Genomic DNA, 56,753 nt, shown 5'->3' with positions numbered 1-56,753 from the left:
CTGCGCAGCGCCTACCGCTGGCAGCGGCGCGTGGCGACGCTCACCGCGCTCGGCTACTTCACGCTGTTTCTCGTGCTGTCGGCGTTCGCGCCGTCCTTCATGACGAGCACCGTCACCGACGGCGTGCCCACCGGACTGCTGCTCGCCCTGGCCCAACTGCCGGTCACGTGGCTGGCGATAGCGCTGTACGAGCACACCGCGCGCCGGTACGTCGACCCGCTCGCGGACCGCATCCGCAAGGAGGCCGAGCTGGACGCGAGGCGGGAGGCGACGCGGTGACGACGCAGTTCAGCGGGTCGGCGCAGACGATGTCCCTGGTGGCGTTCACCACCGTCGCCACGATCACGCTGCTGCTGTGCGTGATGACGGGCCCGGACCGGGACGATCTCGACGAGTTCTACACCGGCTACAGTTCCCTGTCCCCCATGCGCAACGGCCTGGCCATCGCGGGCGACTACATCTCGGCGGCGACCGTGCTGGGCACGGGCGGTGTGATCGCCCTGTGCGGGTACGACGGGATCGTGCTGGCGCTCAGTACGGCGCTGTCGCTGTTGCTGCTGATGTTCCTGCTGGCCGAACCCCTGCGGAACGCCGGCCGGTTCACCATGGGTGACGTGCTGGCGCGGCGGATGCCGGGGCGCAGCGCGCGCATCACGGCGTGCGCGGTGACCATCGCCGCGCTGCTGCCGCTGATGCTGGTGCAGTTGGCGGGCACGGGTCAGTTGCTGGCCTTCATCCTCGGTTTCTCCAACGACTCCCTGAAGACGGGCTGCGTGATCGGCCTGGGCATGCTGATGATCAGCTACGCGGCGATCGGCGGGATGAAGGGCACGGCCCTCATCCAGATGCTGAAGATCGTGATGCTGCTCGGGTCGGGCGCGGTGGTCGCCGTACTCATCCTGCGGCGCTTCGACTGGGACCCGGGCACGCTGTTCGACACGGCGGCGCGGCAGAGCGGGGTCGGGCCGGCCTTCCTGCATTCGGGTCTGGAGTTCGCGGGCGGTGCGAACCCCCGTCTGGACATGATCACGTCGGAGCTGACGATCGTCCTGGGCGGCGCGTGCCTGCCGCACATCACGATGCGCACGTACACCGCCTCCAGCGCGCGTCAGGTGCGGCGTTCGATGTCGTGGGCGGTGTCGAGCGTGGCGCTGTTCGTGCTGGTGATGACGGTCGTCGGATTCGGCGCGACGGCGCTGATCGGGCGGGCGGTGATCGCGCAGGCCGACCCGCAGGGCAACACGGCGTACCTGCTGGGGTCACGGGCGGTGTTCGGGTCGGACGTCTCGGCGGCCGAGAGCTTCCTCTTCACGACGGTCACGACGGCCCTCTTCCTGACGCTGCTCGCCTCGGTCGCCGGGATGATCCTCGCCTGCGCCAACTCCCTCGCCCACGACGTCTTCGCGGCCCGCGTGCAGGAGATGTCGGCGCGCCGCGAGATGACGCTGGCCCGGGTCTCGGCGCTGGCGGTGGGCATCCCGACCATCCTGCTGGCCACGTTGGTCCAGCACAGCAACCTGCAGGCGCTGGTGACCCTGAGCTTCTGCCTGGGCGCCTCCGCCATCGCCCCCGCCCTCGTCTACAGCCTCTTCTGGCGCCGCTACACCCGAACGGGCCTGATGTGCACGTTGATCGGCGGCGCGCTCGCAGTCCTGTTGCTCCTGCCGGGCACGAACCTGGTCTCCGGCTCCCCCACGGCAGTCTTCCCCCACGCCGACTTCAACTACTTCCCGTTCACGACAACGGGCCTGGTCACGATCCCCCTGGGCTTCCTCTTCGGCTGGCTCGGCACATTGGCCTCCGGCCGGCAAAAGGCGGAGGAACAGCGCCACCAGTACGAGGCGGTGGAGGCCTGGATCCTCGCGGGGGCGGTACGGAGAGGGAATTGAAACGAGCGGCGGCACCCGCAGGGGTGCACCGCTCAGCGCCGGGCAGCAGACCCCGTTGCCCGGCTACTCCCCCAACGCCCGCCCCGTGAGCGCCGTAATGCTGTTCTGCACGGTATCCATCTGCGCCCGTACGAAGTCCCACACCTCCCCGTGCTGGCGCAGTACCCGCTCCGTCTCCCCGGCGATCCGTTCCTCCCGGGCGCGCGCCTCGGCCAGCACCTCCACCGCCCGCGCCCGCGCCTCCTCCTGCCCGCGCCGCGCCGACTCCTCCGCGTCGGCGAACGCCTGCTTCGCCTCCGACAGCACCGCCTCGGCGGCCGCGACCCGCTCGGCGTGCTCCGCATCCAGCGCGGCCTCCCGCTCGGCCGCCTCCCGCTCCACCTCGGCCAATTGCTCGGCGTGTTCCCGGGCCTGCTCGGCGAGCATCCCGGAGGTCCGCTGGCGCATCTCCCGCATCGCGGCCAGCGCCTCGCTGCGGCTCTCCTTCACCTCGCGGCGGACCGAGATCCGGATCTCGTCGGCCGCCGCGCGCGCCGCGAGGAGCCGCTGCCGGGCGCGCTCGTCGGCCTCGGCGCCCACGGCGTCGGCGTGCGCCCCCGCGGCTTCCAGCACGGCGTTCGCGCGCGCCTGCGCCTCCTCCACCATGCGCTGCGCCTCCCGCCGAGCACCCTCCCGAACGGCCTGCGCCTCCTCCTGCCCGAGCTGGTGGAGCCGCCAGGCGCGCTCACTGAGCGTGTCGTACGTCTGCGGGGCGAGCCGCGCCACGACCTCCCGCAGGTGGACGGCCTCCGCCTCCATGTTCTTGGCGAGGACGGTGAGCCGCGCGGCGCGCTCCCACGCGGCGTCCCGGTCGTCGGAGAGGGCGTCCGCGTACGCGTCGACCTGGTCGGGAGGGTAGCCCCGCCCCCGTACCAACACGAAGCCGTGGGGAGACACCGATGCGCTGCTCATCCTGGAACCCCTCTCCGACGAGTCTCCGCCGAACGGACGCGAAATGATGATTTTGCGGACATCTTGGGGTATTGAGCGGAAATGTTCATAACGCGACACTCCGGGCGCGCCATACGGTCGGTACGCGAACGCAAAAGGGCCGGGCCCGGTCACGCGACCGGGCCCGGCCCCTTGCCTCACGCCATTCGGACGTCAACTACGACACATCGTGACCGGGCCCGGCCCCTTGCCCCACGCCATTCGGACGTCAACTACGACACATCGTGACCGGGCCCGGCCCCTTGCCCCACGCCATTCGGACGTCAACTACGACACATCAGACGGTCACAGCAGCCCGTCCCACATCTGCTCCAGCAGCACCGACCACCAGCTCTCGGGCGAACCGAGAGCCGCCGGGTCGAGGGCGGCGAGCTGGGCCTGGAAGTCGACGGTCCAGCGGCCCGCCTGCTCCTGATTCAGGCCGAAACGAAGACGCCACATCCGGCCCAGGAGAGCCAGGCAGCGCGCGAACTCCGGCAGACCGGTGTTCACGAACTGCGGCGGTACGGACGTACCGCCCGGCCCCGCCTCCACGGGCACGGCAACGATGTTCGCCGTGCCGTACTGGACGCAGATCGCCTTGCCGAAGTCACTGCCCATGACGAGGTACGAGCCCGCGTCCGGCGCCGGCTGCACCCCGCGCTCGGCCGCCAGCTCCGCCAGCGTCGGCACCGGCCGCCCCGGCTGGGCCTGCGCCCAGAAGAACGGCCCCATGTCCACCGGCAGGCCCGCCACCACCAGCGTGTGCGCCACGACCGGCGGCACGCCCTGCCGGGAGACCGCCGCCTGCTCGAACCGGAAGACCCCCGGCCCGAACGCGCCCGCCAGCTCCTGCGCGATGCCCTCCGGCGGAATCGGCGGCGCGGGCTGCACCGGCGGAATCGGCGCCCGCACCGGGCCGGGCCGCGCGGGGCCGTCGGCCACCTGATGCAACTCGCCCTGGTGGGCCAGCAGTTGCTGCATGCCCTGCTGTCGGCTCGCATGGTCCGTGCCGTACGGAGCGATGGACGTGATCCGAGCCTGCGGCCACTGCTCGCGGATCATCCGCGCGCAGTACGCGCCCGGCAGCTCGCACGACTCCAGCTCCGTGTGCAGCTCCAGGACCTGATCCGGCGGCACGTTCATGGCGCGCAGCTCGTGGAAGATCTGCCACTCCGGGTGCGGCGTGCCCGGCGCCGAACGCCGGATCAGCTGCTGCTCGGAGCCGTCCTGCGCGCGGTAGCGCAGCACGGCCTGGTAACCCGGGCCGACCGTCGGCTGCCCCTGCTGCGGATAGCCGTACGCCGGGGGCTGCTGCCCCGGTACGGCCTGACCGGGCACAGGCGGCTGACCGGGCACGGGCGGCTGACCGGGTACGGGCTGACCGGGCGGCGGCATCGCGCCGGGCGGCATCGGCTGCGGTGCGCCCGGGGGCATGCCCGGGGCGCCCGGAGCGGCGGGCACGCCGGGAGCACCCGGGACACCGGGAGCGCCCGGGGCCTGCGGCGGCGGAGGTGTGCCGGGTGCGCCCGACTGGGGGGTGGCCAGCATGGTCGCCGCGTGGTGCACGGCGCCCTGAGCGCCCCCCGAGGCGCCGGGCGCACCAGGGGCACCCGGCGGCTGCGGTGCGCCGGGAGCACCCGGAACGCCGGGCGGCTTGGGAGCACCCGGAGCACCCGGAGCACCAGGCGGACCCGGCGGCCGCGGCGCACCCCCGCCGACCTGGTGGGGATCGGCGAGCATCGTGGCGGCGTGGTGGACGCCGCCCGGAGGCGTACCGCCGGGCGTGTTCGGCGCACCCGGGGTCCCTGGAGTACCGGGCGGCTGCGGCGCGCCCGGACCGGCCGGCGGCTGCGGGCCGCCCGCGGCACCGCCGGGCCCCTCGGGACCGAGGGACGACACGAGCTGCGTGGGCACGTACCCGCCCGCCGGGGCACCCGGCGCACCGGGCCCGGAGGGTGCGGGCACCCCGCCCGGCCGCGCCCCCGGCGTCCCGGGGGCGCCCGGCGGAGGCGGCGTGGTCGGCCCGCCGCCCCGCCCACGGCGCGGCGGAGGCGCGGCCTTGCTCGTCGCGGCATCGGCGATGTCCCCGGCGTTCGGCGCAAGCGGCCGCCCCGGACCGCCCGGCCCGGCCGGCGGCTGCGGGCCGCCCGCGGCGCCGCCGGGCCCCTGCGGGTAGCCGTAACCGGGCCCACCGGGCGGCGGAGGCGTGCCCTGCGGACCGCCCGGAGGCGGACTGCTCGGCACACCCGGCGTACCCGGAGCACCCGGGACCGGCGGCGGAGGCGGTGTGCCCGGGGCCGCCAGGGCACCCGGACCCTGCGGATAGCCGTACGACGCCCCGCCCGGCGGCGGAGGCGGTGGCGTGCTGCCCTGCGCTGCGCCAGGCGCACCCGGTGCACTCGGCGCACCAGGCACACCCGGCATCCCGGGCGCCCCCGGCGCACCACCGGAGGACGGCGAAGTACCCGGCGCACCAGGCGCGTTGGAGCCGTCGAGCGCCGGTGCCAGCGCCGTGCACGGGAGTTGGCTGCCGCCCGCCATCCGCGCCGTCTTCGCATCCGGCGCGGCGGCAGGCGGCGGAGTGTTGTCGGCGGAGTCACTCAGCGGCGGCGCGAACACGGTCTCGGGCAACGGCACGGAACGGTCGTCACCGGCATCCCCGTTGGTGTCCGTCCCGGCCCACGGGGTCGCCCCGGCAGGCGCACCCTGCACACCGGGCGTACCCGGCGCACCGGCGCTCACGCCCGCGCCGGCTTCCGCGTCCGCGCCCGCGCCCGCGCCCGCGGACGCACCCCCCGGCACACCGGCCTGTGTCTCCGGAAGCGACCCGCCCCCGGCCGACACCGCACCGGCCGCAGCGGCAGCCGCCGCCGAACCCCCGGACGAAGCAGCAGCCCCACCGGCCCCGGAAGCTCCCCTCCGGTCCGGAATCCCCAGCTTGTCCGCCGCCTCCTGCAACCACTCCGGCGGACTCAGCAAGAACGACGTCTGATTCAGATCCACGCGCGCCCCAGCCGCCGGTGACGGCTCCGCGGGCGCGTCCGGACGGCCGTACTCCTCCTCGTACCGGCGGATCACCTCACCCACCGGCAGAGAAGGCCACAGCGTCGCCTCCCCGCTGTCCCTCGCGATCACCAGCCGCTGCGCGCCCCCGTCCGCACGCGGCCCGTCCGGACGGTCCTCCGCCCACACCACGAAGCCGAGTTCGAACTCCCGCACCCGCACCTCACGGTGCTGGTACGACGGCACATCCCCGTTGATCCACTCTTCCGCGCGCTCCTGCGCCTGCGCGAACGTCACCATCGCTCAGCTCACTCCCCCACCGACGACACGGAAGAGACGGGAACGGCGTGTGCGAAACCGCCGTCCACCATCAGGTTCGCCACCGTCTCCAACTCCGGCGGAGAGCCCGCCAGCCGGGACAGGAACGCGTCGAAGTCCTCACCGCACGGCAGCAGCAGCCGCTCCACCCGCTCCGCCTGCGTCCACGCCGGATCCACGTCCCGCGCGTCGTCGTACGCGCAGAACCACACCGAACCGATCCGGTCGCCCTTCACCTTCACGGCCAGCAGCCCGCCCTGCACGAAACCGACCCCCAGGTAGTCCTTCGTCAGATGGTCCCGCAGGCACTTGTTGATGTAGACCAGGTCGTTGACCGCCGCCTCCTCCCGCACCGTGAAGAACGGCTGGTCGATCAGCAGCCCCAACTCTGCATCCAGCGCGGTGCCGACGGGCGCACAGCCACCCGCCGCCTTCAGGAACGACCGGTACGCACCCGGCAGCCGGTACCCCAGGTCCTCCTCGACCCCCTGCACCTGCTGCTCCGACACCGCCACACCCGACTTCGGCAGCCCGAAGTGCGCCGGCCGCGTCTCCTGCAACGGCCGCGTGCCGCGCTTGGTCTGGTCGACGTTCGCGGTCGCGATCCCGCCGTGGTGGCGCAGCAGCGCCTTCACCTCGACCGGGATCAACTCCAGGCGCCGGCTGAACGGCACGTGATGCCACGTCCAGCCGTGCGGAGTCGCCACGTTCGGCACCGTGTCCCACAGGTCGTGGCCCGACGCCGCGAGCGCCGCGTTCGCCGAGACGTAGTCCGTGAGCCGCAACTCGTCGACGCCGAAGCCCTCCGGCGGCTCGGCGATCTCCGCCACCGCCCGCGCATACGGCGAGAAGTCGGGGTAGCCGCGCTCGTCCACCCGCACCCCTCTCGGGTGACGGGCGGCCCGGACCGGGTCCGGAAAGTGCACGACCTGCCCGGCGTAGGCCGCGTTCGGCGGCGCGGCTTGTCCCCCAGCCTGGCGGCCGGGTGGTACCCCCAGCCCGAGCCGACCTGTCGTCATGGCGGTTGCCCCCTGCGGCACTCTGTACGACCCGCGGCGACCGGTTTCCTGCTCCGGCTCACCAAGGCCCGTATCGACTACTTCTCTCCAACGCATTGACCGCACGCATCGCGGTGCCGACAGCCTATGCGGTACGACGACACCGGTCACCGGCCCTCCACTTCCGTGACCAGGCGTCACCCCGCCGTGACGGACCAACCCGACCCGGGCGTGTCGCACCGCCCCAGCTTCCGCACCAGCCACGGCATTTGGCACTCTGTGTCCTTCGGGGGGGATGCTCGGGAGGGATGATGATCATGAGCGCGACGCAGACAGGACCGCACACCAGCGGGTCCGGCGACCCGAGGATCGGCTGGAGCAGCACCGAGACGCCGCACGCACCCACCCTCCGTCACCGCCGCGACGGCATACTCCCCACCGTCGCCGCCGCCCTGTCCGTCCGCGGTGCCACCCTCACCGGGACCGCCGCCCGCGGCGACCAGCCCCCGGCGCTGCACCCCCTCGTCCAGGACTTCCTCGACACCCTCACCAGCGCCCAGCGCGACCGCTTCACCGGCCGCTGCGCGGAAACCATCCTCATCTCCCGGCACATCGCCGCCGCCGACGCCGCCCGCAGCAAACGCGCCTCCCGCAAACCCATGACCAACGGCGAAGCCCGCAAAGCCCTCAAACAGGCCAAGCTCACCGCCCGCCGCATCCGCGAGGACGGCGACCCCCTCCACGGCAGCTTCGCCGCACCCTGCCGCGCCTGCACCGCGCTCAGCGCCCACTTCGGCGTCCGCATCGTCGACCCGACGGCCACCGACGACTGACCGGGCAGACTGCGCAAAATCCCCCAACTCAGCACGACCCACCACCGCACGACCCACCACCGCAGGCCCACCACCGCAGGCCCACCACTGCACGACTCGCTACCGCACGAGCACCGCTCCACGCACCACGGCGGCCACCACCGGCCCCGCGACCTCGACGACCTCGACGACCTCGACGAACGAAGGGCAGATGCACGCCGACCGCTCCTCCACCACACGCTTCGCCGTACCCGTCGACGCCGCCCTGCGCGCCGCCGGCTGGCAACCCGGACGCTGGGACATAAAGCAGGCCGAGGTCTGGGCCGACACCCTCCGCGACCACGTCTCCCCCGCCGGACACCGCCACGCCGTCTTCCCGGCCGCCGTCGAGGCCTGGGCCGAGTTCGGCGGGCTGCACATCACCCCCACCGGCCCCGGCCGCCAGATCGCCCCCGCGACCCTCCACCTCGACCCGCTGCACGGCCTCCACATGGCCCGCACCCTCGGCGACCTCGGCCGCGCCCTCGACACCGAGGTCTGCCCCCTCGGCGCCGAGACCGACACCCAGTCCCTGCTCGCCATCGACACCGAAGGCCGCGTCTACGCCCTCGACCACACCGGCGACTGGTACCTCGGCCCCGACATCGACCAGGCCCTGTCCGCACTGATCTCGGGCATTGAGCCGGTACGCCTGACAGCAGGCTGAACGAACGCCGACCGACACGGCTGACAGCGGACTGAACGGGCGCGGCTGAGCGGACTGAACGGGCGCGGAAAAAACCGAAAGAAAGGACCGGCGCCACCGCTACGACGCCGGAATCACCGCCGACACCCGGAAACCCCCCTCCTCCGTCGGCCCCGACACGAACACGCCGCCCAGTGCCACGACCCGCTCCCTCATCCCGAGCAGACCGTTCCCGCCGGACGGCAACCGCGCCGCCGACGCCGACGCCGGCTCCGGCGGCGGCTCGTTCTCCACCTGCATCGCGATCTCCGACCCCCGGTGTGCCAGCCGCACGTGCGTCTTCGCCCCCGCCGCGTGCTTGTGGACGTTGGTCAACGCCTCCTGCACGACGCGGTACGCGGTCTGCTCGATCTCCGCCGCATACGACCGCGGCTCGCCCTCGACCGACAGATCCACGGCCATCCCCGCGGCCGCCGACTGCCCGATCAACTCGTCCAGTTCCGACAGACAGGGCCCCTCGGCCGCGAACCCCTCGTCGCCGGCGACCCGGGAGGCCGCGGCGGCCGCAGCCGCCCTCACCGCGGCGAGCGGCACCGACGACGACTCACGCCGCTCCTGCCCCTCCGAGCTGCGCAGCACCCCGAGCATCTCCCGCAACTCGGTCAACGCCTGCCGCCCCATGTCCCCGACCAGGGCCGCGTTCTTGACGGCCTTCTCGGGATCCTTCCGCGCCACGGCCTGCAGCGCGGCGGCATGCACGACCATCAGACTCACCCGATGCGCGACGACGTCGTGCATCTCCCGCGCGATCCGGGTCCGCTCCTCGTTACGAGCCCACTCGGCCCGCTCCTCCGCCCGCTCGGCGAGCAGCTGCAACTCCCGCTCGAGACTGTCGGCCCGCTCCCGCAGGCTCTCCATGAGCCGCCGCCGGGCCCCGACATACAACCCCAGGAGAACAGGAGGCGCAGTCAGCCCGAGCGAGGTGGTGACGGCAGCAAAGGGAACGAACCAGTCCCCAAGGGTCAAATCCCCCCGCGCCATGTCCTGACGCACCCGCACGAACGTCACGATCATCGTGCCGACCAGCGACATCCCGGCCAGCGCCACGATGATCCGGCGCGGCAACTCCGCCGCCGCGAGCGTGTACAGGCCGACGATGCCCATCAGGAAGCCCATCTGGGCAGGCGTGATGGCGATCGCCACGAGCACGACGGCAATCGGCCACCGACGCCGGATGAGCAGCATGGAACCGGCCAGCAAACCGAACACGATCCCCACGGACGCCGGAAGCCCCGCGTCCCGGGCGAACGGGATCCCCTCCGCCCCACACTCCAGCGCGGACACCAGCGCGAGGCTCCCGTCGAGCACCGCACTGCGCCACCGCACCCACCACCACGGCCCGGTTACGGCCGCCTCGTGCTCTTCCCCCGTCGTGGTCACACCTCCAGCCTACGGAAGGCGGCCCCGGCTTTTCCGGCGAGTTTCCGGTACTGGCCTACACCACACTCCGTAATCGAATAACAGCAAAACCAGCCCATATCCCTCGAACTGCTGAACCAGACCCTGTTCGACCCCGGAACCCACCATTCCGCCCGGACGGTATGCCCATGGCACATTCCACGAACAACTACGCGGACTTCGAGGGCCTCCGGGAGCGGGCGGTGGCGCTGCGACGGGCGGGGTACAGCCTTCGTCAGATCCGCGACGAGCTGAAGATCTTCAACAACGACATCCTCAACCAACTGGTAAAGGGCGAACCGCCACCAGCATGGATGAAACGCCCGCGCGCAAAGGACGACCTCCGAGCAAGGGCACGGGAGCTGCGGCTCCAGGGCTGGACGTACGACCAGATCGAAGCGGAGCTGGGCTGTTCGCGAAGCTCCGTGTCGCTGTGGGTTCGGAACCTGCCGAAGCCCGAGCGCCGCGACCCGACGGAACAGGCGAAGCTGGCAGCGCGGAAGAGGTGGGAGCACGAGCTGGCGGTTCGGGACGAGGAACGGCGGCGGACCAAGGCGGCCGCCGTGCGTGAGATCGGCGCGATGACCGCCCGCGAGCTGTTCATGACCGGCGCCGCACTCTATTGGGCCGAGGGAGCCAAGGACAAGCCGTACGCGAGGCGCGAGACCGTGCAAAGACCGTGCAAATTCGTGAACAGCGACCCCGACGTAATTCGGATCTACCTGGCCTGGCTCGATCTGCTCGGCGTGGAACGCGAACGCCTGCGGTACCGGGCGTTGATCCACATGACGGCTGACGTCGAGGGCGCCGAGCGATACTGGGCCGACCTGGTCGGTGTCGACGTCTCCACGCTCCAGAGGACGACCATCAAACGGCACAACCCAAGACCGTCCACAAGAAGGTTGGTGAGAACTACCGGGGCTGTCTCGTGATCTGCGTCTTGCAAGGCGCGGACCTGTACCGCCGCATCGAGGGCTGGTGGACAGGAATGGTGGATGCGGTCTCCGGGATCACGGCACCCCTGTCCTCAGGTAAGGTCTGAGGCATCCATCCGCCATGGGGTAACTGGTAGCCCGCGGGCCTTTGAAGCCCTGTAGTGCTGGTTCGAATCCAGCTGGCGGAGCTGCCCGGTTCGGGTCCTGACCTAAAGCGGGTCAGGGCCCGCTCTCATCTCCCCCACGAAACGCCCCGGTATCCTGCGGATGTCCGTCCCCCACTCATCCAAAGCCGAAGGGCAACTCCGTGAGCGCCATTCGCCCGGCAGCCGTCGTCGTTCTCGCAGCGGGTGAGGGCACCCGTATGAAGTCGGCCACACCCAAGGTCCTGCACGAGATCTGTGGCCGTTCCCTGGTTGGTCATGTGCTCGCCGCCGCGCGCGAGTTGGAGCCCGAGAATCTCGTCGTCGTGGTCGGGCACGCCCGGGAGAAGGTCATCGCGCATCTCGCCGAGGTCGACTCCCGGGTCCGCACCGCCGTGCAGGAGAAGCAGAAGGGGACGGGGCACGCCGTCCGTATGGCGTTGGAGGAGCTCGGCGGGACCGTCGACGGGACCGTGGTCGTCGTCTGTGGCGACACTCCTCTCCTGACCGGCGTGACGCTCCAGCGTCTCGCTGCCACCCACCACGAGGACGGCAACGCCGTCACCGTGCTCACCGCGCAGGTGCCGGACGCGACCGGGTATGGCCGGATCGTCCGCGACGGTGCCTCCGGTGCTGTGACCGCGATCGTCGAGCACAAGGACGCGACCGAGTCGCAGCGTGCGATCCGGGAGATCAATTCCGGGGTGTTTGCGTTCGACGGGCAGTTGCTCGCCGACGCGCTCGGGAAGGTGCGGACGGACAACAGCCAGGGTGAGGAGTATCTCACCGACGTCCTCGGCATTCTGCGCGAGGCCGGTCACCGCGTGGGCGCCTGTGTGGCCGCCGATCACCGTGAGATCGCCGGGATCAACAACCGGGTGCAGCTCGCCGAGGCGCGCCGCATTCTCAACGACCGGCTGCTGACGCAGGCGATGCTGGCCGGTGTGACGGTCGTCGACCCGGCGACGACGTGGGTCGATGTCACGGTGACGTTCGAGCAGGATGTGACCGTGCATCCGGGGACGCAGTTGCACGGGACGACCCATCTGGGCGAGGGCTCGGAGGTGGGACCCAACAGCAGGCTGACGAACACGCGGGTCGGTGCGGGTGCGCGCGTCGACAACACGGTCTCCGACGGTGCCGTGGTGGGTCCGCAGGCGTCCGTGGGTCCGTACGCGTATCTCCGGCCGGGCACGCGTCTGGGGCTGAAGTCCAAGGTGGGTACGTACGTCGAGACGAAGAACGCCTCGATCGGCGAGGGGACGAAGGTGCCGCACCTGTCCTATGTCGGTGACGCGACGATCGGTGAGTACACGAACATCGGGGCCGCGAGCGTGTTCGTGAATTATGACGGGCAGGACAAGCATCACACCACGGTGGGGTCGCACTGCCGTACCGGTGCGGACAACATGTTTGTGGCTCCTGTCACGATCGGGGATGGTGCGTACACCGCCGCCGGCTCCGTGATCACGAAGAATGTGCCGCCGGGTTCGCTGGCCGTGGCCCGTGGTCAGCAGCGGAATATCGAGGGTTGGGTGACTCGTAAGCGTCCGGGGAGTGCGGCGGCGAAGGCGGCCGAGGCGGCGTCCCGGGGGCCGGAAGGCGAAGCCTGACCGGAAACAGGTGCGTCTGGAACGGCGTACCGTGATAAGTGCACAACCGCACCCCACCAGCTGAGACGGCCTCTCGCGGACGGCTGACGAGGTCCTCTCGACACCAAGCTGCGAAACACCTCTGAGGAGACAGTGCTGTGACCGGGATCAAGACGACCGGCGTGAAGAAGATGATGTTCTTCTCCGGCCGCGCCCACCCCGAGCTTGCCGAGGAGGTCGCCCACCAGCTGGGTGTCGGGGTCGTCCCGACGAAGGCCTTCGACTTCGCCAACGGCGAGATCTATGTGCGGTACCAGGAGTCGGCCCGTGGTGCGGACTGCTTCCTGATCCAGAGCCACACGGCTCCGATCAACAAGTGGATCATGGAGCAGCTGATCATGATCGATGCGCTGAAGCGTGCGTCGGCCCGCTCCATCACGGTCATCGTGCCGTTCTACGGTTACGCGCGGCAGGACAAGAAGCACCGGGGACGTGAACCGATTTCGGCGCGTCTGATCGCGGATCTGATGAAGACGGCGGGTGCCGACCGGATTCTTGCCGTCGATCTGCACACGGACCAGATTCAGGGCTTCTTCGACGGTCCGGTGGATCACCTGTTCGCGCTGCCGCTGCTTGCGGACTATGTGGGCAGCAAGGTGGATCGTTCGAAGCTGACGGTCGTGTCTCCGGACGCGGGCCGGGTGCGGGTGGCGGACCGCTGGTGCGACCGGCTGGGTGCGCCGCTGGCGATCGTGCACAAGCGGCGCGACAAGGATGTGGCGAACCAGGTGACGGTGCACGAGGTCGTCGGTGATGTGAAGGGCCGTATCTGTGTCCTGGTCGACGACATGATCGACACGGGTGGCACGATCTGCGCCGCGGCGGATGCGCTGTTCGCGCATGGTGCGGAGGACGTGATCGTGACGGCGACGCACGGTGTGCTGTCAGGTCCGGCGGCGGATCGGCTGAAGAACTCGAAGGTGAGCGAGTTCGTGTTCACGAACACGCTGCCGACGCCGGGTGAGCTGGAGCTGGACAAGATCACGGTGCTGTCGATCGCGCCGACGATCGCGAGCGCGGTGCGTGAGGTGTTCGAGGACGGTTCGGTGACGAGCCTGTTCGACGAGCAGTAAGGGCCGGCGCCGAAGATCGTTTTGAGTGCGGCCTCCCCCTCCGAGTAGACTGCTGCAGTTGCTCGGCGAGGGAGGCCGTACTCGTTCTTCGGTACGGCGGTCCGTAATCGACGCGCTCTTCGTAGCAGGCCGTTCGTGTGGCCGGGTGACCCCGACCGTTTTTCCTACGTACTTCTACGAGGAGTGAGAGATGTCCGAGGTGAAGCTCACCGCCGAGACGCGCACCGAGTTCGGCAAGGGTGCCGCGCGTCGTATCCGCCGTGACAACAAGGTTCCGGGCGTGCTGTACGGGCACGGCTCCGACCCGCTGCACCTGACCCTGCCGGGCCACGACCTGCTGCTGGCCCTGCGTACGCCGAATGTCCTGATCTCCCTGGACATCGACGGCAAGACCAATGAGCTGGCGATTCCGAAGGCCGTGCAGCGCGACCCGCTGAAGGGCTTCCTGGAGCACGTCGACCTGCTGCTGGTGAAGCGCGGTGAGAAGGTCACCGTCGAGGTTCCGGTGCACACCGAGGGTGAGCTGGCCCCGGGCGGCAACCTGCTGGAGCACGTGCTGAACGCGCTGCCGGTCGAGGCGGAGGCCACGCACATTCCCGAGGCCGTCACGGTCTCCGTCGAGGGTCTGGAGGCCGGTGCCTCGATCCACGCCAAGGACATTCCGCTGCCGAACGGTGTGACGCTGGCCGTCGAGGAGGACGCGGTGGTCCTGCAGGTTCTCGCCGCCCAGGTGGAGGAGGCTCCGGAGGGCGAGGAGACCGAGGGCGAAGAGGCCGCCGAGGCCTGAGCCTGATCGTCGTCGTTTCGTCAGCCGCTGTTCCCGGTGGGGGCAGCGGCTGGCGCGTATCAAGGAGATGTGGACGTGACCACCGCCGCCAACGCCCCCTGGCTTGTTGTCGGGCTCGGTAATCCCGGGCCGGAGTACGCCATGAACCGGCACAATGTCGGGTTCATGGTGGTGGATCTGCTGGCTGAGCGGATCGGGGGGAAGTTCAAGCGGGCGCAGAAGGCGCAGGCGCAGGTGGTGGAGGGCCGGATCGGGCCGCCGGGGCCGGCGAACCGGCGGGTGATCCTGGCGAAGCCGATGTCGTACATGAACCTGTCGGGCGGCCCGGTGAACGCGCTGCGGGACTTCTACAAGGTGCCGGTGGCGAACATCGTCGCCGTGCACGACGAGCTCGACATCGACTACGGCATGCTGCGGCTGAAGCTGGGCGGTGGCGACAACGGTCACAACGGTCTGAAGTCGATGACGAAGGCGATGGGTTCGGACTATCACCGGGTGCGGTTCGGGATCGGGCGTCCGCCGGGCCGGATGCCGGTGGCGGACTTTGTGCTGAAGGACTTCTCGTCGGCGGAGCGCAAGGAATTGGACTACTTGGTGGACCGGGCGGCGGATGCGGTGGAGTGTCTGGTGATCGAGGGTCTTCAGCGGGCGCAAAGCTCGTACAACTCCTGACTTGTCCCCCATGGGAGTTGACCGGGCGTGGGGGTATGGCCAATGATCCCCGCCATGCCTGCCACAGCCACCCGCTCCCGCCAGGCCTCGTACGCCGCGCTCCGGTTGGGGCGGGCCGCGGCGATGGGTACGGTCGCGGCGCTGATCCTGATCGCGGGTGTGTGGGCGTCCTGGGGCACCGCGCAGCACGTGATGCTGACCAAGGGCCGGGAGAGCGGCACGATCGAGGTGACGCGGTGCGGCGACGACACGTGCAGTGGGCCGTACACGCCGATCTCCCAGGGGTCGACGGGCCGCGCCCGGGTGGTCATCGCCCACACGGTCGCCGTGCGGAAGGGCCGGAGGTACACCGTCATCGTGAAGCCGGGCACGGACGAGGTCGTGCGCTCCGGTCCCGCCGGGATCCTGTTCGCGTGGGTCCCGCTGGGCGGCGCCCTGCTGCTGGCGTCGGTCGTGGTGGCGGGCGGGCTGCGGCTGACGCGGGCGGCGTGGGTGCTGGCGGGGTCGGGGTTCGCGCTGCTGACGGCTGCCTTCCTGGCGCTTTGAGCCGGTCCGGGCGACCTGCGCGGGCTGCGCGTGCGGTCGGCAGTTGAGCCGCCCCCTCCGCAAGGGGTTCTGGACGGACTGCGCGGAGCGGGGTGGTGCACGCCGACGTGCTCCGGCTCGCCGGCCGCGTCTCCTTTCCGCCTCCGCCTCTCCGACCGCCGGCGCGACCGGTGGCAGGAAACGCGCGGCCGGCGGCAGGAAACGAGGGTGCCCCCGGGCTCCGTACGAGCCGGGGGGCACCCTTGTCCGTGTCCGTGCGGTCAGCCGGTCAGCCGGTGTTGCGCAGGCCGGCCGCCACGCCGTTGACCGTGAGCAGCAGGGCCCGCGACAGCAGCGGTTCGGGTTCCTCGCCCGCGGCCGCCGCGTCCCGCTGCCGCTTCAGCAGGGTGACCTGGAGGTAGGAGATCGGGTCGAGGTAGGCGTCGCGGATGGCGAAGGTCTGCTTCAGCACCGGCTGGGCGTCGAGCAGTTCCTTCTCGCCGGTCACGCGGAGTACCTCGCGCAGGGTGAGCTCGTGCTCGGCCTTGATGGTGTCGAAGATGTGCTTGAGGTTGTCCGGGACGAGCGTGTCGACGTAGTGCTGGGCGATCCTGAGGTCGGTCTTCGCGAGCGTCATCTCGACGTTGGAGATGAAGTTGCGGAAGAAGTGCCACTGCTGGTGCATTTCGTCGAGCACGGTGTCGAGGCCGGCCTCGCGCAGGGCCTTCAGCCCGGAGCCGACGCCGAACCAGCCGGGCACGATCTGCCGGGACTGGGTCCAGCCGAACACCCAGGGGATCGCGCGCAGGCCGTCCAGGCCGGCGCCGGAGTCCGGGCGCCGGGAGGGGCGGGAGCCCAGGTGCAGGTCGGCGAGCTGGTCCACGGGGGTGGAGGCGAAGAAGTACGCCGGCAGGTCCGGGTCCTCCACCAGCTTGCGGTAGGCCGCGTGGGCGGCGTCCGACACCACGTCCATCGCCGCGTCCCAGCGGGCCAGTGCCTCCCCCGACTGGCGGGGGGCGGTGTGCAGGGCGGAGGCCTGGAGGGTGGCGGCGACCGTCAGTTCCAGGTTCTCCCGGGCCAGGGACGGGATGAGGTACTTGTCGGAGATGACCTCGCCCTGTTCGGTCACCTTGATCTCGCCCTCGAGGGTGCCCCAGGGCTGGGCGAGGATCGCGTCGTGGGTGGGGCCGCCGCCGCGGCCGACGGTGCCGCCGCGGCCGTGGAAGAGGCGCAGGCGGACGCCGTAGCGGTGGGCGACGTCGCGGAGGCGGCGCTGGGCGCGGTGGATCTCCCACTGGGAGGTGGTGATGCCGCCGAACTTGGAGGAGTCGGAGTAGCCGAGCATGACCTCCTGCACGTCGCCGCGCAGGGCGACCAGCCTGCGGTACGACGGGTCGGCGAGCATGTCCTCCAGGATCGTGTCGGCCGCCTTGAGCTCGTCGGTGGTCTCCAGCAGCGGCACGATGCCGATCTTGGCCCAGCCGGCGTGCAGGTCGATCAGGCCGGCCTCGCGGGCCAGGACGGCGGCGGCGAAGACGTCGTCGGCGCCCTGGCACATGGAGATGATGTACGACTCGATGACCTCGGGTCCGAAGACCTCCAGGGCCCGCTTGACCGTCTCGAAGACGCCGAGGGTCTTGGCGCCGGCCTCGTCGACCGGGGCGGGGGTGGGGGCGAGCGGCCTTCTGGAGCGCAGTTCCTTCGCGAGCAGCTTGGCGCGGTACTCGCGGGGCATGTCGGCGTAGCGCCAGGACTCCTCACCGAGCCGGTCGAAGAGCTGCCCGAGGGCGTGGTGGTGGGCGTCCGCGTGTTCGCGTACGTCCATGGTGGCCAGTTGCAGGCCGAAAGCCGCCAGGGTGCGGATGGTGCGGTTGAGGCGGCCGTCGGCGAAGAGGCCGCCGCGGTGCTCACGCAGGGAGGTCTGGATGATCCTCAGGTCGTGCAGCAGTTCGGAGGTGCCGAGGTAGTCGCGGCCGGGCTCGTGCGGGGTGCCCTTGGCGAGGCGCTGCTTGGTGTTGACGAGCTTCTGCCGGATGCAGGTGGCCTTGAGCCGGTAGGGCTCCTCGGCGTTGAGCCGCTTGTAGCGGGGGCTGATCTCGGGCAGCCGTTCGAGGTCGGTCTGCAGGGACGTCAGGAGCTCGTCGGTGGCGCCGGTGTAGCGGATCGAGTTCGACAGGAAGCCGCGCAGCTCGTCGATCATGTCGAGCGCATCGTTGATGCCGTGCTCGTGCTGGAGGATCAGCACTTCCCAGGTGACCTCGGGGGTCACGTTGGGGTTGCCGTCGCGGTCGCCGCCGATCCAGGTGCCGAAGGTCAGGGGGCGGGTGTCGTCGGGCAGCTTGACGCCGACCCGCTCCAGCTCGGCGGTGAGGTCCTCCAGGACGTCGCCGACGGCGCCGGCGTGGAGTTCGTCGAGGTAGTAGATCGCGTTGCGGGCCTCGTCGGCGGGCTCGGGGCGCACGACGCGGAGTTCGTCGGTCTGCCAGACGAGGTCGATGTTCTCCGCGAGGCGGGTGTCGATGCGGCGGCGGTCGGCCTCGATGACGGGGGTCTCCAGGAGCGCGGCGATGCGCCGGAGCTTGTTGAGGACCGACCGGCGCGCGGCCTCGGTGGGGTGTGCCGTGAACACCGGGCGGACGTTGAGGTGCTCGACCGTCTGGCGCAGGTGTTCGGGGTCGGCGTCCTTGAGGCGGTCGGCCGTGCGGGAGAGCACGCCGCCCTCGGCGGCGCGCTTGGCGCGCAGTTCGCGGCCGCGGTGGACCTGCTCGGTGACGTTGGCCAGGTGGAAGTAGGTGGAGAAGGCGCGGACCAGCTTGGCCGCGGTCTGAAGTTCGGTGCCGCGTAGCAGCTCGGCGGCGGCCTCGCCGTCCTCTCGGGTGAGGCGGCGGACCTTCTCGACCAGGTCGAGGAGCTCGGGGCCTTCCTGCCGGACGAGGGTCTCACCGAGGAGGTCACCCAGTCGGCGGATGTCGGCGCGCAGCTCGCTGCTGGTCGTCGTCTGGTCGTCGGCACTGCTCACAGGTGCGGCTCCTTGCAGTGTTGAAGCTCGTCCGGGAGGGAACCCGGTTGTCACCCGCGCGGCGGGGGCCGCCGCATAGCGGCGGGGCATCCGGGAAGAAATCAGAGCGGACCGCGCTGTCCGACCGATTCCAAGGATAGGTGTCGGGCGGGACGCGCAGGCTCACGGGCTCTTGCCGCGGGGCGACGCACTGCCATACTTACGACGCCGTAGGTTACGGAACCGTAGGGAGCTGAACGGTTCCCGCAGCCTCCGACACCTGTCTCATCTCAACCCTCGACCCCACAGGGGACGCCCATGACCACAAGCTCCGATGTGATCGAAGACGCCCCGAAGGCGACCGACACCGCGCTGCCGTCCGCCACGCTGGGCGGCGAGCAGAAGCGTTCGATCGAGCAGATCACGCTTCTGCTCTTCATCACCGTTCCGTTCCTCGCGCTGCTCGCGGCGGTGCCGCTGGCGTGGGGCTGGGGGGTGAGCTGGCTGGATCTCGGCCTGCTGGTCTTCTTCTACTTCCTCGGCTGCCACGGCATCACGATCGGTTTCCACCGCCACTTCACCCACGGTTCCTTCAAGGCCAAGCGGCCCCTGAAGATCGCCCTGGCGATCGCGGGTTCGCTCGCCGTCGAGGGCCCGCTGGTCCGTTGGGTCGCCGACCACCGCAAGCATCACAAGTTCTCCGACGCCGAGGGCGACCCGCACTCTCCGTGGCGCTACGGCGAGACGGTCCCGGCGCTGATGAGGGGCCTGTGGTGGGCCCACGTCGGCTGGATGTTCGACGAGGAGCAGACCCCGCAGGACAAGTACGCGCCGGACCTGATCAAGGACCGGACGATGCGGGCGATCTCCCGCCAGTTCGTACTGTGGACGGTCGTGTCCCTGCTGCTGCCGGCGCTGATCGGCGGCCTGGTGACCATGTCCTGGTGGGGCGCGTTCACCGCGTTCTTCTGGGGTTCGCTCGTCCGGGTGTCGCTGCTGCACCACGTGACGTGGTCGATCAACTCGATCTGCCATGCGGTCGGCAAGCGCCCGTTCAAGTCGCGGGACCGCTCGGGCAACGTGTGGTGGCTGGCGATCCTGTCCTGCGGTGAGTCCTGGCACAACCTGCACCACGCCGACCCGACCTCGGCCCGGCACGGCGTGGAGCGCGGCCAGCTGGACTCCTCCGCCCGCATTATCCGCTGGTTCGAGCAGCTCGGCTGGGCGTACGACGTGCGCTGGCCGTCACGCTCGCGTATCGATTCCCGCCGGAACACCGTGGAAGGCGGCTCCCGGCGCGGGAAGGAGGCCGCGAAGGCGGCATGATGGTCGCCGTGGCGACCGACTCCAGCACCCCCAGCAACGACAAGCCGCGGCGCGCGCGTCGCACCCGTATGACCGGTGCCGAGCGCCGCCAGCAGCTGCTGAAGATCGGTCGCACCCTGTTTGCGGCGAAGGGCTTCGAGGGCACGTCGGTGGAGGAGATCGCGGCGAAGGCCGGGGTGTCCAAGCCGGTGGTGTACGAGCACTTCGGCGGCAAGGAGGGCCTGTACGCGGTCGTGGTGGACCGCGAGATGCGGCGCCTGCTGGACATGGTGACCAGCTCGCTGACGGCCGGACACCCGCGCGAGCTGTGCGAGCAGGCGGCCTTCGCCCTGCTGGACTACATCGAGGAGTACACGGACGGCTTCCGCATCCTCGTCCGGGACTCCCCCATCCCCCAGTCGACGGGTTCCTTCGCCTCTCTCATCTCCGACATCGCCACCCAGGTGGAGGACATCCTGGGCCGCGAGTTCAAAAGCCGCGGCTTCGACCCCAAACTCGCCCCGCTGTACGCCCAGGCCCTGGTTGGCATGGTCGCCCTGACCGGCCAGTGGTGGCTGGACGTCCGCCGCCCGAAGAAGGCGGAGGTCGCCGCGCACCTGGTGAACCTGGCGTGGCACGGGCTGGACGGGCTGGAGCAGAAGCCGCGGCTGATAGGGCACAGGAAGAGCTGAAAACACCGGAAGAGGTGAAACCAATAGACCACAAGGTTAATCTTGTGGAATGATCTCGGCATGATCGAGATTGCGATCAGCGCTGCCCGTTCCCAGCTCGGCGACCTCGTTCGCCGCGCGGCCCACAGCCGCGAGACCATCGCGCTCACCGATCATGGGCACGTCGCCGCGCTCCTCGTCTCTCCCCAGGTGATAGAGGATCTCGAAGACGCCCTGGCCGTGGCCGAGTATGAGCTGAAGAAGGAGCGCGGAACACTGGGGCCGGGCATCCCGCACGAAGAAGTAGGTCGGATGCTGGGGCTGCGGTAAGTGACCTACGAGATCATCTGGGAGCCGCGCGCCGCAAACGCGGCCGCGCGGCTCCTCAAGGACGACCCGACCGGCCTCTCCGCCGTCTACGAGGCCGTGGACGCCCTGGCCACCCAGCCTCGCCCGACCGGCTCCGTTCCCTACGGATCACACGATGTGCGGCGTCTGCACGTCGGCGACTATCGGGTTCTTTACATGGTCGAAGACGACACGATCCGCATCCTCGTCACGTCACCTGGGCCGGACACCGTGACCACCGGCTCCAGGAACTCCAGCCGGTTTCCCACCGGATCCTCGGAGTAGAAGCGGCGGCGGCCCGGGAGGTTGTCGTCCCAGGCGACCGCCGCTCCGCGTGCCGCGAGCCGGGCCGCATACGCTTCGATGTCCGTCACCCTCAGCCCCGGGTGAGCCTTCCTCGCGGGCCGGAAGTCCTCCTCGATGCCCAGGTGGAGCTGTACCGCGCCCGCCTGGAACCAGCACCCGCCCCGCGCCGCCAGTTCCGGCGGTTTCGGGAGTTCCGTCATGCCGAGGACGTCGACGTAGTACGCCCGCAGGGCGTCCTGCGAGCCGGGCGGGGCCGCCAGTTGCACGTGGTCGACGGCGGTGAGCATCACGCCTCCTTCGTCGCCACCGCGAAGATGCGGCGGAACGGGAACGGCGTGCCCTGCGGGCCGGCCGGATAGGCCTCGCGCAGGGCGCTGCGGTACTCGGCCACGAACTCCTCCCGCGCCTCCGGGTCGTCGGCCAGCGCGGCGAGGACCGGGCGCAGGCCCGTGCCCTTCACCCAGTCCAGAACCGGGTCCTCACCCTCCAGCAGGTGGATGTACGTCGTCTCCCACACGTCCGCCGCACACCCGAGGGCGGTCAGCTTCTCCAGGTAGGCCTCGGGGGCCAGGACCGCGTCGTCGTGGCGCAGGACGTCCGCGAGGCGGTCCTTCCAACGGTCGGAGTGGGCGAGGGCGCGCATCAGCCGGTGGCTGGGGGCGGAGAAGTTGCCGGGCAACTGGAAGGCGAAGGTGCCGCCGGGCTTCAGGGCCGTGATCCAGTCGGCGAAGCGGTCGGCGTGCCCCGGCACCCACTGGAGGGTGGCGTTGCTGACGATCAGGTCGTAGGGCTCGGCCGGCGTCCAGGTGCGGGCATCGGCGTGGGAGAAGTCGAGGCGGCCACCGCCGGGCGTGGGGCCTTCGTGGTCCACGACCGCCTTGTCGAGCATCTCGGGAGAGTTGTCGTAGCCGGTGATGTGCGCGCTGGGCCAGCGGTCGGCGAGCAGCACGGTGACATTGCCGGGGCCGCAGCCAAGGTCGGCGATGCGGGGCGGGTCGCCGTTGGGGCCTCCCCCGCTCGAAAGGTCCGGGATCCGGGCGAGGAGGTCGGTGAAGGGGCGGGCGCGGTGGCCGGCGTGGCGCAGGTACTGGGCGGGGTCCCAGGTGGGGGCGGATTGGGGTCTCCCCTGCTCGAACGAAGTTGAGAGCTTGGGGAAGGGCATGGCGGCCTCCTCGAACTCATTGAAGAACTCATTGAAGTCGTGCACCACTGTGATCACCACTCTCCCGCGAAGCTATCTCGACGTCAAGAGACTTGACGTCAAGAGACTTCATGTCGACACAACCACTACACTGATCGCCATGGAGGACGAGGTCGATCGGCTGGTCGCAGCGTGGCGCCGGGAGCGCCCGGACCTCGACGTGGAACCGCTCGAGGTGCTCAGCCGGGTGAGCAGACTGGCCCGGCACCTGGACCGCGCGCGGCGGCTGGCCTTCTCCGAGCACAGCCTGGAGCCCTGGGAGTTCGACGTCCTGACAGCGCTCAGGCGCGCGGGATCGCCGTACCAGCTCTCGCCGGGACAGCTGCTGACCCAGACCCTGGTCACCTCCGGCACGATGACCAACCGCATCGACCGCCTGGCGAAGAAGGGCCTGGTGGAGCGCCTCCCCGACCCCAGCGACCGGCGCGGTGTGCTGGTCCGGCTGACGGAGGAGGGCCGGGACCGCGCGGACCAGGCCCTGGCGGGACTCCTCGACCAGGAGCGGGCGATCCTCGCGGAGCTGTCGCGTGCCCAGCGCGTTGAACTGGCCGGTCTGCTACGCCAGTTGACCGCCCCGTTCGACAACATCCCCGGCTAGGTCGACCGGCCCGACCCCGGCCCGCCGGGCCAGGGCGACGGCGGCGAGGGTGGAGTGCACACCCAGCTTGCCCAGCACGTTCTGCATGTGCGTGCGCACCGTGTGCGGAGACAGGTACAGCCGCTCGGCGACGGCCTTCCTGCCGAGCCCGGCGACCATGCAGCGCAGCACCTCCCGCTCCCGCGGGGTCAGCGACTCCACCAGGCGTTCGCTCTCGGTGCGGTGCTTGCGGGCGGCGGTCAGCTCGCGCAGCACCCCGGTCAGCAGGGCGGGCGGGAGATGGGTCTCGTCACGCAGCACGCCCCGGATGACCGTCAGCAGCCGGGACAGGGAGCAGTCCTTCGCCACCCACCCCGAGGCCCCGGCCTGCAGGGCCAGCGCCGCCCGCCGGGGGTCGTCCTTCTCGGCGAGCACGACGATCCGCACCCCGGGCTGCGCGCCGTGCACCCCGGCGACCAGGGAGATCCCGTCGACCAGGCCGTCCGCGTTGCCCTCCTGCACCGGCACCGCGGGCCGCCCGCAGGGAACGTTGCCGCCCAGGTCCCCGTCGACGAGCAGCACGTCGAACCGGCGGCCCTCGGCGGCCGCCCGCTCCAGACAGCGCAGCGCCGCCGGGCCGGAGCCGGCCGCGGAGACGTCGACGTCGGGCTCGGCGGCCAGGGCGGCGGCGAGCGACTCGGCGAAGATGCGGTGGTCGTCGACGACCAGGACTCGGATGCGAACCACTGAAAACCCCCTTCCCCAAGCTCCTGAAGGAGCAGGGGATTCCCCATCGTCCGGAGAACGCCGACCGGCGCGGGCACGACGCCCGGGGCTGACACGACCGCACGGCCGCCGCCGTGCAGAAACTGCTACCCCCCACTTCGGGCGTCGTACCCGACTGTCTCGCCCCCTGATCGGCACCGGCCCCCACCGGTACCGCTCCTCAGAGTACGGGCGGGGGGGAGGAGCGGAAGGTTATTTGCAGAACTGGCCGTCCAGCGCGTTTAGGGTGTGCCGCATGTTTCGTATTGAGGCACAAGTAGACAAAGAGCGGCGGGATCTGCTCCGCTCACGCCTCCGCAACACGAACACGGCGGCCTCCCCCGTGCTCGCCGCCCTGCGCGGAACGCCCGCCGAACGCGAACTTCCGCTCCATGTCTGGGCGTTGGACGGCCGGGGGAAGCTGGCGGGCGGGCTCGTGGGCCACACGTGGACGACCTGGCTGCACGTGACCTACCTGTGGGTCGACCGACGCCACCGGGGGGCGGGCCTGGGCTCCCGGCTGCTCGCGCGAGCGGAGCGGACGGCCCGCGACGAGCGCGGCTGCCGGGCCGTGCGCCTGGAGACCTGGGACTTCCAGGCGCCGGAGTTCTACCGGAAGAACGGCTACGACGTGGTGTGCGTGATCCCCGACTATCCGCCGGGGATCACCGAGTACACGTTGACGAAGCGGCTCAGCTGAGCCGGCGCGCCCCCGCCGACGGCACCGCCTCGAACACGCGCGGGGCCGTGAAGCCCGCCGCGGCGAAGGCCTCCTCGACCGCCTTGGTGATCGTCTGCACGTCGTCCTCCTCGGCCAGCACGATCGCCGAACCGCCGAAACCGCCGCCGGTCATACGGGCGCCCAGCGCGCCGGAGGCGATCGCGGTGTCGACCACCAGGTCCAGCTCGGGGCAGGAGATGCGGAAGTCGTCCCGCAACGAGATGTGCCCCTCGGTCAGCACCGGGCCGATCGCGCGGGTGTCGCCCGCCTCCAGCAGGGACACCACCCGCTCGACCCGCTCGTCCTCGGTGACGACGTGCCGCACCAGGCGGCGCACCTCCTCCTCGTCGCCGAGTCGCTCGAGCGCCGCGTCCAGTTCCTCGTAGGCGATGTCCCGCAGCGCGTCCACGCCCAGCAGGGCCGCGCCCTTCTCGCAGTCGGCGCGGCGCTTGCCGTACTCGCCGTCGCTGTGGGCGTGCTTGACGCGGGTGTCGACGACCAGCAGGCGCATGCCCTCGGCCGCGAGGTCGAAGGGGATCTGGCGCTGGGACAGGTCGCGGGTGTCGAGTAAGAGGGCGTGGCCGGCCTCGCAGCAGGCGGACGCCGTCTGGTCCATGATGCCGGTGGGGGCGCCGACGTAGACGTTCTCGGCGCGCTGGCACAGGCGGGCCAGCTGCCAGCGCCGCAGGCCGAGTCCGAACAGCTCGTTCATGGCCAGGGCGACGACGACCTCCAGGGCCGCCGACGAGGACAGGCCGGCGCCGGCCGGGACCGTCGACGCCAGGTGTACGTCCGCGCCGGTCACCGTGTGGCCGGCCTCGCGCAGCGCCCACACCACGCCGGCCGGGTAGGCCGTCCAGCCCTGGTCGGACTCGGGGGTCAGCTCGTCGACGCGCAGCTCGACGGCGTCTCCCGCGACGTCCGCCGAGTGCAGCCGCAGCACGCCGTCGGTGCGGCGGGAGACCGCAGCGACCGTGACGTGCGGCAGCGCGAACGGCATCACGAAGCCCTCGTTGTAGTCGGTGTGCTCGCCGATCAGGTTGACCCGGCCCGGCGCCGCCCAGACTCCCTCCGGTTCGGCTCCGTACAGCGCGACGAAGCCTTCCCGGACCTGCTGTGCCCCCACTAGTGCTCCCTTGCGATGTTCTGCGCGAACTCCCACGCGTCCGCGACGATACCCGCGAGGTCCGCACGGGACGGGTTCCAGCCGAGCTTGGCGCGGGCGGTTTCGGCGGAGGCGACCAGCACCGCCGGGTCGCCGCCGCGGCGCGGGGCCACGACCTCCGGGATCGGGTGGCCGGTGACCCGGCGCACCGTCTCGATGACCTCGCGGACGGAGAAGCCGTTGCCGTTGCCGAGGTTGCAGATCAGGTGCTCGCCGGGCTGTGCGGCCTTCAGCGCCAGCAGGTGGGCCTCGGCCAGGTCCGCGACGTGGATGTAGTCGCGGATGCAGGTGCCGTCCGGCGTCGGGTAGTCGTCACCGAAGATGGAGATCGCCTCCCGCCGGCCCTGCGCGACCTGGAGCACCAGGGGGATGAGGTGCGACTCGGGGTCGTGGCGCTCGCCGTACGCGCCGTAGGCGCCGGCCACGTTGAAGTAGCGCAGGGAGACCGCGCCCAGCCCGTGCGCCGCCGCCTCGCCGCTGATCATGTGGTCGACGGCGAGCTTGGAGGCACCGTAGGGATTGGTGGGCCTGGTCGGCGCGGTCTCGACAATCGGCACCTGCTCGGGCTCGCCGTACGTCGCCGCCGTGGAGGAGAAGACGAGCTTGCGCACGCCGGACTCGCGCATGGCGGCCAGCAGCGCCATGGTGCCGCCGACGTTGTTCTCCCAGTACTTCTCGGGCTTCACGACCGACTCGCCGACCTGGGAGAACGCGGCGAAGTGCAGGACCGCGTCGTAGGAGGCGTCCAGCCACTTGGCGGCGTCGCGGATGTCGCCCTCGACGAACACGGCGCCGGAGGGGACGCCCTCACGGAAGCCGGTGGAGAGGTTGTCGAGGACGGTGACCTCGTGGCCGGCCTCCAGAAGGTGCTGGGCGACCACGCTACCGACGTAACCCGCGCCCCCCGTCACCAGGTACTTCCCGCTCATGAACTCGCTACCTCTCGCAGTCGCTCGGCCGCGCGCTCCGGCGGCACGTCGTTGATGAACACGCTCATGCCGGACTCGGAACCCGCAAGAAACTTCAGCTTGCCGGAAGTGCGGCGGATAGTGAAAAGCTCGAGGTGGAGCGCGAAGTCGTCCCGGCTCACGCCCTCGAACTCCTCCAGCGCGCCGAACGGGGCCTGGTGCCAGCCCGCGATGTACGGCGTCGGAGGCTCACCTTCACCGAAGATCCGGTCGAAGCGCCTCAAGAGTTCCAGATACACCTGGGGGAACTCTGTGCGCGCCGCCTCGCCGAGCGCGAGCAGATCGGGGACGCGGCGCTTCGGGTACAGGTGGACCTCGTACGGCCAGTGCGCCGCATACGGCACGAAGGCCACCCAGTGTTCACCCTGAAGGACTACCCGCTCGTCGGCGAGTTCTCGCTCCAACACGACGTCGAAGAGGTTCTGTCCGCCGGTCGCGGCCTTGTGGGTCGCCAGCGAACGCAGCATCAGCGCGGTGCGCGGGGTGGTGAAGGGGTACGCGTAGATCTGGCCGTGCGGATGCTGCAGCGTCACCCCGATCTCGGCCCCACGGTTCTCGAAACAGAACACCTGCTCGACGGAGGCCAGATGCGACAGCTCCGACGTCCGGTCCGTCCACGCGTCCAGGACCAGTCGCGCCTGCTCCTCGGTGAGGTCGGCGAAGGAAGCGTCGTGGTCGGGGGTGAAGCACATGACCTCGCAGCGGCCCGAGTCGCCGGCCAGCGACGGGAAGCGGTTCTCGAAGACCACCACGTCGTACGACGAGTCCGGGATCTCGCTCATCCGGTCGCCCCGCGACGGGCACAGGGGGCACTCGTCGGCCGGCGGGTGGTAGGTGCGGCTCTGGCGGTGCGAGGCGACCGCGACCGAGTCGCCGAGCAGGACGTCCCGGCGGATCTCGGAGCTGGTGACGGTCCGCTCCAGCGGGCGCCGGTCGACCGTGTTCCGCACGACGTCGTCGCGCAGGTCGTAGTAGATGAGCTCACGACCGTCGGCCAGTCGGGTCGAAGTCTTCTTCATGTCGGACTCCCTCTGCCCGCACTCAATCGCTCAACACAATCAAACATAACACATCACAACCCACCATCGGACCTCTACATCACAATCAAACAAAGACGACCAACAGAAGTGTTCAATTACTGAACGCGGAGGCGTAGGTTCCCCGCTGGATCAGTTCGCGCAACGAAGCGAGTTCTCATGCAAACCCCCACATACGCGCCCGCATACCTGGCGGCGGGGCTACGGCTCCCCACCAACGGGCTCGACTACGCGATCCTCGGGATCTACTTCGCCGTGGTCCTGGGCATCGGCTTCGCCGCCCGCCGCTCCGTGAAGACCAGCCTCGACTTCTTCCTCTCCGGGCGCTCCCTGCCCGCCTGGATCACCGGCCTGGCGTTCATCTCCGCCAACCTCGCCGCCACCGAGATCCTGGGCATGGCCGCCAACAGCGCCCAGTACGGCGCCTACACCGTGCACTGGTACTGGATCGGCGCCATCCCGGCCATGGTCTTCCTCGGCCTGGTGATGATGCCGTTCTATTACGGCTCCAAGGTCCGCTCGGTCCCCGAGTTCCTGCTGCTCCGCTTCGACAAGGGGGCGCACCTGCTCAGTTCGATCCTGTTCGCCTTCGCCGCGATCCTGATCGCCGGTGTGAACCTCTACGCCCTCGCGATCGTCGTCGAGGCGCTGCTGGGCTGGCCGCAGTGGGTGGCGATCATCGTCGCGGGCGTCTTCGTGCTCGCGTACATCACCCTCGGCGGTCTGTCGTCCGCGATCTACAACGAGGTGCTGCAGTTCTTCGTGATCCTCGCGGCCCTCATCCCGCTCGTGGCGCTCAGCCTGAAGAAGGCCGGCGGCTGGAGCGGCCTGACCGCCACCCTCACCAAGACCCACGGCGACAATTTCGTCACCGCCTGGGGCGGCACCGGCATCGGCAACCCCAACCCGCTCGGCGCCAACTGGCTGACGATCGTCCTCGGCCTCGGCTTCGTGCTGTCCTTCGGTTACTGGACGACGAACTTCGCCGAGGTGCAGCGCGCGCTGTCCGCGAGGAACCTCTCCGCCGCGCAGCGCACGCCGCTCATCGCCGCCTACCCGAAGGTCTTCATCGTCTTCCTGGTGATGATCCCGGGCCTGGTCGCCGCCGCCCTGGTGCCGAACATCGGCACGTCCGGCTCGAACCTGCAGTACAACGACGCCATTCCCTACCTGATGCAGGAACTGCTGCCCAACGGCGTCCTCGGCATCGCGGTGACCGGTCTGCTCGCGGCGTTCATGGCCGGCATGGCGGCCAACGTGTCGTCCTTCAACACGGTGTTCACCAACGACATCTGGGCCAGGTACGTGGTGAAGCACCGTGAGGACGCGTACTACGTACGGTTCGGGCGGCTCATCACGGCGATCGGTGTGTTCGCGTCGATGGGCACGGCGTTCCTCGCCTCGTCGTTCTCGAACATCATGGCCTACCTGCAGACGCTGTTCTCCTTCTTCAACGTGCCGATGTTCGTGGCCTTCATCGTCGGCATGTTCTGGAAGCGCGCGTCCATGAAGTCCGGCTTCTGGGGCCTGCTCGCCGGTACGACGGCGGCGATGGTGAACTACTTCGTCATCTACAAGCAGGGCATCATCGCCATCCCCTCCGACCAGGGCGCCAACTTCATCTCCGCGATCGCGGGCTTCGTCGCCGGTGCGGTGGTCATGGTCGCGGTGTCGCTGTTCACCCGGCCCAAGCCGGAAGAGGAACTGCAAGGGCTCGTCTACGGAACGCGGGCGCCCGGCGTGCCCGAGCCGCCGGCCGTGGGTGACGACGCGTGGTACCGCAAGCCGGCGCTGCTCGGCTGGGGTGCCGTGGTCCTCGCCGCCATCTGCTACATCCCGTTCTCGTTCTGACGCGGGAGGATTGAGAGACCATGTCCGAGTACTCCGAGAAAGACGTCCAGCAGGAAGTCACCGAGCTGGAGGGCAAGTCGGCGACCGCCGCGCAGATCTTCGACCTGCGGCGCATCATCGGCGGGCTGTTCGTGATCTACGGGATCATCGTCACGATCGTGGGGATCACCGACTCCCAGGCCGCCATCGACAAGGCGCAGGGGGTCAACATCAACCTGTGGACCGGGATCGGGATGCTGATCCTTGGGGTGTTCTTCCTGGTCTGGCTGAAGCTGAGGCCCATGGCACCGCCGTTGCCGGCGCCGGGCCCGGAGGAGCGGCAGCCGGAGCAGCCGGAGTGACGCAGGCCGGGGTGGCGTGCGTTTGCCGGAACCCGGCGCCGCTGCCGACGTCACGTGGGTCGCGCAGCCCGGCGCTTGCGGGGTGCCTTCCCGCTGGGCGGAAGTGACTGTCCGCAGCCGGGCGCCACGAGCGCTCGCGGTCCGACGGGCCCGGAGTCCCTACGACTCCGGCCCCGGTTCCGTTTCCGGGGCCGGAGGTGCCGCGGGTGCGGCGTGCGGAAGGGGGCCCGCGCGGTCCAGCAACCCCGTGCGCGCCGCCAAGGCCGCTGCCTCCAGCCTCGAGCCGACGCCGAGCTTCATCAGGACCCGCTGCACATGCGTGCGTGCCGTGCTGGGTGCGATGCCCATCCCCGCCGCGATCAGCCTGGTGTCCTCGCCCTCGGCGACCCTGACCAGCACCTCGACCTCGCGCGGGGTCAGCATCTGCAGGAGGCGTTGGCCCTCGTCGTCGGGTTGGGCGGCCGGGTTCAGCAACTCGCTGAAGGCGCCCTGGAGCAGTTGGGGGGCCACCGCGGCCTCGCCCGCCCGGGCCTTCATGATCGCTCGTTCGACGCCCTCTATGCGCTCGTCATGGCGTACGTAGCCGGAGGCGCCCGCGGCGAAGGCCGCCGCGATGCCGCGCGGCGACGGGACGGGGCCCAGCACCACGACCGCCACCTGAGGACGCTCGCGCTTGATCTTGGCCACCGGGTCGAAGATTCCCGGCTCGGCCGGTGTCGCCGTGCCCAGCAGGCACACCTCCGGTGCCCTGGCGATCACCAGGTCCGCCGCGCCCGCGGCGGGCGCCGCCGCAGCCAGTACCCGGTGTCCCCGCAGCTTCAGCGCCGAGGCCAGCGCCTCGGCGAGCAGTCGGTGGTCGTCGACCACCATGAGCCGCACTCCCATCGAGCAACCCCCCCAGTCCCCCCACGGATGCCCACTATGGATGCCCACTGGACACCACTGACAGCCCCACGGGCAGTGGCCCCCCGGCACACCCGCCCTTCATGCCCCCGGAAGCTACACGCTTGTTCGACATTGCGCTGCCCCTACCGGCGAGAAGTGTCCCGGATCGACGGACTTTCTGGCATTCCTCGCATTCGAGGGTGATGAGCGGTACGCGCACGGCCCCGCCCCTGAGCAGGGGCGGGGCCGTGCGGGGGGGGGGCGGCCGTACGGCGGGGTCAGCCGCCTGTGCCGAAGGCCAGCACCAGGTACTCCTTGCCGGACGACGACGTCGACTTGTGGGCGAAAACCGCAGACATGTACAGGTGGCCCTGCGCGTAGCGGAACTCCGCGTAGTCCGGGGACATGCTGGTCTCCGCGTCGCGCACCGCCTCGGTGGACGGGTTCTCCAGCAGCTTGGTCTCCTTGAAGCTGCTGCCGTCGATGCTCACGATCTGGCCGCCCTTGTCGTAGGGCGGGCGCTTGTAGGCGATGACGTTGCTGCCGTCCATGCGCAGCGGGGAGATCGTGTAGCCGTCGCCCGCGTCCGCGCGCTGGCCCGTCTGCCGGCCGGTGGCGAGGTCGAACGCGACGATCTCGTTGGTCTTGCTGTACTGGCCGGTGCCGTCGTGCTCCTCGGTCGGCACGTACAGCTTGTCGTTGCCGACCGCGAGCCCGGTGCAGTACTCGATCTTGGTGATGCCGTCGCAGCGGGCCGCGTACTTGTCGCCCGGCGCCGAGATGTGGGCGCGCAGCTTGCCGGTCTTGTTGTCGATGGAGAAGAAGTCCGAGATGCCGCTGCCGTCGCCCGCGCTGTCGCCGACGTCGGCGGCCACGACGAGAGGGTTGGTCGACACGATGGCCGCGTACTCGATGCCCTGCGACATCTTGTACTCCGAGATCACCTTCCCGGACTTCGGGTCGATGGTCTGGATGTGCAGCTGACGCTGGTCGTACGAGCCGCACTTGCGCACCGCCACCAGCTTGTCGCCGCCGCCGTAGCCGGCGTCGTAGCAGGTGTCGGTCGGCTTGGGGGCCCACAGGGTCTTGCCGGTGGCGATGTCGAACGCGGCGCCGCCGCTGGTGCTGCCCACGGCGACCGTGCTCGCGCTGACGGTGACGTTGTCCAGGCCGACCAGCTGGTCACCGGACTTGACGGTCTGCGTCCACAGCTTCTTGCCGGCGTCGAGGTCGATCGCCGCGACCTGGCTGCAGCCGTGCGACGGCTGGGCCTTGGTCGGCATGGCGGGCTCGTACACGATCGCGGTCTTGTTGTCCGACGTGGTGTGGGCGCTGGCCTTGCACACCGGGCCGGGCAGCTTGATCGTCCACAGCTTGGTGCCCTTGTCGGGGTCGTAGCCGACGATCTCGGCGACGCCGCTCTTGGCGTACACCTTGTCGGTGAGCCACGAGCCGGAGGTGACGACCGTGTCGTTCACGTCGGGCATTGGCACCTGGTAGAGGACCTTGGCGGCGGGGTCGGAGGGCACCTTCTCCTTGCCGCCGGAGGAGGTGCCGCCGGTGCCGCCCTTGTCGTCCTTGCCGCCGGTGCCGCCGCTGGAGCTCGCGGTGTCCTTCTTGCCGTTGTCGTTGCCGGACGACTTCGCGTACCAGACACCGCCGCTGATGATCAGCGCGATCGCCACCACCGCCGCGACGATGATCGCCAGCTGCGCGTTGAACTTCCGTCCGCCACCGGCCGGCTGCGCGGCCTGCGGCTGCAGCGGCACGGTCGGCTGGCCCGGGTAGCCGTAACCGGGCTGCGGTGCGCCGTATGGGCCCGGCTGCTGGGCGTACGGGTTCGGCTGCTGGCCGGGGTAGCCGTAGCCCGGGGGCGTCTGGGGGGCCTGCGGCGCCTGTGGGTAGCCGTAACCGGGCTGCGGCTGCGGCGGTCCGGCCGGCGGGGCCGGGGGCGGAGGCGTCTGCGGGGCGCCCTGGGGCGGCTGGGGGGCCTGCGGGTAGCCGTAACCCGGCGCCGGCTCCGGGGCCTTGGCGAAGTTCGGCGCGCCCGCGGGCGGCGGGGTCTGCGGGGGCTGGGGCCGGCCCTGGGGAGCCTGCGGAGGCTGGGGCTGGGCCTGGGGGGCCTGCGGGGGCTGCTGGGGCGGCTGGTGCTGGGGCGGGCCGAAACCGCCCTGCTGCGGCGGCTGGTGGGGCGGCGGGGGCGGCTGGGTCATGACGGGTGCACCTCTGGGGGACGGGGACGGGAGAAGCCGGGTGATCGAAACGGCGCGGGAGCGCCGGCCGCCCGGGGGCGGCCGGCCCGCCTCACTTGCCGAAGGCGAGCATCAACTTCTCCTTCGTCTGGTCGTTGCCGCTCAGCCGGGTGGTGGAGATGTAGAAGCGCCCGTCGACCCAGTCGACGTCCCGCGAGAAGAAGCCGTCCTCGATCTGCGCGGTGCCCTGCGGGTTCTGCAGCAGCTTCGTCGTCGTGTGGCTCGAACCGCTCGTCGGCACGGACACGACCTGGCCGCCCGCGTCGTACGACGGCTCGACATAGGCGATGAGCCTCCCGTTCTCCACCTTGATCGGCATCATCGAGGTGTCCGCGGGGGACTTGACCCGCCACTTCTCCTTACCGGTGGAGAGATTGATCGCGACGATCTCGTTGGGGCCGCTGGAGGCCTCGGTCGGCAGGTAGAGGGTGCCGGCGTCGGAGGCGACGCCCTGGCAGCCCTGGAGGTCGCGGTCGAGGATGGCGAAGCCGCACTTGGGGTCGAAGGAAGCCTTGGTGTCGACCTGGGAGCGGATCGAGCCGTCGTTGTTCAGGGTCGAGATGTTCCAGTGCTTCTTGTCCTTGTTGGTCGAGTAGAGGATCACCGGGTCGACGGAGTAGGTGCGCTCGACCGTCCAGCCCTTGGGGATCTTCTTGGTCCACTTGGCCTTGCCGGTGGCCGGGTCGAGCTCCTGCACCTCGTCGTGCGCGTTCGTGCCGCCGGCGCCGCAGGACGCGACGGAGATCAGCCGGGCGCCGCCCGCGAAGGCGGTCGGGAAGCAGGCCTCGCCGTACTTCTGCTTGTCGAACAGCTTCTTGCCGGTGTCGACGTCGTACGCCGTACCCGACTGCGAGCGGCCCACCATCAGCGTCTTGCCGGTGACGGACAGCTCGATGGTGATCGTGCTGTCGAACAGCTCGCCGTCGGAGACCTTGGCGCTCCAGCCCTTCTTGCCGGTGTTCAGATCGATCTGCTGGAGCTGGTTGCACTTGGCGCGGTCGCTGCTGCCGCTCATGTACGCCACGACGACCTTGTCGTCGGCCGACTTCTCCGGGGTCACCGCGCAGATCTTCTGCGGGAAGGTGATGGGGGCCCAGGTGGGGTTGCCGTCACCGACGTTGTAGGCGAAGACCTGCTTGTACGCCGCCTTCACCGCGGCCTTGTCGGTGATCCACATGCCGGGGGCGTCGGCGCCGGAACCGGGCGCGTCCGGCGCCTCCTTGTACCAGAGCACCTTCGCCTCACCGGGCTTGCGGCCCTCGTTGAGGTTCTCCGGGTCCTTGCCGCCGTCGCCGCTGCCGTCCCCGGGGTTGACCGGGGCGTCGGAGGCGGAGGCCTTGGAGTCGCCGCTCTTCTCGGCGACCGGCTTCTTCTTGCCGCCGTCGCCGCCGCTGGTGACGGCCCACACGGTGCCGCCGACCACGAGCAGCGCCGCCACCGCGGCCCCGATGACGACGGCGGGCCTGCCCTTGAAGGGGTTGCGGGAGCCGCCGCCGGGCGGCGGGGTGCCGGGCGCGCCCGGGAACTGCGGCTGCGGGTAGCCGTAACCGGGCTGCTGTCCGTACGGCCCCGGCTGCTGCGGCTGCTCGTACGGTCCGGGCGCGGCGGGCGCGCCGTACGGGCCCGGCTGGGCGTAGGGGCCGGGCTGCTGCGGGTAGCCGTAGCCGGGCTGGGGCTGCGGCGAGCCGGAGGGCGGAGCCTGCGGGGGCGGCGGGGTCTGGGGCGGCTGAGCGGGAGACGGAGCCGTCCCCTGGCGCGGATCCTGAGGAGCGCCGAAACCGCCCTGCGCGGGCGGGGTGGGGGGAGCCCCGAATCCGCCGCCCTGCGGCGGCTGCTGCGGAGGCTGATCCTGCGGTGCTTGGAAGCCGCCCTGCGGCGGCTGGTTGGGCGGCTGAGTCATCAGCGCGTTCCCCCTCACTGATTTTTAGCCACGCCCTGAGGTACGTGATGGACCCAGAGTCGTACTTCATACAGTTCTCAGACGGCTCTTTCTATCACTCGCCACCGACAGCCCACCGGGCCGGATCCGCCCCCTGTTCCCAAGGGAGGACCGGCCCGTGATGTCCTCGTTACGGGCCTTCACGCCCCCTTCACGGGGGCGCACGCAACGCGGCGCACCAACTCGGCCCCGCGCCGCGGCTTCTGAGCCATGGGCGCGGGGGCGTGCGAGTCATGGGCCCACGGCGTGCGAGTCGTGGGCCCACGGCGTGCGAGTCGTGGCGCGGGGCGTGCGGGGTGTTACGCGTCCTCGGCGAGCTCCAGCCAGCGCATCTCCAGCTTTTCCCGCTCCTCCGCCAAGTCGCGCAGCTCGGCGTCGAGTTGGGCGACTTTCTCGAAGTCCGTGGCGTTCTCGGCGATTTGGGCGTGCAGCCGGGACTCCTTCTCGGCGATCCGGTCCAGCTGCCGCTCGACCCTCTGGAGCTCCTTCTTGGCGGCGCGCAGTTCTGCGGCGCTCTTCTCCGCGGCGGCCTTCTCCGGGGCGGGCGCGGCAGCCGCGGCGGCCGCCGCGGCCTGCTGCTCCATCCGCTGCCGCCGCTCCAGGTATTCGTCGACGCCGCGCGGCAGCATCCGCAGCGTGCCGTCGCCGAGCAGGGCGTACACCACGTCGGTGGTGCGCTCGATGAAGAACCGGTCGTGGGAGATGACGATCATCGAGCCGGGCCAGCCGTCGAGGAGGTCCTCGAGCTGGGTGAGGGTCTCGATGTCGAGGTCGTTGGTGGGCTCGTCGAGGAAGAGGACGTTGGGCTCGTCCATGAGCAGGCGCAGCAGTTGCAGCCGGCGCCGCTCACCGCCGGACAGGTCGCCGACCGGCGTCCACTGCTTCTCCTTGTTGAAGCCGAACGTCTCGCACAGCTGCCCGGCGGTCATCTCGCGCCCCTTGCCGAGGTCGACGCGCTCACGCACCCGCTGCACGGCCTCCAGGACCCGCCAGTCCGGGTCGAGTTCGGCGACCTCCTGGGACAGGTAGGCGAGCTTGACGGTCCTGCCGACGGCGATCCGCCCGGCCGCCGGCTGTGCCTCGCCCTCCGTCCATGCCGCCTCGGCCATGGCACGCAGGAGGGAGGTCTTGCCGGCGCCGTTGACACCGACCAGGCCGACGCGGTCGCCGGGCCCGAGCTGCCAGGTGACGTGCTTGAGCAGCATCTTGGGACCCGCCTGGACGCTCACGTCCTCCAGTTCGAAGACGGTCTTGCCGAGCCGCGACGAGGCGAACTTCATCAGCTCGGACCTGTCGCGCGGCGGCGGCACGTCCTTGATCAGCTCGTTGGCGGCCTCGACGCGGAAGCGCGGCTTGGACGTACGGGCGGGCGCACCGCGCCGCAGCCAGGCCAGCTCCTTGCGGACGAGGTTCTGCCGCTTGGCCTCCTCGGTGGCGGCGATGCGCTCGCGCTCGGCGCGGGCGAAGACGTAGTCGGAGTAGCCGCCCTCGTACTCGTGCACGGTGCCGCGCTGCACGTCCCACATGCGCGTGCACACCTGGTCGAGGAACCACCGGTCGTGGGTCACGCACACCAGCGCGGAGCGCCGGTTCTGCAGGTGGCGGGCAAGCCAGGCGATGCCCTCAACGTCGAGGTGGTTGGTGGGCTCGTCGAGGACGATCAGGTCCTGCTCCTCGATGAGCAGCTTGGCGAGCGCGATCCGCCGCCGCTCGCCACCGGACAGCGGCCCGATGACCGTGTCGAGTCCCTTGGGGAACCCGGGCAGGTCGAGGCCGCCGAACAGTCCGGTCAGCACGTCGCGGATCTTGGCGTTGCCCGCCCACTCGTGGTCGGCCAGATCACCGATGACCTCGTGCCGGACGGTCGCCTCGGGATCGAGGGAGTCGTGCTGCGTGAGCACCCCGAGTCGCAGCCCGCCGGCGTGCGTGACCCGCCCGGAGTCGGCCTCCTCCAGCCTGGCCAGCATCCGGATCAGCGTGGTCTTGCCGTCTCCGTTCCGCCCGACGACCCCGATCCGGTCCCCTTCGGACACGCCGAGCGAGACGCCGTCGAGCAGGGCACGCGTGCCGTACACCTTGCTGACGTTCTCGACATTGACCAGGTTGACGGCCATTTCACTCCTGCCCCGGGGGATCGATCGACCCTCCAGGGTAGTCGGAGGCGGGGTGCGCCGATCGGGCGTCGCCCCGCCGGACCCGCCCGCGGCTCAGTCGGCGTCCCCGGCCGCCGCCGCCTCCAGGCGCCGCTGGTAGCGCCACACCGCCATCAGCAGCCACGAGTCCCTCGGGTGCTCCCCGTCGACGGGACCGACGGGGAGCACAGCACCGGGACGCCCTCGGTCTCGTCGAGCGTGTCCGGATCGGTCCCGCCCTCCAGCAGCTGTCGGACCAGCTCGACGTCACCGCGCCGTACGGCCGTGACGAGCTGCCCGGCTTCCGGAACACCCATGTATACGCGCCCCCTTCCACCCGTTCCCGGCGGAAACGGCCGACGGAGCTTAAGCAGACGGCACCGGCCGGGGCAGCCGAATTACGGGGCAGTCGGCCTATTGGTCGACCACGGTGGCACCCGGCACCGGCCCCGACGCCGTGCGCACGCTGCGGCACGTGCCGGACGCCCGCAGCGCCTCCGCCACCTGCGCCGCGGCACCGGTGTCCCGTACGAGGAACGCCGTGGTCGGCCCCGAGCCCGAGACCAGCGCGGCGAGGGCACCCGCGGAGCGCCCCGCCGCGAGGGTGTCGGCGAGGTCGGGGAAGAGGGACAGCGCGGCGGGCTGCAGATCGTTGGAGACGGCGGCGGCGAGCGCGTCGGCGTCGCCCTTGGCCAGCGCGTCGAGCAGGTCCTGGGAGGCGACGGGCTCGGGGATGTCCGTGCCCGCGCCGAGCCGGTCGAACTCCCGGAAGACCGCCGGGGTCGACAGCCCGCGGTGGGCCATCGCGAACACCCAGTGGAAGGTGCCGCCCACCTCCAGCGCCCTGAGCTGCTCGCCCCGCCCGGTGCCCAGCGCCGCCCCGCCCACCAGGCTGAACGGCACGTCACTGCCCAACTCGGCGCAGATGTCCAGGAGTTCGTCGCGGGAGGCGTTCGTCCCCCACAGCGCGTCGCACGCCACCAGCGCGCCCGCGCCGTCCGCGCTGCCGCCCGCCATGCCGCCGGCGACCGGGATGTCCTTGTCGATGTGGATGTGCACGTCGGGCGTACGGCCGTATCGCTCGGCGAGCACCAGGGCCGCGCGGGCGGCCAGGTTCGTACGGTCCAGGGGCACCTGGCCGGCGTCCGGCCCCGCGCACGTGATCCGCAGCCCGTCCGGCGACGGGGTCACCGTGACCTCGTCGTACAGGCCGACCGCCAGGAAGACGTTCGCCAGGTCGTGGAAGCCGTCGGGGCGGGCGGCGCCCACCGCGAGCTGGACGTTGACCTTGGCCGGGACGCGTACCGTCACGCTCACTTACTCGGTCTCCTTGTGCTCGGCGATACGCGCGAACTCCTCGACGGTCAGGGACTCGCCCCGCGCCTGCGGCGAGACACCGGCGGCGACCAGGGCCGCCTCGGCAGCAGCAGCGGACCCGGCCCAGCCGGCGAGCGCGGCCCGCAGGGTCTTGCGCCGCTGGGCGAACGCCGCGTCGATGACGGCGAACACCTCGCCCTTGGAGGCCGTGGTCTTGAGGGGCTCGGCCCGCCGGGTGAGCGAGACCAGCCCGCTGTCGACGTTCGGCGCGGGCCAGAAGACGTTGCGGCCGATGGCGCCGGCCCGCTTGACCTCGGCGTACCAGTTGGCCTTGACCGACGGCACGCCGTACACCTTCGAGCCGGGGGCGGCGGCGAGCCGGTCGGCGACCTCCGCCTGCACCATGACGAGGGTGCGCTGGATGCTCGGGAAGGTGTCGAGCATGTGCAGCAGCACGGGGACGGCGACGTTGTACGGCAGGTTTGCGACCAGCGCGGTCGGGGCGGGGCCCGGCAGCTCGGTCACGTGCATCGCGTCGGAGTGGACGAGGGCGAACCGGTCGGCGCGGTCCGGCATGCGGGCCGCGATGGTCGCGGGCAGCGCGGCGGCGAGTACGTCGTCGATCTCGACGGCGGTGACGCGGTCGGCGACCTCCAGCAGCGCGAGGGTGAGGGAGCCGAGCCCCGGGCCGACCTCGACGACCACGTCGTCGGGGCGGACGTCGGCGGTGCGGACGATGCGGCGGACCGTGTTCGCGTCGATCACGAAGTTCTGGCCGCGCTGCTTGGTGGGGCGCACGCCGAGGGCTGCCGCCAGCTCACGGACGTCGGCGGGGCCCAGGAGGGCGTCGGGGGTGGGGCTGCTCACGGACCAAGGGTACGGGGCCCGGGGGTGGCCTCGGTTCGGCCGGGCTTGGTTCGGCCGGGCTCGGCCACGGGGCTGCCCGCGGCCGGCCCGCTATTCGTGCAACCGCCCCCCACAATGCGGCCAAGGGCTCGCCCCCCGCCGCACGTACAGCTTCTTCGCCCGGTACGTCTGCTCCTCCGCCGGGGCGTTCTGCGGCCGGCCCGTGCCGCCTAGGCTGTGCCAGGTCCGCGTGTCGAACTGGTACAGCCCCCCATACGTGCCCGAGGGATCCACCGCATCGGGGCGCCCCCCGGACTCGCAGGCCGCGAGCCCCTGCCAGTCGAGGTGGTCCGCGCCCTGCACCGACGGCGGATGCGGCTTGGTGCCGACCTTCACGATCTGCGGCCGCGGCTCGCGCACCACCTCGGACTCGATGCGCCGTGGCCTCTCCTGCACGCCGTTGACGGTGCGCAGGGAGTACGTGACCCGGCGCATCCCCGGCTGCCCCGCCCGCTCCACGACCTCCGTGCCCCTGAACAGCGAGGGGTCGGCGGTGCGCTGCACGAGGAAGGGGATCGGCTCCTCCCGGACCTCCCGCATCCCGGTGATCCGCAGCACGGTGACCGTCTGCCCATCGCGCGGGAAGCTGTCCGGCGGGACCGAGGTGGTGTCCTGGCCCCGCAGGGTGATCCCGGCCTCCTCCACCGCCTCCCGCACGGTCGCCGCGTTGGTGCGGAGGGTGCGCGCACGGCCGTCCACCATGATCGTCACCGTGCGCTCGGTGCGCACGTCGAGCGCGAGCCCGGCGCGTCCGATGCGCTGAGAGCGCGAGGTCGACAGATAGGCCCCCTCCGCGCGCACCCCCAGCTGTCTGAGCGCCCCGTCCACCGTGCGCGCCGTTGTCCACACCTCGCGCCGGTGTCCGTCGAGCGTGAGCCGTACGGGCCGCCCGTAGCGCACGGCGACCTCGTCGCCGCTGGCGAGTGCCGCGCCGGGCGCGGGAGCCACCACGTCGTGCGCGCCCACCTGCACACCCTCGTCGGCGAGCAGCTCGGACACGTCGTCGGCGAAGGTGTGCAGGGTGCGCGGCCTGTCGTCGACGCTGAGCTCGATCGCCTTGTCCTGGGCGACGAACGCGGTGGTGCCGCCCGCCAGGAAGGCCACGACCAGCGCCTGCGGCAGCAGCCGGCGCACGCTCGTCTCCGGACGCTCCGTGTACCGCGCCCTGCGCCGACGTGCGCCCCGCCTCCCGGCTCCGCCGGTGTGCACACCGGGCGCCCGCGCCTCTCCCGCCGGCGCACTCCGCCCCTGACGCGGAACCACGGGTTCGGCCCCCTCGTACGCGGGCCGGTACGTGTCCTCGTAGGTCACCGAGGCCCCGGTGGTGCCGGACATCTCGGTCTCGGGCTCCTCGTAGACCTCGTAGGCCCCGTATTCCTCGTATTCCTCGTATTCCTCGTATGCCGGGTATGCCGGGTATGCCGGGTAAGACCCGTAAGCCTCGTACGGCCCGTAGCCCAACGCCCCGTAGGACAGCGTCTCGGCACCGTGCACATCGCCCTGCCCGCCGGGGTGCAGATCACCCTGCCCGCCGAGCTGCGCACCGCCGGGCACGCCGAAGGCACCGTACGCCGGCGGTTCCGGGTCCGGTTCCGGACCCGGGCTCGCGCTCGGGCCGTAGGTCTCGTACGTCTCATACTGCGAATTGCTCACACCGACACGCTCCAGAGGGCCAAGGGGTCCGAGGGTCCGGATCGGGCCCCCAGAACCTAGCGGAGCGTTCGTCACTCTCCAAAGCGGCACGGCTACGCACGGTTGCGACCGGGCCCGAGGTGAGCCCTTGTGAGCGTTATCCGCCGGTTATGTGTCAGTAGCCGAAGGCGCGTGCCGTGTTCGACGCGAGGGCCGTCGCCAGCGCGTCCTCGTCGATGCCGCGCACGGCGGCCATCGCCCGCACCGTGACCGGAATGAGATACGGGGCGTTGGGCCGTCCGCGGTACGGCACCGGCGTCAGGAAGGGCGCGTCGGTCTCCACGAGGACCAGTTCCAGCGGGGCCACAGCGAGGGCGTCCCGCAGGTTCTGGGCGTTCTTGAAGGTGACGTTGCCGGCGAAGGACATGAAGTAGCCCGCGCGGGCGCACACCTCGGCCATCTCGGCGTCGCCCGAGTAGCAGTGGAAGACGGTGCGCTCGGGGGCACCCTCCTCCTTGAGGATGCGCAGGACGTCGGCGTGGGCGTCGCGGTCGTGGATGACCAGGGCCTTGCCGTGCCGCTTGGCGATCTCGATGTGGGCGCGGAAGGACCGCTCCTGCGCCGCCTTGCCCTCCGGCCCGGTGCGGAAGTAGTCCAGGCCCGTCTCGCCGACGCCCTTGACCTGGGGCAGCGCGGCCAGCCGGTCGATCTCGGCGAGCGCCTCGTCCAGCGCGGCCTGCCCGCCCGGCTCGCGCGCGCCCTGCCGGGACCAGCCGTCGGGGTCGCCGTGGACGATGCGCGGGGCCTCGTTCGGGTGCAGAGCGACCGTCGCGTGGACGCTCTCGTGGGCGGCGGCCGTCTCGGCGGCCCAGCGCGAGCCCTTGATGTCGCAGCCGACCTGGACGACCGTCGTCACCCCCACGGACGCGGCCCTGGCGAGGCCCTCCTCGACCGTGCCGGACTGCATGTCGAGGTGGGTGTGGGAGTCGGCCACCGGTATCCGGAGGGGCTCCGGGAGCGGCGGCGCCGCGTTCTTGTCGGCGTTCGAAGGCATGCCCCGATCCTACGAAAGGGGCATGCCCTCCCAGCTCCGGGAGCGCGTCATCCCGCCTTGCGCTGGAACGGGTGCAGGAGATCGGAAAGGTGCCAGTGGTGGTCCCTCTGCTTCCGGGCTGCCGCCGCCTCCCCGGACGGAGACTTCGACGCCGGGTCCACCACGGGTCCCGCCGGGCGGTCGTGCCGGTGCAGTTGGTGCTGCACGGACGACACCTGCCCCGCCCGCATGATCCGGACGACGTGACCGTCGCAGTTCTGGCAGCTGGGTCGGCTCAGCGGAGACGGAACAACCCGGCCGTCCGCCACGTACAGCACGAACTCGTTGCCGTCGCCGTCGGTGTGGTGCTCTATCGCGTACGACTGCTCCCAGCCGTGCCCGCATCGCATGCAGGCGAAGGAGTACGACTCGTTGACGACGCCGGTCGCCGCACCACGGTGGCCGGTCTGCCCTGCGATCTCGCTCATGCCAGCTCCTCTTGTCCGCTGGACAACGGACGGGTACGTCCCGTTCCCCCAGTGGACGCCTTCACCAGCGCGCACGCATCAGGCCCTGTCGAGTGTTGGAGGCGATTTGGACGATGCTTGCCAAACCGCCCCCGGACGCCCGGTCTTGCTTTGCCTTTCCAGACAGCCCTTTGCCCCCTGATGGGGCGCACGCTCATGCGAGATGCGAGCTGCTCAGAGGGAGTACGCCCCCTGGGACAACAACAACGCCCGCCACGAAGAAACCCGCACCCGCCGGACGGCGGGAGCCCCCGACCCCCAACGCACCGCAGGCACACCGCGGCGTCACCCCGAATACTTCGCGGCCACCACCGCGTCGAACACCGCCCGCTTCGGCACCCCCGCCTCCGCCGCGACCGCCGCGATCGCCTCCTTGCGCCGCTCCCCCGCCTCCTCGCGCACCCGCACCCGCCGCACCAGCTCCTCGGCGCCGACCTCCTCGGCCCCCTTCTCGGGCGCGCCCTCGACCACGACCGTGATCTCGCCGCGCACGCCCTCCGCGGCCCACGCGGCCAGCTCCCCCAGCCCGCCCCGCCGGACCTCCTCGTACGTCTTGGTCAGCTCCCGGCAGACGGCGGCCCGCCGCTCGGCACCGAACACCTCGGCCATCGCGGCGAGCGTGTCGACGAGCCGGTGCGGAGCCTCGAAGTAGACCAGCGTGCGCCGCTCGCCGGCGACCTCCCGCAGCCGGGACAGCCGCTCGCCCGCCTTGCGCGGCAGGAACCCCTCGAAGCAGAACCGGTCGACCGGCAGCCCGGACAGCGCCAGCGCGGTGAGCACCGCGGACGGACCGGGCACCGCGGTGACGCGAATGTCCTTCTCGACGGCCGCCGCGACCAGCCGGTAGCCGGGGTCGGACACGGACGGCATTCCCGCGTCGGTCACGAGCAGCACCCGCGCGCCGCCCAGCAGCTCCTCGACCAGTTCCGGCGTACGGGCGGACTCGTTGCCCTCGAAGTACGACACGACGCGCCCCTTGGGCTGCACGCCCAGCGCCTGCGTCAGCCGGCGCAGCCGCCGCGTGTCCTCGGCGGCAACGACGTCCGCTCCGGCCAGCTCCTCGGCGAGCCGGGGCGGCGCGTCCTGGATGTCGCCGATGGGAGTGCCCGCCAAAACAAGGGTTCCTGTCACGCCGCCATCCTCTCAGGGGCGGCCTGCAGCGACGGCATCCGGCCACCGCCGCACCCGCCCGGCGGCGGACGCATCCCGACCGGTACCGCCCATGCACGGGACTCACACAGAACGGTTCCCTACGATGGCGCGGTGACCAGTACCGCGTCCTCCACGGACACCCGGCAGGGCCCGGCCCCGCACGACCAGCGGCCGTCGTGGCAGCAGCGGCTGCGCCGTTTCGGCTACTCGGCGGGGCCCACAAGCGACGTCCGCGACCGGCTGGTGCCGCCGTACGCGGAGCCAAGCCCGCGTCTGTGGGCGGCCTTCGGCATCCCGCGGACGCTCGCCGACCGCATCACCCGCTGGTCGGGCTGGGGCGGTCCGCTGCTGGTGACGCTGGTGGCGGGGGTGATGCGGTTCTGGCACCTGGGCAGCCCGAAGGCGGTGATATTCGACGAGACGTACTACGCCAAGGACGCCTGGGCGCTCGTCCACCGCGGCTTCGAGGTCAACTGGGACAAGAACGCCAACGGCCTGATCCTCAAGACGGGCGGCCACGTCACCATCCCCTCCGACGCGGCGTACGTGGTGCACCCACCGGTCGGCAAGTACGTCATCGGCCTCGGCGAGCTGGTCTTCGGGTTCGACCCGTTCGGCTGGCGCTTCATGACGGCGCTGCTCGGCACGCTGTCGGTGCTGCTGCTGTGCCGCATCGGCCGCCGGCTGTTCCGCTCCACCTTCCTCGGCTGCCTGGCGGGCGCGCTGATGGCGGTGGACGGCCTGCACTTCGTGATGAGCCGCACCTCGCTGCTCGACGGCGTGCTGATGTTCTTCGTGCTGGCCGCGTTCGGCTGCCTGCTCGTCGACCGCGACCGGGCACGCGAGAAACTCGCCGCCGCGCTCCCGGCCGACGCCGACGGCCGCGTCCGCCCCGACGCGCACACGGCTGAAACCACCCGCCTCGGCCGCCGCCCCTGGCGCTGGGCGGCGGGCCTGCTGCTGGGCCTGGCGATCGGCACCAAGTGGAACGGCCTGTACATCCTGGCCGCCTTCTGCGTGATGGCCGTACTGTGGGATGCCGGCTCCCGCAAGGTCGCCGGCGCCCGCCACCCGTACCGGGCGGTGCTGAAGCGGGACACGGGCATCACGTTCCTGGCCACGGTCCCGGTCGCGATCGCCACTTACCTGGTCTCCTGGATCGGCTGGATCCTCTCCCCCACCGACGGCAGCGGCGGCTACTTCCGCAACTGGGCGGTGACCGACGGCAAGGGCGGCCACTGGACCTGGCTGCCGGCCTGTCTGCGCAGCCTGTGGCACTACGAGCACCAGGTGTACGAGTTCCACGTCGGCCTGTCCTCGCCGCACACCTACCAGTCCAACCCCTGGAGCTGGATCGTCGACGGCCGCCCGGTGTCGTACTTCTACGAGTCCCCCTCACCCGGCACGGACGGCTGCCCCGTGAACGCCGGCCAGAAGTGCGCCCGCGAGGTCCTCGCCCTCGGCACGCCGATGCTGTGGTGGGCGGCCTGCGCCGCGCTCCTGTACGTCCTGTGGCGCTGGTTCTTCCGCCGCGACTGGCGGGCGGGCGCGATCGCCTGCGGCGTGGCGGCCGGCTACCTGCCCTGGTTCCTGTACCAGGAGCGCACGATCTTCTTCTTCTACGCCGTCGTCTTCGTGCCCTTCCTGTGCCTGGCGGTGGCCATGCTGATCGGCGCGATCATCGGCCCATCCGGCTCGACCGACACCCGCCGCGTCGCGGGCGCCACGGGCGCGGGCGTCCTGGTCCTGCTGATCGCCTGGAACTTCATCTACTTCTGGCCCCTGTACACCGGTACGGCCATCCCGCTCGACTCGTGGCGGTCGCGGATGTGGCTGGACACGTGGGTCTAGCCGGGCCGGCGCGCCCGTCCGCCTAGGGCGCCGGGCAGGCGTCCGGTCCGCCCTTGTCGAACGTGGCCTTGGTGCAGTAGGTGATGGTCGGGAAGTAGTCGCCCATGACGGGTGCGGGGTTCTGGCCCTGCTTGACATCCTGAACGGCGTTGTGGAAGTCCGCTGCCGGCAGCATGTTGCGGAAGATCAGGATGCCGTCGACGTTGGTGGGGCCCCAGGAGATCCACGTCACCTTGTTGTCCGCGGTCGCGTTGGCAGGGCGGTCCTGCGGGGTGGAGACCACGAAGGTGTAGCGCCCGTCCTTGTCCAGGGCCGTCTGATAGTCCGCGGCACAACTGCTGGAGGGGTACGGGAGCTGCCACTGGTTCTGACAGATGGACCAGTACCTGAGTTGGGTCTTTGTCAGAACGGATTGTCCTGCCTGGGTGTTGGGGAATGTGGGCGCCTTTCCGCGGACAATGACTACGCGGCCGGACTCGTAGGAGATCGGGGTGCACAGGTACTTGTTGTAAGGATTGGGGAACAGGCCGGACGTCTTGTTGGGCGTGGCGAAGCCCGGGCTCTTCGTGCTGGACTTCCCGCATCCCTCGAATCCCCCGGGCGGGGCGTTGTCCTTCACCAACTGCTTGAGGTACCCGACCAGCGGACCGGCGGGCCCCTGCGTCGAATCCGCCTTGGCGCACGTCGAAATCGAGTGGACGCTGCCGTCCTTCCGGTGTACGGACAGTGAGGGAAGGGGGACGTCACCCGCGGGATCGGAGGCCTTGGCGGGCACATAGACCCGCAACGCCAGAATTCCCGTTCCAGACGTGGCGTTCCCGTTGGTGGCAGCCAGCGTGTTTTTCCCGGAGCCCGCCGCAACCCCTGCCTTCAGCGTGACCTGGTATTTGTGCTGCGCGGAGTTCGTACCCGCATTCGGGTCGCTGAACGGGTTCCGGCTGCCCGGGCTCGCGGCGATCTGATAGTCGGCGAGCGAATCGATGGGCGATCCCTTGACGTCGTACGACGTCAGCGACGTGAACCGGGCGGAGGGGTACGTCCCGTCCACCAGCATTTGATCACTTTGCCCGAGATGGTAAGGCATCAGCCAGTACGTCGCGTTGGTCTCGGGAAAGGCGAAATTCAACCTGCTGGGGTTCACCACGGCAGGCCATCCGCAAGAGACTTGCGGCAACGGGGCCCGCCCGGCCCGGACCGGAACGGCCGCATCGGCCGACTGTGCGGCCAGCAACGTGAAGACACCCATCAACGCCAGGGCAGACGCTCTCAGGTTGCGCAGGAATGAGTACATCGCACCGCTCCGTCCGCGGATCCGGGGAGAACGGCGAGGCTGCGTCTCGAGGAGGTCACACGGTGCCCATAGGATGCGAGGGGTGTCACGGCACCGCGCCTGGAATAGTGAATTCGCTCGAGCAGAAAATCGTGTACTAGTTCCCATGACGCAACTGCCATTGTCAGTTTCCCCCCGCCGTCGGCGCGGCGCAAAGGGGAGCTGTTCACACAGGGCCGGTGGCCGCGGATATGGCCGTCACAGGTCCCGCGTTCATGTATGTGACTGATGCCGGGGTCCGGGTCAGCGGGCTGATCTCTCTTCGGACAACATCCGGCAACACCCCTCACAGCTCCCCCCTCACGCCACTTACAGTGCGGAGGACTGAAGCGGGGAGGGGAGCGCGTCATGCGCAAGGGGGTGAAGGCCGCCGTCGTCGGCGGGGTGTTCGCCGTGATGGTGGGCGGGGCCGGGTACGGGGCGTTCAACGTCGTGTCCGCGCTGCACGGTGACGGGGGTCTCGGCGGGCCGGTGCCCGTAAAGACCGGGCCGCCGAGCCGGGACGAGGTGAAGGAGACGTCGGCGAAGTTCTTCGCGTCCTGGGAGAAGGAGCAGGCGGCGAAGGCGGCGTCGTACACGAACTTCCCCGATGCGGCCGAGGAGCTGCTGACGGCCTACGGCCAGGCCGCGCACATCACGGATGTGAAGATCACGCCGGGGGCCGCCTCCGGCACCACCGTGCCCTTCTCGGTGCGGGCGACGGTGTCGTACGGCGGGAAGTCCGAGCCCCTCGCCTACCGCAGCCGGCTGACGGTCGTGCGCGGTACGTCCACGCACCGCCCGCTGGTCGACTGGCAGCCGTCCGTCGTGCACCCCGAGCTCAGGAAAAGCGACACGCTCGTCACCGGCGAGTCGGCCAGCCCGCCGATCCAGGCCGTCGACCGCAACGGCGCCGTCCTGACGCGGGACAAGTACCCGTCCCTCGGCCCCATCCTGGACGAGCTGCGCGCCAAGTACGGCGACAGGGCGGGCGGCACCCCCGCCGTCGAGCTGAGCATCCGGCACGCGGACACGAACGCCGCCGAGACCACGCTGCTCACCCTCGCCAAGGGCCGGGCGGGCAAGCTGCCCACGACCCTGAGCGCGAGCGCGCAGGCGGCGGCCGAGCGGGCGGTGCAGCGGTACGCCGAGTCGTCCGTCGTGGCGGTGAAGCCGTCCACCGGTGAGGTGCTGGCGGTCGCCAACCACCGCAACGACGGCTGGAACGCGGCGTTCCTCGGTCGGCTCGCCCCCGGCTCGACGATGAAGATCATCAGCGCGGCCACCCTTATCGACAACGGGATCACGACGGCGAGCGGGCCCGCGCCCTGTCCTCCCGACGCGATGTGGCAGGGCCAGACCTTCCACAACCTCAAGGGCATGACCCCGGACAAGCACGCCACCCTCTCCCAGAGCTTCGCCCGCTCCTGCAACACGGCCTTCGTCAAGTACGCGGACTCGGTCAAGGTGGACTCCCTGACCAAGGAGGCCGAGGAGCGCTTCGGGCTGGGCCGGGACAACTGGAAGGTCGGCATCCCGTCCTTCGACGGCTCGGTACCCGCCTCCGGCGGCCCGGACACGGCGGCCAACCTGATCGGCCAGGGGCAGGTCCAGATGAGCCCGCTGAACATGGCGTCGGTGTCGGCGACCGCCATGACGGGCAGGTTCCTGCAGCCGCTCATCGTCTCGCCCAAGCTCGACGACCGCGAAGTGGCGCAGGCCAAGGGCCTGTCGGCAACCACGGTCGCCCAGCTGCGGCAGATGATGAACCGCACCGCCACCAGCGGCACCGCGGCCGCCGCGATGTCCGGGCTGACCGGCAGCATCGGCGCGAAGACCGGATCCGCCGAGGTCGACGGGCAGGCCAGGTCCAACAGTTGGTTCACGGGCTACCGGGGCGACATGGCGGCCGCCGCCATGACCCAGGAGGGCGGACACGGCGGCGACGCGGCGGGCCCGATCGTGGCGGCCGTGCTGCGCACGGGCGGCTGAAATGCATCGCCTGGCCGATTGTCGCAGCTCTGCTACGGACGGGTGACTGAACTCACCCCCACAGGACGGGACTCTAGGGTGGTTGCCGTCGTTGGGGAGCGTGAGGGAAACGAGGGCAGCGGGGGCCCTGAGGATTCGCGAAGGAACGGAAGGCAGTGGGCAAGAGAAGGCGCGTCGCCGAGCGACGAAAGACGAGACCCGCCGTGGTCGGCGGATTGATCGCCGTGGTCGTCGGCGGCGCCGCGTTGGGCGTCTACACGCTGTACGGCAGCGGGGCCTCGGCCGAGGGCCGGACGCAGACGGCGTCGGCGGCCGGCGGCCACAAGGCGGTGAAGTCCGGTCCGCTGTCGGCGACCGAGGTGCAGACCACCGCCGAGCGGTTCCTGACGGCCTGGCAGCAGGGCAGGGCGACCGAGGCGGCGGCCGCGACGAGCGACTCCGCGGCGGCCACGGCCCTGCTGACCGGCTACACCAAGGACGCCCACCTCAAGGACGTCACGCTGACCCCGGGTACCCGCACCGGCGCCAAGGTGCCGTTCTCCGTGAAGGCGACGGTGTCGTACAGGGGCCTGACCAAGCCGCTGGCGTACGACAGCGCGCTGACCGTCGTCCGGCGCACCACGGACGGCAAGCCGGTCGTCGACTGGCACGCCTCCGTCGTCCACCCCGACCTGAGGGACGGCGACACGCTGGTCACCGGCGAGTCCGGGACCCCGCCGGTGAAGGCGCTGGACCGGGACGGCGGCGAGCTGACTGCCGCCAAGTACCCCTCGCTCGGCACCGTGCTGGACGGGCTGCGCGAGAAGTACGGCAAGACGGCGGGTGGCAAGGCGGGCATCGAGCTGCGCGTGGTCCGCGGCAAGGCGGCGAGGACGGCCAAGCTGTCCGACAAGACGCTCGTCGAGCTGAGCAAGGGCACCCCGGGCACGGTGAAGACGACGCTGAGCCCGACCCTCCAGGCGGCCGCCGAGCAGCAGGTGGCCAAGCAGGAGCGGGCGTCGGTCGTGGTGATGCGCCCGTCGACCGGTGAGATCCTCGCGGTGGCGAACACCAGCCACGGCTTCAACACGGCGTTCCAGGGCTCGCTGGCCCCCGGCTCCACGATGAAGATCATTACTTCGTCGCTGCTGATCGAGAAGGGCCTGGCGTCGGCCGACAAGGCGCACCCGTGCCCGAAGACCTTCACGTACGGCGGCTGGAAGTTCCACAACGACAACGACTTCGAGATCAAGGGCGGCACGTTCAAGGCGAGCTTCGCGCGCTCCTGCAACACGGCCTTCATCAGTCAGGCGAAGAAGCTGAAGAACGCCGACCTGACGCAGCAGGCCCAGCAGGTCTTCGGCCTGTCGAGGGACAACTGGGCGATCGGCGTCCCGTCCTTCGACGGCGCGGTGCCGGTGCAGAGCGCAGCGCAGATGGCCGCCTCCCTCATCGGCCAGGGCGGGGTCCGCATGAACCCGCTGAACATGGCGTCGGTCGCCTCGACGGTCAAGGCGGGCGTCTTCCACCAGCCGTACCTGGTGTCCCCGTCGGTCGACCACCGCAAGCTGGCCACGGCCTCCCGCACGATGTCCGCGTCCACGCTCTCCCAGCTGCGCGAGCTGATGCAGTACACCGCCGCGTACGGCACCGCCGCCCAGGCCATGTCCGGCCTCGGCCCGGACTACGGCGCGAAGACCGGCTCCGCGGAGGTCGACGGCCAGAAGAAGCCGAACGGCTGGTTCACCGCCTACCGCGGCGACCTCGCGGCCGCGGGCGTCGTCCAGGCGGGCGGCCACGGCGGCGACACGGCGGGCCCGATCGTGGCGGCGCTGCTGAAGATGGGCAGCTGAGCCTCACCGGCGCCCCACCGAGGCATCCGTGCGCTGCCGCATCACGGGGTCCTGCCCACTCACCGGTGCGCCACCGCCGACGCCGTGGCGGCGGCCATGTACGTCCGCCGCAGGAATCTGAGCAGCGTCTTGGTCTCGAACTGCACGACCGAGACGCCTCGTGCGGAGTGGAACTCGACGATGGCCTGCACCCGGCCGCACGGCCAGACCCGGACCGCGCCGGTGCCGGCCGGGGCGCGCAGGCCCTGTTCCAGCAGTGACCGGGAGAACGTCCACTCGTGCGGGCCGGGCAGGCGGACCTGCACCGAGCGCGGGTCGGCCGGGTCGTAGCGCAGGACGACCGGGACGGCGCCGTGGTCATCCTGGATGTCGTCGTCGGTGAGTATGTAGGCCCGTGCGTACTGTTCGACTGCAGACATCGGACGGCCCCTAACACTGAGTGACCTGCGCGGAAGCCGCACTTCCACTTTCTCTCCAATGTCCCACATTTCCTGATTTCACGTTCTGACACCGAACGTCTCGCGGGACCAATCCACGACTTCATGGCTCTTGCAACCTGTTCGCAACAAGCCACTGTCATCGAACGTGCACGTACCTGACGGATTCATCGACGCCCCCACCTCCGCCACCATCGAAGTCGTCGCCGCCGGCGCCCTCGCAGTGAGCCTGCGCGGTGCGCGCCGCGAGCTCTGCGCGCCCACCGCCTGGAGCTGCCCTTCGGCTTCGACCCGCGGTCCGTGACAATGGGCGCGTGACGAACCAGGACGAGGACAAGGGGGCCGCCGGGTCGCTGTTTCTCGACGACCAGCTGTGCTTCGCGCTCTACGCGGCCCAGCGCGCGGTGACGGCCGCGTACCGTCCGCTCCTCGACGAGCTCGGCCTCACCTACCCCCAGTACCTGGTCCTGCTGGTGCTCTGGGAGCGCGGCGAGTCCACGGTCAAGGAGCTGGCCTGCGCCCTCCGGCTCGACTACGGCACGGTCTCCCCGCTGCTGAAGCGGCTGGAGGCGGCGGGGCTGGTGCGCCGGGAGCGCTCGGCGCGCGACGAGCGCTCGGTGCTCGTGGCGGTCACCGGGCGCGGCGAAGAGCTGCGGGAGCGCGCAGCGCGCGTACCCGGCGCCCTGCTCGCGGCAACGGGGCTTGCCACAGGCGAGGTCGCACGGTTGCGCGAGGAGTTGTGGCGGCTGGCCGAACGCGCGGAAGGGGCGGCGGACCGCGAGCGCTGACCGGGGGTTACCCCAGGTTCCTACCCCCTGGTAACAGACAACTCCCGCCCGGTCGGTACCTTGTGCGCAATGTACTTGTGCACTTTTTTGTTGCCCACCGTTGCGTCCGCCCTGGGGGAGGTCCCGCCGTGATCGAAGGCGCCGCCGTCGACACCCGCCCGACGAAGATCATGTACGTCGCCGAGGCGACCGCGCACGGCGGCCGGGACGGCTACGTCACCAGCCAGGACGGCCAGATCGACCTGAAGGTCGCGATGCCGCTGGCGCTGGGCGGCGACGGCAACGGCACCAACCCCGAGCAGCTGTTCGCCGCCGGCTACAGCTCCTGCTTCCACAACGCGCTGATCCTGGTCGGCAACCGCGCGGGCTACGACCTGACCGGCTCCACGGTCGCCGCGAAGGTCGGCATCGGCCCCAACAAGCACCGCGGCTACGGCCTCGCGGTCGCCCTCAGCGTCTCCCTCCCGGTCCTCGACCCGGACCTCGCGGCGAAGCTGGTGGACGCGGCCCACGAGGTGTGCCCGTACTCCAACGCCACACGCGGCAACATCGACGTAACGATCGTGCTGGGGTAGCGAGACACAGGAATCGCAGGCTGAGCGTCCACGTTGCACGCACTGTCGTAGGCGACACGCGCTGTCGTAGGCGACACGCACTGTCGTAGGCGAGGCAGAGAGGAACGCGGACGTGGACGCGCACGGCGCAGTGGCCGGGGGATTCGAGCCGGTCAGGGAAGCGTTCGCCGGGAACTTCGAGATGCTGGGCGAGCGGGGCGCGGCGGTGGCCGTGTACCGCGACGGGCGCAAGGTCGTCGACCTGTGGGGCGGCGCCAAGGACGTCGACGGCACGGAGCCCTGGGAGCGCGGGACCGCCCAGATCGTGCGCTCGGCGACGAAGGGCGTCGCCGCCGCCGTACTCCTGCTGCTGCACCAGCGCGGGGAGCTGGACCTGGACGCGCCGGTGGGCACGTACTGGCCGGAGTACAAGACGGCGGGCAAGGAGCAGACCCGCGTGCGCGACCTCCTCGCCCACCGCGCGGGCGTCCCCGTACTGGACCGGCCGCTGACACCGGAGCAGGCCGCCGACCCGGTGCTCGGCGCCGAGGCGGTGGCCGCCCAGTCCCCCGTGTGGGAGCCGGGCACGGACCACGGCTACCACGCGCAGACGTACAGCTGGCTGACGGGGGAGCTGGTCCGGCGTGTCACGGGCCGCCCGATCGGCGAGTGGATCGCGAGCGAGATCGCCGGGCCGGTCGCGGCGGCGCTATGGGTGGGGCTGCCGGAGAGCGAGACCGGGCGCGTGGGCCGGGTGGGGCAGGTCGAGGCCCCGCAGTCTGCGGGCGGGCTGAAGACGCGGCCCAAGCGGTCGGTCGCCGAGGCGTACGCCGACCCGGAGTCGCTGACGCGGCGCGCCTTCGCCGCGATCAGCCCGCTGCCGGACGAGAACGACCCCGCCTACCGCGCCGCGGCCCTCCCCGCGTCCAACGGCATCGCCACGGCCGACGGTCTGGCCCGCTTCTACGCCTCACTCATCGGCGAGGTGGACGGCGGCAGGCGCCTGTTCACCCCGGCGACCATGGAACTCGCCCGCGCCGAGCAGTCCGCGGGCCCGGACCGCGTGCTCGTGGTGAACACCCGGTTCGGGCTCGGCTACATGCTGCACGGCCCCGCGTCGCCCCTGCTGAGCGCGGGATCCTTCGGCCACCCGGGCCGCGGCGGCGCCCTCGGCTTCGCCGACCCGGAGTCGGGCATCGCCTTCGGCTACGTCACGAACGGTTTCCGCAAGAGCGTGACGGCGGACCCGAGGGCGCAGGCGCTGGTGCGGGCGGTACGGGCGTCCCTGGCGTAGCCCTGCGGCTCAGACGTGGATGGGGTGCGACGTGTGCCCCGACGCCTGGTCGATCTCCCCGTGCGCCTTGCTCAGCAGCTGCATGGCGAGCTCGTTGAGGGCCCGCGCCCCCGCGATCTCCTCGCCGACCCGCGGCTGTTGGGAGTCGGTGTGGTGCCGGCTGGCCCGCCCGTGCGCCCGTACCTCGCTCCCGTCGGGCAGGCGGACCATCGCCGCCGCCCGCGTGTGCTGGTCGTCCTCCTGGAACTCCAGCTCGACATGCCATCCCACAGCGGTGTGCATCATGACGATCACCTCCGGAACACCTGCTTCCAGGGTGCGCCACGGGACGCGCCCGCGCACCCACTGACCGGCCACTAACCGGCGTGCGGCATCAGCCCGATGCCGACGACCAGGAGTCCCGCGGCCGCGATGCGCGGCGCCCCGAAGCGCTCCTTGAAGAACACCGCGCCGATCGCCGCGCCCACGATGATCGATGTCATACCCGGCTCATACAGTGTTTTCATGAGTCGATCGAAGTCACGGAGCTGGAGCCGTTCGGCGATCTCTCGACAGATGCGTTCCTGGGGGTCGACCCCGGTCTGATCCTCGTCCTTGGCGTGCGAGATGCGGCAATAGATGGCTGCGGGCTCGCCCGGTGCGATGGTGGGGCGTGGCAGCGCAACCGCAAGCGGCCCGGTTGGGAAGAGATGTTGAAGGCGATGCAGGACGGAGATATCCGGCACATCATCTGCACACGCGTGCGGCTCCTCGGACGACACGTCGCGACGCTTGAAAGACGCCCTCAAGGACAAGGCCCGTGAGGGCAAGCCGCACGTAAGCAACCGACCGTGCGGCTACACCAGCGACGGCCGCGCGATCATCGAGGAGGAAGCCAAGATCGTCCGCGAGGTCTTCCGCCGGTACCTGGACGGCGAGTCGCCGAACCTCATTGCTCAGGACCTCACAGCCCGCTCGATCCCCACATCCAAGGGCAAGACGTGGCAGCCCGAGAACGTTCGTCACCTGCTGTCGTCCAACTTCGTCGCAGGCGTCCGGATCCACCAGGGCGAAGAGGTGGGAGTGGGGGCATGGCCCGCCATCATCGACCGGGGGCGGTGGGACGAGGTCCAGCGGCTCAAGGAGTACCGAGCTGAGCGTGCCAGGGACGAGCAGAAACGACCGACCCGGCGTTACGTCCTGCGCGGCGTCGCAACGTGCGCCTGCGGGGTACGAATGGCCGGGACGAACAGCGGTCGGTACGCCTACTACCGGTGCACCCGAGCCGACGAGACCGGCCAGCAGAAGTGCAACCGTTCCGTCTCCGCCGGGCCCCTCGAAGACTTCGTGCGGGACGTGACGATCAAGGTGCTGACCAAGCTGGACACCTCAGGCTATGAGCCCGCCACGACCACGCGCCCCGAGGCCGACGTTCTCGCGGACGACAAGGACCGGGCCAAGCTGGAGGAACTGAAACAGCTGTGGCTCAACGATGACGACTTCACGACCGCCGACTTCCAGGCCATGCGACACCTTCGGCCGCGAGCTGCTTGGCGGCGGCCAGGATGCAGTCGCGCGGGCCGCCTGGCGCTCGACGGCCCGAGACCACTGCTCGCTGTGGCGTCTCGTCACCGGGGCACCTCACGCTCTTCACGGGCGATCTCGCGGTTCGTGGCGATGTCTTCGGCAACTCCAGCGGCCAGGAGTGCGGCGCCGGGGGTGTGGCCGGAGCCGACGTAGCGCCAGTGCCGATCGGTGATCGTGCCGGGGACATACGGGCCCGAAGGATGGGGCGGTGAGGGTGACGAAGAGCCGGGGACGATGGCGGACCGTGTTGGGGACGTTCTTGTCGCCGAGGAGGCCCGCGCGGACCAGGTGGAAGGTGTCTCCGGCGTGAGGCGGGAGCAGGCCGGGCAGACGGTGGCGCGGCGGTTGCGGCAGCGGACGAGGAGGCGTTCGCCGGGCTCGGTGCGAGTGTCGTAATGGTGGAGGATCTCGCCGGTCGTGGCGTCCAGGACGCTGGTGGAACCGGAGAGGTGGACGGGGTGGGCGCAGCCGCCGGTTGCGGTGATCTGCTCCAGCCAACGCCGGAATTGGGGTCTTGGGCGATGCGAATGGCGTCGCGGTCACGCGCCCATGCGGTCTTGCATGTCGACCACCAGAGCCGAGAGCACGGCGACTGCCTCACGCCGGCAGGTCGCCAGGGCGCTCAACCGTCCAGCGAACAGGCCGAGTTCCATGCCGCCCTTGCAGTCGATGCCGACCAGGGCGACGGGTTGCGGGGCGAGTTGGGTGATCAGCCGGGCCAGCAGTGTGGATTTGCCGGACCGGGTGGCCCCGGCGATGAGCCAGTGCGGCACGAGCCGCAGGTTCATCACCCAGGCGCCGCCGCTCTCCAGGACGCCGATGAGCGCGGAGAGGAGTTCGGCCGGTGCGGTGGCTGTGCCGGGACGCTCCAGCGGATCCGTGGCCGTAGCGTTCAGGAGCGCGAGCCCATGCGTGCAGCCGAGGCAGCCCACGAGGTCGGCGGAGCGGGTTGGGGGCTGCCCGGTCTGGGGGCGAGCATGATCAGGGGTAGTCCCGCCCGCAATGTGCACGAGTGGCCCCCTGGTCTTGCTCGACGCGGGACCAGGACCGGGGAGGCGGCTGAAGCCGTGCCAACTGAGACGGCGTCTTAGACCGTGTCCTATGTGGTGAGGCATCGTTGACCTCGGTATGGGGCGGGGTACGTGGAGTTGGATTGTTCCGGACGGACTGTGGGAGATC

49 protein-coding genes, 1 tRNA gene and 5 pseudogenes (1 of these 55 running past the window's edge) are annotated in these 56,753 nt (G+C 70.7%); 27 read left to right on the top strand and 28 right to left on the bottom strand.

Annotated features, from left to right (window positions below):
• Together ABZV31_RS23340 and ABZV31_RS23335 are read left to right on the top strand one after the other, a co-directional pair.
• A protein-coding gene (locus ABZV31_RS23340; protein WP_355897032.1) for a DUF485 domain-containing protein crosses the window boundary here: on the top strand, positions 1 to 279 show its 3' portion. 186 nt of this gene lie to the left of the window's left edge; the window shows 279 of its 465 coding nt (coding positions 187–465); the start codon falls outside the window, past its left edge; its stop codon occupies positions 277 to 279.
• A gap of 29 nt (positions 280 to 308) precedes the next feature.
• Positions 309 to 1,889, top strand: a complete 1,581-nt coding sequence (locus ABZV31_RS23335; protein WP_355897205.1) for a cation acetate symporter — start codon at positions 309 to 311, stop codon at positions 1,887 to 1,889.
• 63 nt (positions 1,890 to 1,952) lie between these two features.
• On the opposite strand, the gene ABZV31_RS23330 is transcribed toward ABZV31_RS23335, so the two are convergent.
• From ABZV31_RS23330 to ABZV31_RS23320, 3 genes are all read right to left on the bottom strand, one after another.
• Entirely contained in the window at positions 1,953 to 2,840 is an 888-nt protein-coding gene (locus ABZV31_RS23330; RefSeq protein ID WP_355897029.1) for a cellulose-binding protein, read from the bottom strand.
• Positions 2,841 to 3,164: 324 nt separating this feature from the next.
• Complete coding sequence (locus ABZV31_RS23325) at positions 3,165 to 6,164, bottom strand: SUKH-4 family immunity protein (protein WP_355897027.1); 3,000 nt, start codon at positions 6,162 to 6,164, stop codon at positions 3,165 to 3,167.
• A gap of 8 nt (positions 6,165 to 6,172) precedes the next feature.
• Positions 6,173 to 7,201 (bottom strand): SMI1/KNR4 family protein, encoded by a 1,029-nt coding sequence (locus ABZV31_RS23320; protein WP_355897024.1) that lies wholly within the window; start codon positions 7,199 to 7,201, stop codon positions 6,173 to 6,175.
• A gap of 287 nt (positions 7,202 to 7,488) precedes the next feature.
• Here ABZV31_RS23320 and ABZV31_RS23315 point away from each other — a divergent pair, with 287 nt between their 5' ends.
• Positions 7,489 to 8,013: a YwqJ-related putative deaminase gene (locus tag ABZV31_RS23315; RefSeq protein ID WP_355897021.1), complete on the top strand. Its 525-nt coding sequence runs from the start codon at positions 7,489 to 7,491 to the stop codon at positions 8,011 to 8,013.
• A gap of 190 nt (positions 8,014 to 8,203) precedes the next feature.
• On the top strand, positions 8,204 to 8,698 hold the full coding sequence (locus ABZV31_RS23310; protein ID WP_355897018.1) for an SUKH-3 domain-containing protein: 495 nt from the start codon (positions 8,204 to 8,206) through the stop codon (positions 8,696 to 8,698).
• A gap of 99 nt (positions 8,699 to 8,797) precedes the next feature.
• Here ABZV31_RS23310 and ABZV31_RS23305 read toward each other — a convergent pair whose 3' ends face one another.
• The gene (locus tag ABZV31_RS23305) at positions 8,798 to 10,117 is read right to left on the bottom strand and encodes a histidine kinase (protein ID WP_355897015.1); all 1,320 of its coding nucleotides are present in this window, start codon (positions 10,115 to 10,117) and stop codon (positions 8,798 to 8,800) included.
• Positions 10,118 to 10,284: 167 nt separating this feature from the next.
• Here ABZV31_RS23305 and ABZV31_RS23300 point away from each other — a divergent pair.
• From ABZV31_RS23300 to ABZV31_RS23270, 7 genes and pseudogenes are all read left to right on the top strand, one after another.
• Positions 10,285 to 11,177 (top strand): annotated as a pseudogene (locus ABZV31_RS23300) (helix-turn-helix domain-containing protein).
• Positions 11,178 to 11,185: 8 nt separating this feature from the next.
• Positions 11,186 to 11,258, top strand: a tRNA-Gln gene (locus ABZV31_RS23295).
• Between the two features lie 119 nt (positions 11,259 to 11,377).
• A complete protein-coding gene (gene glmU, locus ABZV31_RS23290) occupies positions 11,378 to 12,826 on the top strand; it encodes a bifunctional UDP-N-acetylglucosamine diphosphorylase/glucosamine-1-phosphate N-acetyltransferase GlmU (protein ID WP_355897012.1) in 1,449 nt (482 codons plus the stop codon).
• A 137-nt stretch (positions 12,827 to 12,963) separates the two neighbouring features.
• The gene (locus ABZV31_RS23285; protein ID WP_355897009.1) at positions 12,964 to 13,938 is read left to right on the top strand and encodes a ribose-phosphate diphosphokinase; all 975 of its coding nucleotides are present in this window, start codon (positions 12,964 to 12,966) and stop codon (positions 13,936 to 13,938) included.
• 190 nt (positions 13,939 to 14,128) lie between these two features.
• Positions 14,129 to 14,725 carry a 50S ribosomal protein L25/general stress protein Ctc gene (locus ABZV31_RS23280; RefSeq protein WP_355897007.1) on the top strand — a complete coding sequence of 199 codons (597 nt, stop codon included), beginning with the start codon at positions 14,129 to 14,131 and terminating at the stop codon, positions 14,723 to 14,725.
• Between the two features lie 69 nt (positions 14,726 to 14,794).
• Positions 14,795 to 15,397 carry an aminoacyl-tRNA hydrolase gene (gene pth / locus ABZV31_RS23275; protein ID WP_355897004.1) on the top strand — a complete coding sequence of 201 codons (603 nt, stop codon included), beginning with the start codon at positions 14,795 to 14,797 and terminating at the stop codon, positions 15,395 to 15,397.
• A 42-nt stretch (positions 15,398 to 15,439) separates the two neighbouring features.
• The gene (locus ABZV31_RS23270; RefSeq protein WP_355897001.1) at positions 15,440 to 15,943 is read left to right on the top strand and encodes a hypothetical protein; all 504 of its coding nucleotides are present in this window, start codon (positions 15,440 to 15,442) and stop codon (positions 15,941 to 15,943) included.
• 268 nt (positions 15,944 to 16,211) lie between these two features.
• Here ABZV31_RS23270 and ppc read toward each other — a convergent pair whose 3' ends face one another.
• Positions 16,212 to 18,941: a phosphoenolpyruvate carboxylase gene (ppc, locus tag ABZV31_RS23265; protein WP_355896998.1), complete on the bottom strand. Its 2,730-nt coding sequence runs from the start codon at positions 18,939 to 18,941 to the stop codon at positions 16,212 to 16,214.
• A 297-nt stretch (positions 18,942 to 19,238) separates the two neighbouring features.
• On the opposite strand from ppc, the gene ABZV31_RS23260 reads away from it, so the two are divergent.
• The 4 genes from ABZV31_RS23260 to ABZV31_RS23245 are packed head-to-tail and all read left to right on the top strand — an operon-like array spanning position 19,239 to position 21,529.
• Complete coding sequence (locus ABZV31_RS23260) at positions 19,239 to 20,246, top strand: acyl-CoA desaturase (protein WP_355896995.1); 1,008 nt, start codon at positions 19,239 to 19,241, stop codon at positions 20,244 to 20,246.
• Complete coding sequence (locus tag ABZV31_RS23255) at positions 20,243 to 20,917, top strand: TetR/AcrR family transcriptional regulator (protein WP_355896992.1); 675 nt, start codon at positions 20,243 to 20,245, stop codon at positions 20,915 to 20,917. The genes ABZV31_RS23260 and ABZV31_RS23255 overlap by 4 nt, the downstream gene beginning before the upstream one ends.
• Before the next feature lie 60 nt (positions 20,918 to 20,977).
• Entirely contained in the window at positions 20,978 to 21,226 is a 249-nt protein-coding gene (locus ABZV31_RS23250) for a type II toxin-antitoxin system Phd/YefM family antitoxin (RefSeq protein WP_355896989.1), read from the top strand.
• Positions 21,227 to 21,529, top strand: coding sequence for a type II toxin-antitoxin system RelE/ParE family toxin (locus tag ABZV31_RS23245; protein WP_355896987.1), 303 nt, complete (start codon positions 21,227 to 21,229; stop codon positions 21,527 to 21,529).
• Here the strand turns inward: ABZV31_RS23245 and ABZV31_RS23240 are convergent.
• Entirely contained in the window at positions 21,418 to 21,837 is a 420-nt protein-coding gene (locus ABZV31_RS23240) for a VOC family protein (RefSeq protein ID WP_355896985.1), read from the bottom strand. The genes ABZV31_RS23245 and ABZV31_RS23240 overlap by 112 nt on opposite strands.
• Positions 21,837 to 22,712, bottom strand: coding sequence for a trans-aconitate 2-methyltransferase (locus ABZV31_RS23235; protein WP_355897203.1), 876 nt, complete (start codon positions 22,710 to 22,712; stop codon positions 21,837 to 21,839). The genes ABZV31_RS23240 and ABZV31_RS23235 overlap by 1 nt, the downstream gene beginning before the upstream one ends.
• Before the next feature lie 139 nt (positions 22,713 to 22,851).
• Between ABZV31_RS23235 and tamR the strand changes: the two genes are divergently transcribed.
• The gene (gene tamR / locus ABZV31_RS23230; protein WP_355896982.1) at positions 22,852 to 23,349 is read left to right on the top strand and encodes a MarR family transcriptional regulator TamR; all 498 of its coding nucleotides are present in this window, start codon (positions 22,852 to 22,854) and stop codon (positions 23,347 to 23,349) included.
• Here the strand turns inward: tamR and ABZV31_RS23225 are convergent.
• On the bottom strand, positions 23,308 to 24,075 hold the full coding sequence (locus ABZV31_RS23225) for a response regulator transcription factor (protein ID WP_355896980.1): 768 nt from the start codon (positions 24,073 to 24,075) through the stop codon (positions 23,308 to 23,310). The genes tamR and ABZV31_RS23225 overlap by 42 nt on opposite strands.
• 274 nt (positions 24,076 to 24,349) lie before the next feature.
• Here ABZV31_RS23225 and ABZV31_RS23220 point away from each other — a divergent pair, with 274 nt between their 5' ends.
• A complete protein-coding gene (locus ABZV31_RS23220; RefSeq protein ID WP_355896977.1) occupies positions 24,350 to 24,793 on the top strand; it encodes an N-acetyltransferase in 444 nt (147 codons plus the stop codon).
• Here the strand turns inward: ABZV31_RS23220 and galK are convergent.
• The 3 genes from galK to galT are packed head-to-tail and all read right to left on the bottom strand — an operon-like array spanning position 24,786 to position 27,966.
• Entirely contained in the window at positions 24,786 to 25,940 is a 1,155-nt protein-coding gene (galK, locus tag ABZV31_RS23215) for a galactokinase (RefSeq protein ID WP_355896974.1), read from the bottom strand. The two genes, ABZV31_RS23220 and galK, sit on opposite strands and share 8 nt — an antisense overlap.
• Positions 25,940 to 26,908, bottom strand: coding sequence for a UDP-glucose 4-epimerase GalE (gene galE, locus ABZV31_RS23210; RefSeq protein ID WP_355896971.1), 969 nt, complete (start codon positions 26,906 to 26,908; stop codon positions 25,940 to 25,942). The genes galK and galE overlap by 1 nt, the downstream gene beginning before the upstream one ends.
• Entirely contained in the window at positions 26,905 to 27,966 is a 1,062-nt protein-coding gene (galT, locus tag ABZV31_RS23205) for a galactose-1-phosphate uridylyltransferase (protein WP_355896968.1), read from the bottom strand. Before galT ends, galE begins: the two co-directional genes overlap by 4 nt.
• Positions 27,967 to 28,143: 177 nt before the next feature.
• Here galT and ABZV31_RS23200 point away from each other — a divergent pair, with 177 nt between their 5' ends.
• Together ABZV31_RS23200 and ABZV31_RS23195 are read left to right on the top strand one after the other, a co-directional pair.
• On the top strand, positions 28,144 to 29,835 hold the full coding sequence (locus ABZV31_RS23200) for a sodium:solute symporter family protein (protein ID WP_355896965.1): 1,692 nt from the start codon (positions 28,144 to 28,146) through the stop codon (positions 29,833 to 29,835).
• A gap of 20 nt (positions 29,836 to 29,855) precedes the next feature.
• Positions 29,856 to 30,176, top strand: coding sequence for a hypothetical protein (locus ABZV31_RS23195; RefSeq protein WP_355896962.1), 321 nt, complete (start codon positions 29,856 to 29,858; stop codon positions 30,174 to 30,176).
• Between the two features lie 159 nt (positions 30,177 to 30,335).
• Here ABZV31_RS23195 and ABZV31_RS23190 read toward each other — a convergent pair whose 3' ends face one another.
• From ABZV31_RS23190 to rsmI, 11 genes are all read right to left on the bottom strand, one after another.
• Complete coding sequence (locus tag ABZV31_RS23190; RefSeq protein ID WP_355896960.1) at positions 30,336 to 31,061, bottom strand: response regulator transcription factor; 726 nt, start codon at positions 31,059 to 31,061, stop codon at positions 30,336 to 30,338.
• Positions 31,062 to 31,339: 278 nt separating this feature from the next.
• Positions 31,340 to 33,274 carry a PQQ-binding-like beta-propeller repeat protein gene (locus tag ABZV31_RS23185; protein WP_355896957.1) on the bottom strand — a complete coding sequence of 645 codons (1,935 nt, stop codon included), beginning with the start codon at positions 33,272 to 33,274 and terminating at the stop codon, positions 31,340 to 31,342.
• 91 nt (positions 33,275 to 33,365) lie between these two features.
• On the bottom strand, positions 33,366 to 35,213 hold the full coding sequence (locus ABZV31_RS23180; RefSeq protein ID WP_355896955.1) for a PQQ-binding-like beta-propeller repeat protein: 1,848 nt from the start codon (positions 35,211 to 35,213) through the stop codon (positions 33,366 to 33,368).
• Between the two features lie 338 nt (positions 35,214 to 35,551).
• A complete protein-coding gene (locus ABZV31_RS23175) occupies positions 35,552 to 37,366 on the bottom strand; it encodes an ABC-F family ATP-binding cassette domain-containing protein (protein ID WP_355896953.1) in 1,815 nt (604 codons plus the stop codon).
• A 152-nt stretch (positions 37,367 to 37,518) separates the two neighbouring features.
• Complete coding sequence (locus tag ABZV31_RS23170) at positions 37,519 to 37,701, bottom strand: hypothetical protein (RefSeq protein WP_355896951.1); 183 nt, start codon at positions 37,699 to 37,701, stop codon at positions 37,519 to 37,521.
• Positions 37,702 to 37,798: 97 nt separating this feature from the next.
• Positions 37,799 to 38,701 (bottom strand): 4-(cytidine 5'-diphospho)-2-C-methyl-D-erythritol kinase, encoded by a 903-nt coding sequence (locus ABZV31_RS23165; protein ID WP_355896948.1) that lies wholly within the window; start codon positions 38,699 to 38,701, stop codon positions 37,799 to 37,801.
• On the bottom strand, positions 38,702 to 39,568 hold the full coding sequence (rsmA, locus tag ABZV31_RS23160) for a 16S rRNA (adenine(1518)-N(6)/adenine(1519)-N(6))-dimethyltransferase RsmA (protein WP_355896945.1): 867 nt from the start codon (positions 39,566 to 39,568) through the stop codon (positions 38,702 to 38,704).
• A 90-nt stretch (positions 39,569 to 39,658) separates the two neighbouring features.
• On the bottom strand, positions 39,659 to 40,942 hold the full coding sequence (locus tag ABZV31_RS23155; RefSeq protein ID WP_355897200.1) for a ubiquitin-like domain-containing protein: 1,284 nt from the start codon (positions 40,940 to 40,942) through the stop codon (positions 39,659 to 39,661).
• A 472-nt stretch (positions 40,943 to 41,414) separates the two neighbouring features.
• Positions 41,415 to 42,293, bottom strand: coding sequence for a TatD family hydrolase (locus ABZV31_RS23150; RefSeq protein ID WP_355896942.1), 879 nt, complete (start codon positions 42,291 to 42,293; stop codon positions 41,415 to 41,417).
• A 47-nt stretch (positions 42,294 to 42,340) separates the two neighbouring features.
• A complete protein-coding gene (locus ABZV31_RS23145; protein ID WP_355896940.1) occupies positions 42,341 to 42,760 on the bottom strand; it encodes a hypothetical protein in 420 nt (139 codons plus the stop codon).
• A 324-nt stretch (positions 42,761 to 43,084) separates the two neighbouring features.
• Positions 43,085 to 43,930: a 16S rRNA (cytidine(1402)-2'-O)-methyltransferase gene (rsmI, locus tag ABZV31_RS23140; protein ID WP_355896937.1), complete on the bottom strand. Its 846-nt coding sequence runs from the start codon at positions 43,928 to 43,930 to the stop codon at positions 43,085 to 43,087.
• A 132-nt stretch (positions 43,931 to 44,062) separates the two neighbouring features.
• On the opposite strand from rsmI, the gene ABZV31_RS23135 reads away from it, so the two are divergent.
• Entirely contained in the window at positions 44,063 to 45,802 is a 1,740-nt protein-coding gene (locus ABZV31_RS23135) for a phospholipid carrier-dependent glycosyltransferase (RefSeq protein ID WP_355896934.1), read from the top strand.
• Between the two features lie 22 nt (positions 45,803 to 45,824).
• Here the strand turns inward: ABZV31_RS23135 and ABZV31_RS23130 are convergent, their stop codons facing one another.
• On the bottom strand, positions 45,825 to 47,093 hold the full coding sequence (locus tag ABZV31_RS23130; protein ID WP_355896932.1) for a hypothetical protein: 1,269 nt from the start codon (positions 47,091 to 47,093) through the stop codon (positions 45,825 to 45,827).
• Positions 47,094 to 47,480: 387 nt separating this feature from the next.
• On the opposite strand from ABZV31_RS23130, the gene ABZV31_RS23125 reads away from it, so the two are divergent.
• Together ABZV31_RS23125 and ABZV31_RS23120 are read left to right on the top strand one after the other, a co-directional pair.
• A complete protein-coding gene (locus ABZV31_RS23125) occupies positions 47,481 to 49,103 on the top strand; it encodes a penicillin-binding transpeptidase domain-containing protein (RefSeq protein ID WP_355896930.1) in 1,623 nt (540 codons plus the stop codon).
• A 155-nt stretch (positions 49,104 to 49,258) separates the two neighbouring features.
• Positions 49,259 to 50,935 (top strand): penicillin-binding transpeptidase domain-containing protein, encoded by a 1,677-nt coding sequence (locus ABZV31_RS23120; protein WP_355896928.1) that lies wholly within the window; start codon positions 49,259 to 49,261, stop codon positions 50,933 to 50,935.
• A gap of 59 nt (positions 50,936 to 50,994) precedes the next feature.
• Here ABZV31_RS23120 and ABZV31_RS23115 read toward each other — a convergent pair whose 3' ends face one another.
• Entirely contained in the window at positions 50,995 to 51,354 is a 360-nt protein-coding gene (locus ABZV31_RS23115) for an SsgA family sporulation/cell division regulator (RefSeq protein ID WP_355896926.1), read from the bottom strand.
• A 166-nt stretch (positions 51,355 to 51,520) separates the two neighbouring features.
• On the opposite strand from ABZV31_RS23115, the pseudogene ABZV31_RS23110 reads away from it, so the two are divergent.
• The 4 genes and pseudogenes from ABZV31_RS23110 to ABZV31_RS23095 all read left to right on the top strand — a co-directional run.
• Positions 51,521 to 51,625: pseudogene (locus tag ABZV31_RS23110) on the top strand (cobalt ABC transporter permease); the annotation flags it as partial.
• A gap of 61 nt (positions 51,626 to 51,686) precedes the next feature.
• Positions 51,687 to 52,160, top strand: a complete 474-nt coding sequence (locus tag ABZV31_RS23105) for a MarR family transcriptional regulator (protein WP_355896923.1) — start codon at positions 51,687 to 51,689, stop codon at positions 52,158 to 52,160.
• A 128-nt stretch (positions 52,161 to 52,288) separates the two neighbouring features.
• Entirely contained in the window at positions 52,289 to 52,735 is a 447-nt protein-coding gene (locus tag ABZV31_RS23100; RefSeq protein ID WP_355896920.1) for an organic hydroperoxide resistance protein, read from the top strand.
• Between the two features lie 112 nt (positions 52,736 to 52,847).
• Positions 52,848 to 54,008 (top strand): serine hydrolase domain-containing protein, encoded by a 1,161-nt coding sequence (locus ABZV31_RS23095; RefSeq protein WP_355896918.1) that lies wholly within the window; start codon positions 52,848 to 52,850, stop codon positions 54,006 to 54,008.
• A gap of 9 nt (positions 54,009 to 54,017) precedes the next feature.
• Here the strand turns inward: ABZV31_RS23095 and ABZV31_RS23090 are convergent, their stop codons facing one another.
• Both ABZV31_RS23090 and ABZV31_RS23085 read right to left on the bottom strand, forming a co-directional pair.
• Positions 54,018 to 54,293: a DUF1876 domain-containing protein gene (locus ABZV31_RS23090; RefSeq protein WP_355896915.1), complete on the bottom strand. Its 276-nt coding sequence runs from the start codon at positions 54,291 to 54,293 to the stop codon at positions 54,018 to 54,020.
• Between the two features lie 71 nt (positions 54,294 to 54,364).
• A pseudogene (locus tag ABZV31_RS23085) lies at positions 54,365 to 54,487 on the bottom strand (EamA family transporter); the annotation flags it as partial.
• 292 nt (positions 54,488 to 54,779) lie between these two features.
• Here ABZV31_RS23085 and ABZV31_RS23080 point away from each other — a divergent pair.
• Entirely contained in the window at positions 54,780 to 55,727 is a 948-nt protein-coding gene (locus tag ABZV31_RS23080; protein ID WP_355896913.1) for a recombinase family protein, read from the top strand.
• On the opposite strand, the pseudogene ABZV31_RS23075 reads toward ABZV31_RS23080, so the two are convergent.
• Positions 55,638 to 56,103: pseudogene (locus tag ABZV31_RS23075) on the bottom strand (replication initiator). The gene ABZV31_RS23080 and the pseudogene ABZV31_RS23075 sit on opposite strands and share 90 nt — an antisense overlap.
• A 19-nt stretch (positions 56,104 to 56,122) precedes the next feature.
• Positions 56,123 to 56,482, bottom strand: a pseudogene (locus ABZV31_RS23070) (FtsK/SpoIIIE domain-containing protein); the annotation flags it as partial.
• Positions 56,483 to 56,753: the final 271 nt, after the last annotated feature.

It is taken from the genome of Streptomyces sp. NPDC005202 (assembly GCF_040608235.1).
GTDB lineage: Bacteria > Actinomycetota > Actinomycetes > Streptomycetales > Streptomycetaceae > Streptomyces.
This window is presented reverse-complemented; position numbering and strand designations above follow the sequence as displayed.

Bases quoted from the DNA above. Each gene is read 5' to 3' on its own strand.
- ABZV31_RS23090 (WP_355896915.1), bottom strand. From the start codon at position 54,293: ATGATGCACACCGCTGTGGGATGGCATGTCGAGCTGGAGTTCCAGGAG.
- ABZV31_RS23185 (WP_355896957.1), bottom strand. From the start codon at position 33,274: ATGACCCAGCCGCCCCCGCCGCCCCACCAGCCGCCGCAGCAGGGCGGT.
- ABZV31_RS23130 (WP_355896932.1), bottom strand. From the start codon at position 47,093: ATGTACTCATTCCTGCGCAACCTGAGAGCGTCTGCCCTGGCGTTGATG.
- ABZV31_RS23315 (WP_355897021.1), top strand. From the start codon at position 7,489: ATGATGATCATGAGCGCGACGCAGACAGGACCGCACACCAGCGGGTCC.
- ABZV31_RS23270 (WP_355897001.1), top strand. From the start codon at position 15,440: ATGATCCCCGCCATGCCTGCCACAGCCACCCGCTCCCGCCAGGCCTCG.
- ABZV31_RS23195 (WP_355896962.1), top strand. From the start codon at position 29,856: ATGTCCGAGTACTCCGAGAAAGACGTCCAGCAGGAAGTCACCGAGCTG.
- ABZV31_RS23260 (WP_355896995.1), top strand. From the start codon at position 19,239: ATGACCACAAGCTCCGATGTGATCGAAGACGCCCCGAAGGCGACCGAC.
- tamR (WP_355896982.1), top strand. From the start codon at position 22,852: ATGGAGGACGAGGTCGATCGGCTGGTCGCAGCGTGGCGCCGGGAGCGC.
- ABZV31_RS23255 (WP_355896992.1), top strand. From the start codon at position 20,243: ATGATGGTCGCCGTGGCGACCGACTCCAGCACCCCCAGCAACGACAAG.
- ABZV31_RS23250 (WP_355896989.1), top strand. From the start codon at position 20,978: ATGATCGAGATTGCGATCAGCGCTGCCCGTTCCCAGCTCGGCGACCTC.
- ABZV31_RS23125 (WP_355896930.1), top strand. From the start codon at position 47,481: ATGCGCAAGGGGGTGAAGGCCGCCGTCGTCGGCGGGGTGTTCGCCGTG.
- ABZV31_RS23115 (WP_355896926.1), bottom strand. From the start codon at position 51,354: ATGTCTGCAGTCGAACAGTACGCACGGGCCTACATACTCACCGACGAC.
- ABZV31_RS23240 (WP_355896985.1), bottom strand. From the start codon at position 21,837: ATGCTCACCGCCGTCGACCACGTGCAACTGGCGGCCCCGCCCGGCTCG.
- ABZV31_RS23200 (WP_355896965.1), top strand. From the start codon at position 28,144: ATGCAAACCCCCACATACGCGCCCGCATACCTGGCGGCGGGGCTACGG.
- galE (WP_355896971.1), bottom strand. From the start codon at position 26,908: ATGAGCGGGAAGTACCTGGTGACGGGGGGCGCGGGTTACGTCGGTAGC.
- ABZV31_RS23335 (WP_355897205.1), top strand. From the start codon at position 309: ATGTCCCTGGTGGCGTTCACCACCGTCGCCACGATCACGCTGCTGCTG.
- ABZV31_RS23280 (WP_355897007.1), top strand. From the start codon at position 14,129: ATGTCCGAGGTGAAGCTCACCGCCGAGACGCGCACCGAGTTCGGCAAG.
- ABZV31_RS23220 (WP_355896977.1), top strand. From the start codon at position 24,350: ATGTTTCGTATTGAGGCACAAGTAGACAAAGAGCGGCGGGATCTGCTC.
- ABZV31_RS23190 (WP_355896960.1), bottom strand. From the start codon at position 31,061: ATGGGAGTGCGGCTCATGGTGGTCGACGACCACCGACTGCTCGCCGAG.
- ABZV31_RS23330 (WP_355897029.1), bottom strand. From the start codon at position 2,840: ATGAGCAGCGCATCGGTGTCTCCCCACGGCTTCGTGTTGGTACGGGGG.
- ABZV31_RS23145 (WP_355896940.1), bottom strand. From the start codon at position 42,760: ATGAGCGAGATCGCAGGGCAGACCGGCCACCGTGGTGCGGCGACCGGC.
- ABZV31_RS23325 (WP_355897027.1), bottom strand. From the start codon at position 6,164: ATGGTGACGTTCGCGCAGGCGCAGGAGCGCGCGGAAGAGTGGATCAAC.
- ABZV31_RS23150 (WP_355896942.1), bottom strand. From the start codon at position 42,293: ATGCCTTCGAACGCCGACAAGAACGCGGCGCCGCCGCTCCCGGAGCCC.
- ABZV31_RS23310 (WP_355897018.1), top strand. From the start codon at position 8,204: ATGCACGCCGACCGCTCCTCCACCACACGCTTCGCCGTACCCGTCGAC.
- ABZV31_RS23180 (WP_355896955.1), bottom strand. From the start codon at position 35,213: ATGACTCAGCCGCCCAACCAGCCGCCGCAGGGCGGCTTCCAAGCACCG.
- ABZV31_RS23320 (WP_355897024.1), bottom strand. From the start codon at position 7,201: ATGACGACAGGTCGGCTCGGGCTGGGGGTACCACCCGGCCGCCAGGCT.
- ABZV31_RS23170 (WP_355896951.1), bottom strand. From the start codon at position 37,701: ATGGGTGTTCCGGAAGCCGGGCAGCTCGTCACGGCCGTACGGCGCGGT.
- ABZV31_RS23235 (WP_355897203.1), bottom strand. From the start codon at position 22,712: ATGCCCTTCCCCAAGCTCTCAACTTCGTTCGAGCAGGGGAGACCCCAA.
- ABZV31_RS23175 (WP_355896953.1), bottom strand. From the start codon at position 37,366: ATGGCCGTCAACCTGGTCAATGTCGAGAACGTCAGCAAGGTGTACGGC.
- ABZV31_RS23155 (WP_355897200.1), bottom strand. From the start codon at position 40,942: ATGTCCGGCACCACCGGGGCCTCGGTGACCTACGAGGACACGTACCGG.
- galT (WP_355896968.1), bottom strand. From the start codon at position 27,966: ATGAAGAAGACTTCGACCCGACTGGCCGACGGTCGTGAGCTCATCTAC.